This window comes from Halalkalibaculum sp. DA384 (genome assembly GCF_043951955.1).
GTDB lineage: Bacteria > Bacteroidota > Rhodothermia > Balneolales > Balneolaceae > JAMQKA01.
Map to the genome: position 1 here is coordinate 1 of NZ_JBINJE010000026.1, position 57,671 is coordinate 57,671.

The following is a 57,671-nucleotide window of genomic DNA, read 5'->3' on the forward strand; positions in this document are numbered from 1 at the left end:
AGTGAGCACCTCATGTTTCCTTCAACGAAGTGCACGGCCCAATTTCGCAGCTATTTGTGAGGATACCCAAATTTGAGCTACCGGGTACTTCCGCTGGATATCATAATATCATTGGCTTAAGCCGTAATTTGTTCTACTTCGTGAATAATCCGGGTTAAAGGTCACAAAGGTCGGTAGTACAACTACCTCCCAACAAAATAGCAGGTTCTGGTTCTGCATAGGCCCCTAGTATTAACTATGCGTGCAGTCTGCGCAAGGTGCTCTTCAGCGGCGTCTTCATTTTTTAACGTGAGCAAGCACGCTTGCACGGCTATTTCCATCCATCGCCTTGCTGAAAAGAAAATATATCGGCGAGGTTAATCCGCGTCAGCCAGATAAAAAAAGGCATTGAAAGGTGGCTGTCGATTCCATATTGTCAATTGCCCTCGGAAAACAGGAATCTCCCGGATATAAATCGGGTTTTATTTCATACCTTCATAATTAATATAAAGTTGCTTGCACGTTAGGAGTGAAGCATTAAATGGAAGATCCGAATATAACTCAATAACCTGACGATATTGTTGTCTTTATCTGACATATGGGTTCTGCTGGCCGGCCTGGGGCTGTTCCTGTTCGGGATATACCTGATGGAAGATGCGATTAAAGCACTGGCCGGCCGTTCATTCAAGCAGTTTGTCCGGCGCTACACCAGCACGACCGCCCGCGCGGTATTGACGGGGCTCTCCACCACCTCTCTGCTGCAGAGCAGCTCCGCCATCATGCTGATGGTGCTGGCATTTGTCGGAGCCGGAGTTATGACGCTGCAGAACGCAGTAGGAGTGGTGCTGGGGGCCAACATCGGAACCACGATCACGGCCTGGATTGTAGCTGTTTTCGGCTTTAAGATAAGTATCGAAAGCATCGCCCTGCCGATTATTGCGCTGGGAGGAATCGGATTGATTTTTTCCACGGAAAAGCCACGCTTGCGGAGCACAAGCAAGCTGCTGCTTGGGTTCGGCCTGCTTTTTCACGGGCTGGACTATATGAAGGGAGGCGTTGAACAGCTTACCACCCTGTTTGACATCGAGTTGATAGCGGGGGTGGGGATGTGGCTTTTTGTTTTTGCCGGAGTTCTGCTGACCGCCCTGATGCAGTCCAGCTCAGCCACTATCGCCATTGTGCTGGCCGCCATAAGTACGGAGCTGATCGAATTCAGGGCCGGGGCGGCCATGGTCATCGGCGCTAATGTGGGAACGACCGTAACCGTAATATTAGGGGCCCTGGGTGGGATCCAGATCAAAAAGAAAGTGGCCTGCGTACACCTTCTTTTTAATGTGTTAACCGCGGTGGCAGCCCTGCTGCTGTTGTCACCGCTGGTTTGGGTTATTGAAGTTGGACTCGGATGGCGCCAGCAGGTTGTGCTGGGTATCGCCCTGTTCCACACCCTTTTTAACTTGATCGGGCTGGTCCTGTTTATACCTCTGATCTCATCGGTCGCGAGCCTGGTGGACCGCCTGTTTCCGGAACCGGTGCATACGTTCACGCACTACATACAGAATACTCCTCCGGAAGTTTCTGATGCGGCGTTGACGGCGTTCAACAAGGAGATCCTCCATCAATACAAGGAGTCACGGAACTTTCTCGTCAAGCTGTACGAGCTGGAGAAATGTCCACCGCTTCAGCATACCACCCCGTCACCGGCGGATCACGCATTTACGGGGTCAATCGGTGAGTTCTATCTTCGTTTGAAACAGCTGCACGGAGAAATATTTGATTACTACGCCCGGATATCTGCTGCTGAGCTGGAGAACGAGGAGTCGAAGCTGCTGGATCATTACCTCCGTTCAAGCCGGAGTATAATGAATGCGGCTAAAAACTTGAAGGATATTAAAAGTGAACTCGACGAGTTTTCCCTGGCGGAGAGTTCTTTTCTCGGCAATGCACCAGCGCAGTTTCAGTCGCGGCTCGTGGAGTTTATCCTGGCTCTCGATGCTCTCTTTAAGGAACCTGAGAAAAATACAACAGAAATTTCAAAAACTTTAAACAGTACATTTATTAAAGTTGAGGAGCAGGATCGCCTGTTTATACGTGAGAGCTCCGAGGCGATACGAAGAGGAGCGCTTGATGATGTCAAAGCAACCAGCCTGCTGATGGCAAACCGGCTGTTTACCCAGTCTTGCCGGATGATCCTGCTGAGCCTGCGCAGCTTGCTGCTGGCCGATATTTCGGAAGAGGAGAGCAGCAAGCGGTATGTTGGCACGCCCCGGTCGGCAAACGCGCGCATCAGTGCCGGAACAGATTTCGACCAGCTGTAAAGATTATCATTTTCGCTCTTTGCCTTTGCGGGCTAAAACTACTAACTTTCGCCGCTTCAGATGGACAGATACATTCTTGCCCTTACCCCGGTAAGAAGAGTTAACACCGAAAGACAGAGAAGCTTTTTTAAAATTTTAACCATATCAACAATTGATAAGTAAATGAATAAAGGAACCGTTGCACAAGTTATTGGGCCGGTCGTCGACGTAGACTTTGATCAGGGAGAGATTCCCCCGGTTCTAAACGCCCTGTATATTGATCGTGAAGATGGATCGAAATTGTACCTGGAAGTAGCACAACATCTCGGTGAAAATCGCGTGCGTACCATCGCAATGGACAGTACGGATGGTCTGGTGCGAGAGATGGAAGTCGTTGACACGGGTGATCCTATCTCGATGCCGGTTGGCGAAGATATCAAAGGACGACTTTTCAACCTTGTGGGAGAGCCCATCGACGGGCTTGAGCCTCCCAAGGGAGATAAGCGGTACCCTATTCACCGATCAGCCCCGAGCTTTGAAGATCTTGCGACCTCGACGGAGATGCTCGAGACCGGGATCAAGGTTATTGATCTTCTATGCCCGTATGCCAAAGGGGGGAAGACCGGCCTGTTCGGAGGTGCCGGTGTGGGGAAGACGGTTCTCATCCAGGAATTGATTAACAACGTGGCCAAAGGGCACGGCGGACTCTCGGTATTTGCCGGGGTTGGGGAGCGTACGCGCGAGGGAAATGACCTGATGCGCGAGATGCTCGAGGCCGGAATTATCGATTACGGGAAAGAATTTAACGAGTCGATGGAAGAGGGCAATTGGGACCTGGATAAGGTGGACATGGAAAAGCTGAAGGATTCCAAGGCCAGTTTCGTGTTCGGGCAGATGAACGAACCGCCCGGGGCACGCGCCCGTGTTGCACTTTCGGGATTGACTATTGCCGAGTATTTCAGGGATGAAGTTTCCCGCGATATCCTTTTCTTTATTGACAACATCTTCCGGTTTACCCAGGCGGGCTCCGAAGTATCGGCTCTGCTGGGACGAATGCCGTCAGCGGTGGGATATCAGCCGACGCTGGCTACTGAGATGGGCGACCTGCAGGAGCGGATTACCTCTACCAAGAATGGGTCTATTACTTCCGTACAGGCGGTATATGTACCGGCCGATGACCTGACAGACCCCGCACCCGCAACAACGTTCGCTCACCTTGATGCTACAACCGTACTGAGCCGCGCACTCACACAGATCGGTATCTATCCTGCGGTGGATCCGCTGGATTCCTCTTCGCGAATTCTGGATCCCAAAATTGTTGGAGAAGAGCATTACGATACCGCCCAGCGTGTTATCGAAATTCTGCAAAAGTACAAGGATCTGCAGGATATTATCGCCATTCTGGGTATGGATGAGCTTTCGGACGAAGACAAGACGACCGTTGCCCGCGCACGTCGCGTACAGCGTTTCCTCAGTCAGCCGTTCTTCGTGGCCGAGCAGTTTACCGGCCAACCGGGGAAATACATGAATATTGAAGACACGGTAAAAGGCTTCAAGAAAATTCTGAATGGTGAACTCGATCACCTGCCGGAAAATGCGTTTCACCTCGTTGGCACCATCGAGGAAGCCGAAGAGAAAGGTGAGCGCCTGCTCGAAGAAGCCGAAGCAGAAGCCGCTGAATAGAACAAAATTCCAAACCTCCGGGTTGTCAAAAGCCCGGAGGTTTTATTTAAATTCCATCTTTTGATTTTGATATGAATAATTTTGAAGCACAAATTCTAACGCCTGAAGGCTCAGTGTTCGATGATCAGGTGACCGGCGTACAGGTGCCTGGTGCATTAGGTAGTTTTGAGATTAAGACGCTGCATGCCAGCATCATCTCCACACTCAAAACCGGCCGTATCCTGGTCCGTAAAGCTGACGGCGGGGAACAATATTTTGCGGTAAGCGGGGGATTCGTTGAGGTACACGACAACAAGCTAACTCTCCTGGCTGAAGCGGCTGAACCTGTTGACAAGATTGATATAGAGCGTGCCAGGGCTGCCAAGGAACGGGCAAAAGAACGCCTTGAGTCGGATAAGGATTCCATCGACAAAGAGCGGGCCCGAAAAGCGCTGGAACGAGCTGAAAACCGAATTAAACTGGCAGCCAATTTTTCGGTTACAACGCAGTAGCTTTCAGGTGCTAAAAAGCTTATCTAAAGGAGCTTCCGCAACGGGGGCTCCTTTTTTTGTTGATCCTGGCTGCGTGGCAAAAAATCCTAAACCTCCACTTCAGCCGCGTCCAATTCGGATAGCCCGTTAAAGATAATATTGCTCAAATTCCAGCACCTGCAACCTGCAACCGGTCACCTACCCCTACCAGCCAATACGTCCCTTTTTCTCCCCTTTGACGGGCTGGATATTCGTTTCATCCGAATTATAGAGTAGCGATTCACTAAACCCGGCGGGCGGCTCAAACGCCTCGTAGCTCCAGTTGACTTCGGGATCATTCTTGGCAGCGTTAATAAAGGTTCCTACAATGGGCAGGGCTGTACGCGCACCCTGACCGATACTGTAACTGATGTCGTTCCGGAACCGGATTTTTCGATCCTCTCCGCCCACCCATGCACCCATGACTATGTGGGGCATCATGGCGACAAACCAGTTGTCTGCAGCGTCCTGGCTGGTACCGGTTTTGCCGGCGACATCCTGGGTTACTCCATAGCTGTTTCGCAGGCGCACGCCCGTTCCATATCCCCAGTCGCCCCCACGGATAACGCCCCGCATCATATCAATCATGATATAGGCCGTTTCGGGACTGATCACTTCTTCAGGATAATTGGAATGATATTCTTCCAGTATATTTCCTTCCTTGTCCTCAATACGGGTGATGGCGATAGGTTTAAAATGAACGCCCTGGTGGGCAAAAGTCGTATAGGCGCTGACAAGGTCAAGCAGTGATACCCGGGCCGTACCCAGGGCAATGGAGGGGTATGCCTCGACACCGGACATATCTATTCCCATATTTTGAGCCATCGATTTTATTTTTTGGGCGCCGGACTCCAGGTCTTCCAGTTTGTTGGTGTTGGGATGGCCTGAGATCTCTGGCAGCAGCCGCACCGTAACATTGTTCAGGCTGCGGGCCAATCCCTGGCGCAGGGGCAACATTTCAGGACCTGCCGGCACAGAGGGATCTTTCGGAGCCCAAACGCGACCCGAGCGGTCATAAAATTTGGTCGGGTATTTCAAAAATTTGTGGTATGGCCGATACCCGTTGTCAATGGCAACGGCGTAAACAAACGGCTTGAACGTGGAACCCGCCTGCCGTTTTGACTGATATACGTGATCAAACTGCACATTCCCGTAATCATAGCCGCCCACCCAGGTCAAAATATTTCCGTTATTGGGATTTATGGAAACAAAACCGGCCTGCAGGCGCGTGCTTACCCGCTTGACGGAATCCACAAAAGCGCTGTCGGCCATCAGGGTTTCAAAGACCACCGATTCCTGGTTGGTATTCAGTTTTGAAAAGGCATTTTTATAACGGTCGGTCTCGCGGATAAAATCCTGCAGGAATTTGGGATATCTCTTCCAGTAGATATCCATATAATCGCCACCGGGGGAGGTCCACTCATCCACAAAAATTGTCTGCAGCGAATCAAGCTTCTGCTTCAGGGCCTGCTCGGCATGCATCTGCAGGCGCGAATCGATCGTGGTGTGGATGGTTAGGCCGTCTGTGTAAAGGTCATACCCGTTTTCCCGGGTCCAGTCCATTATCTGCTGGCGAATATATTCCCCGAAATAGCGGCTCTCACGTCCCGACTTTGAGGGGGGATGATAATTCAGGGAGATCGGTTCTTCAGAAAGTTTATTGAATACCTCCTGGCTGATAAAGTCACGTTTCATCATTTGAAAAAGCACCGTGTTCCTGCGCTGCTGAGACCGCTCAGGAAATAACCGCGGGTTGTAGGCGTACACGGCATTGACCGAACCCACCAGGGTAGCGGCCTCGGAGATAGTAAGATCTTTGGCGGTTTTGCCATAGTGGGTTTCGGCCGCCACTTCAATACCCATGGCGCTGTTGCTGTATTCCACCGTGTTGAGGTACATCTCGATGATTTCGCGCTTGGTATAGTTCTGTTCAAGCTGGATCGCCGTTATCATCTCGCGCAGCTTCCGGATAACGGAAAACTCACGGCCAATTTTTTTGTAGAGGTTTCTTGCCAACTGCTGGGTCAGGGTGGATCCGCCCTGGATGTCGCCAATCCCCAAACCGGCGCGAACAAGGTGGTAGGGGATGGCCAACGTCCGGACCATGTCGATTCCCCAGTGGTCATAAAAACGGTGATCTTCTACGGCAACGAGGGCGTTAACTACATGGGGGGAGATCTCTTCCAGCGGTACCCAGCGCCGGTTTTCGGTGAAATACTTGTCCAGAACAACCCCGTCACGGCTTTTGACCAGGGAAGCGATCGCTGTGTCTGGATTTTCCAGCTGGTCGATAGAGGGCAATCCCTGGAAAAGGTAGTAGGTGAACGCGGCACCCACGAGGAAAAGCACGGAGAACAGTATGGCCGCCGCACGCACAATTTTTTGGCGGGCTATGGATGTTTTGTTTCCGGGACCGTCCTGGTCTTCCGCCTGTTGTTGTTTTCGCTCCTCAATAATTTTTCGGCGATATTCCGGATCATTAAAATATCGATCCATTTCATCGCCGTTGTAACTCGAATCACTCATGTTGGTTTTCTGCCGTATAAAAATTATTCAGTTGTCTTGATGCGTCGTTCCAGACAACGATATTTAAGCCTTCGTTATTATATAACGCCATCGTTCTGTGTTTATAGAAAGTACCCAAATTTAAAAAGGTTCCGAAGTTAAATTCTTTTTTCCGGGGCAAATGATCGTGACCGCAGATGATTATGTCCGTGTTGGTCGTCTTCAAGTTCTGCCTGCCCCAACGATTCAAGGTGCTCTCATCTTCCCGGAGAGAGCCAAAGCGTCGGTTAAGCCGTGAAAACCATTTCATCACCCACAACCCCGCCCGGGGCGCCAGCAGGGTTTGATAAAAAGAGATGAACGTTTTGTTCCGCAACAGCCGGTGCAGGGGAGGGCGAAGCAGCTCACCACTCTCGTTCGGGATGCCGTCGCCATGGAGCAACAGCAGGTTCCGGCCCCGGATCTTCAGCGTCTTGTATTCCGGTTCCAGCGTAAAACCGATCTCCTCAAAATAGGACCGGGTCCAGTTGTCGTGATTTCCCGTTATATACAAGGTCGGCCCAAGCTCGTTGTTATATTCTCTAAACCGCTCGTTGACTTTTTTACCCAGTTCAGGGACGTGGCCCGGGAACTCCATCCAATAGTCAAAAAGATCGCCGAGGATAAATATTTTTATCCCGTTGGACTGGCAGTGGTCGATGAGGCGAATCAGCTGCCGCTCCAGCTCCCGGTTTTCATTTTCCGCAAAGCCTCCCAGGTGGACATCTGAAAGGAACAACAGGGGTCGTGCGGCGGTTTCAGGCGGTTGCATTATGCCGGGTCTACCGCTTTCGTTTGACAATGAACTGGATCAGGTCCCGGAAGGCATCGCGGTCGGGACTTTCCGGCAGGGTGGAGAGCTTGTCTACAGCACGCGAGGCGTAATTATCCATGATGGCACGGGCGTATTCAATACCGCCTTTTTCGTGTACAAAGGAGACAATATCTTCAATCTCCTGATCCTTCTTTTTGCGCTTGCGCATGAGGTAACGGATGCGGGTCCGTTCGGCCAGTGAGGCGTTTTCCAGCGCCTTGATCAGCGGGAGGGTAACCTTGCGCTCCTTGATATCGTTTCGGCGCGGCTTGCCCACGTCGTCGATACCGTAATCAAATAGGTCATCCCGTATCTGGAAGGCGGTGCCTACGCACATCCCGATATCGTGCATTTTCTGGTGCATTTCGGGATCCTCGCTCGTGGAGATCGCACCGCACTCGCAACAAGAGGCAATAAGGCTGGCGGTTTTCTCGGAGATCACCTTGAAATAATACTCCTCTGTCATGTTGAAAAGTCGGGCGGCCTTAAACTGGCGCAACTCGCCTTCACTCATGCTTTTTACCGCTTCTGAGAGTACTTTCAACAGTTTGAATTCATCGTTGTCCAGCGCAATCAGCAATCCCTTCGAGAGGAGGAAATCTCCCAGCAGTACTCCCGCTTTGTTCTTCCACACCTTGTTGATACTCAGAAAACCGCGCCGGGTATCGGCCTCATCGACTACATCGTCATGGATGAGGGTGGCGGTGTGGAGCAGCTCTATCATCGTAGCGGCCACGTAGCTGCGCTCATTTACCTCACCGAACAGGCGTGCCGACATGAATACAAGCGTGGGGCGGATCTCTTTTCCTTTCTGTCGGAGCAGATAATCCACTATCTTGTCGAGTAAGAACACATCGGTTCGGAGCGCCTTTTTGTAAAAAGAGCGAAATTCACTGAGCGGTTTAGACACAGGGCTGGTTATTTCAGCCAGTGTTTTTCTGCCTCGCCGCTTGAACGATGTTGCCTGATCTAATTGTGTTTCAATCATTTAGGAATTTAAGTAGCTTGAAAAATTCATCACTTAAATTAGCTTGAAATTTAAAGAATATTAAGGTTTTATACTCCTCGCTTTGAAGTTGTGAGTATAATAAATTTTGAGCGGTCTGTTGGCGAATATATTTTGCCTCTGAAACGACACTAATTTAACTATTTACGAAAGGTTCTCATGTTGAATATTGATATTGCGAAGGCTCGGTCATTCCTCTCAGACAACGAATTTGACGAAGCTGTGGGCCGGGCGAAGGAAAGTTTTGAACTGGTGCAGTCCGGCCGGGGAGAAGGAGCCGAAATGCTGGGTTGGCGCACCCTGCTGTCCGATCCCAATGATGCGGAGCTGGAGCAGATCGAAACGCTGGCCGGCCAGATCCGTGCGGATGCCGATGTGTTTGTTGCCTGTGGAATCGGGGGGTCATACTTGGGGGCTCGTGCGGTTATCGATGCCCTTACCGGTTTTTTTGGCAGCGACGGGCCGGAAGTGATCTTTGCCGGCCACCACATCAGCGGTAAATACCTGAACCAGTTGATTGAGTACCTGGAGCAACCCAACGAAGAGGGAGACCCCAAGAGCGTGTATGTAAATGTGATTTCGAAGTCGGGCAGTACGCTGGAGACCGCCCTTTCCTTCCGGGTACTCCGGAAGTGGATACACGAGCAGTATGACCAGCCGGAAGATCGCATAATCTGTACGACCAGCCGGCAGGGCGGGGTGCTGAATCCGCTGGTGGATGAGTACGGTTACCACAAGTTCGTGATTCCCGATGGGGTGGGCGGGCGCTTTTCGGTATTGACGCCGGTGGGCCTTCTGCCTGTTGCAGCGGCGGGCATCGACATCAAAGCCCTGGTTTACGGGGCGGTTTCTAAATACAGGGAAATCGAGGAAGATCCGGTCGATGCCATCCGTTATGCCGCCGCCCGTTACGCGCTGTACAAAAGCGGTAAGGATATTGAGGTGATCACATCGTTTGAACCGGAGCTGCAGTACATGGGCCGCTGGATGCAGCAGCTGCTGGCCGAGAGCGAAGCGAAGGATGGAGAGGGGCTGTTTCCCACCGTTTCCACATATTCCACCGATCTGCACTCCCTGGGCCAACTGATCCAGCAGGGAAAACGGAATTTGCTCGAAACGTTTCTCGTCGTTAAAAATGCGGGAGTAAGCAAAACGATTGAATCGTCAGATAAAAATATCGATGGACTCGAATACCTGGCGGGCAAGACGTTTCACGATATAAACAGCAAAGCCCTGGAGGGAACCATTGAAGCTCATACCCGGGGAGACGTTCCCTGCATAAAACTGATTATGGATAAGCTCAATGCCCGGAATATCGGTGCATTTATCTATCTGCTGGAAGTCGTCACGGCTATCTATTGTTACAGTCTCGGGGTAAATCCCTTTAATCAGCCCGGCGTGGAGGATTACAAAAGTGCCATGTATAAACTCCTGGGCAAATAGTGGGAGGTGTTGCAGGTTGCAGGTTGAATGTTAAATGTTGAAGGTTGAAGGTTGTCCACTAACCTGTAACCTGTAACCTGTAACCTGTAACCTTCAACCTGCAACATGTAACCTGCAACCACCCCAACGAGGCTGTTTAATAATTACTATGACTTCCTGCTAAATATAAATATGCTAAAGAGGTTTAATTCATGACTGAGGAAGCGAAATTCGGCAATGACAAGCTGAAATTTATTGCCATTGCGGGGAATATCGGTGCGGGCAAATCTTCGCTGACGCAGCTGCTCTCCAGGCATTTTGACTGGGAAGCATTTTTTGAGTCGGTCGACAACAACCCCTATTTGTCGGATTTTTATGATGACATGCGCCGGTGGAGTTTTAACCTGCAGATCTATTTTTTGTCCAGCCGGTTTCGCCATCATAAAAAAATGATCGACCAGGGCAAAAACTTTGTTCAGGACCGTACCATCTACGAAGATGTGGAAATATTTGCCAAAAACCTGCATGACATGGGACTGATGAGCGACCGTGATTTCAATAACTACCAGGTTCTGTTCCATGAGATGACAAGCTACCTTCGTCCACCCGACCTGCTGGTTTACCTGCGCGCGCAGGTTCCGACTCTGGTACAGCAGATCCAGGCACGGGGACGCGATTACGAGAGCTCTATTCGGATCGAATATCTGGAACGGCTGAATCGTTTATATGAAGACTGGATCGATGAGTACCCACACGAAAAGCTTATTATAGACACTGATGACATCGATTTTGTGAATGACCAGGAAGATCTGGGGAGGGTTATCGAGCTTGTTGAGCAGCGGATGTTTGGGTTGTTTAATGAATTGCAGTAAAAGGCAATAATTCATAACTTTGCCAGCTATTGTGGATAAGGAAAAACTAGAGTTCAAAATTGTTGAAATTCCGGAAGGCTCCAGCGAACGCACGCTCGGGCTCGACCGTGAAGATCTGGATCTGGGCGATTACCCCTTTTTGGGAGGGAGTATAGATCTGTCCTTCTACCGGACGCTCCATTTTATCCGCGTCGATTTTACGGTCGATTCCGATATCGAACTTGTTTGCGACCGTTCGCTGGAGCCCTTTGAATATCCTATAAAAGCGGACTATGAAGTGCTCTTTAAAGTAGATGTGAAGGAAGAGACCGAGACCGAAGAAGGAGCTGTTCGACGGTTCAACTTCAGTTCAAACACATTGAATATTGAAGAGGAAGTCCGCGACACGATTTTGCTCAATATTCCCATAAAAAAATTACATCCTAAATACCTGGATGAGCAGGGAAATCCCCGCGATTTCCAGGAAAAGTCGTTTGGAGACCTGAAAGAGGAGGAAGAGGATTCCGAACTGGCCGATCCCCGCTGGGAAAAACTGAAGAAACTTAAAGACAACTAACGAAAACATTATTAGATAAATGGCACATCCAAAGCGTAGAACATCCAAATCGCGTAGAAATAAACGGCGCTCTCACCACAAAGTGACCGAACCAACCCTGGCGGAATGTTCCAACTGTGGTGCCTACCACCGTTATCACCACGTTTGCCCGGAATGCGGTTATTACCGCGGGCGGCAGGTACTAAATGTAGAGCAATAATCACTCCAGATCTAATCGTAATTACATGATTATAGCTGTTGATGCTGCGGGGGGGGATCATTACCCGGAAAGCCCGGTAAGGGGAGCCATGGAAGCGGTAGAAGAGCGAGATTCACTTCATGTTGTTCTGCTCGGCCCGGAAGATATGGTACGGAAGGAGTTGGACAAACACGGGTATGACGGAGATAAGATCTCCGTACAAAATGCCCCCGAGATTATCGGGATGGATGAGTCTCCGGCACAGGCGGTAAAAAGCAAGAGGAATTCCTCAATCGTCGCCGGTCTGGGAATGCAGAAGGCGGGCCAGTGCAACGGGTTTGTCAGTGCCGGAAATACCGGTGCCCTGCTGGCTGCATCAACATTTATCCTGGGAAAACTTGAAGGGGTTACTCGTCCCACGATTGCAGCTACGTTTCCGACCATCAAAGGCTTTCGCCTGCTGCTGGATGCAGGAGCGAACCTGGAGGTAAGGCCCGAAATGTATTTCCAGTTTGCCCAAATGGGAGCGATTTACGCGAGTGAAGTGATGAAGATCAGCGATCCCAAAATTGGGCTTATTAATATCGGGGAGGAGAAGGAGAAGGGGACCGAGGTGGTTAAAGAGGCGTATAAACTGTTGGAGCCCTTGCCTGAATTTGTCGGCAACATTGAAGGCGGCGATATCTTTAATGCCGCTGCTGACGTGTATGTGTGCGACGGTTTTGTCGGTAACGTCCTGTTGAAATTCGGGGAATCCATACCCCGCGCGGTGAACAAGATTATAGAATCTCAGCTTAAGAAAGAAGCTGAGCGAGGCAAGCCGCAGAGTCCACCCACCGAACTGCTTCAATCTTCCCTTTCCATGTTTAATCCCGAAAACGTTGGCGGAGTCCCGTTTCTGGGAGTCAATGGTGTCAGCATGGTGGGACACGGGGGCAGTTCGGCCCTGGCCGTCAAAAACATGATTTTCAACGCGGTAAAGTGCGTTGAAAATAATATCAATGAAAAGATTATCGCATCTCTCAACAGTTAATTCTAAAAGTATTTCATGGCTGAACTAAAGCGTTCGAAGATAACCTCGGTAGGACATTACTTGCCTGAAACCCGTCTCACCAATCATGATCTTGAAGAGATGGTTGAGACCAATGATGAATGGATAAGAACGCGAACCGGAATCAGGGAGCGGCGTATTCTCGACGATGACGACAAAGCCACAGCCTACATGGCTGCAGAGGCCGCAAAAGAAGCGCTGGAGGTCCGGGGAATTTCAGCCGACGAGGTGGATGCGATTATCGTGGCAACCGTCACCCCCGACTACCTTTTCCCGGCTACGGCCTGCCTGGTACAGGATTATATCGGTGCCGAAAACGCTTTCGGGTATGATCTTTCGGCGGCGTGTTCCGGCTTTCTGTTCGCATTGACAAGCGGAGCCAGCCTGATCGAATCCGGTAGGGCCGAAAAGGTGTTGGTTATCGGTGCTGACAAAATGAGTTCTATCGTCGATTACACCGACCGGTCTACCTGTATCCTGTTCGGTGATGGTGCCGGAGCTGTCCTGCTGGAACCCTCTGACGATGAGACGGGCATTATCGATTCTATCCAATACACTGAGGGGGATACCGATTGTGCCCTTTACCAGCCTGCAGGAGGGAGTTTAAATCCCGCCAGCGAGCAGACGGTGGCGCAGGGTCAGCATTTCATAAAACAGGATGGTCGAACCGTATTCAAGAAAGCCACTGAGGGAATGGCGGATGTCTCCCTGGAAATCATGGAAAAGAATGACCTTGATGCCGAGGATGTGGCCTGGCTCGTTCCGCACCAGGCCAACAAGCGGATTATCGATGCCACCGCACGGCGAATGGGTTTGAGCGAAGACAAGGTGATGATCAATATCGACAAGTATGGAAATACGACGGCGGCCACCATTCCGCTTTGCCTGTACGACTGGAAAGACGAACTTGAACACGGCGACAACCTGGTACTGGCAGCCTTCGGCGGCGGGTACACATGGGGTGCCGTATATGTAAAGTGGGGAGTATAGAATATGAGTACAGCATACCTGTTTCCCGGTCAGGGATCACAATCGGTAGGAATGGGAAAGGATCACTATGATTCGAACACCCGTTTTGCGGAGCTTGTTGACCTGGCGAATGAAATCCTGGATATCGACCTGAAATCGATCATGTTTGAAGGCCCGGAAGAAACGCTTAAGCAGACTGAATTTACGCAACCGGCTATTTTCCTTCACTCGGTGGGACTTTATAAAACGATCGATGCAGCCCCCGATATGGTTGCCGGGCACAGCCTGGGCGAATTTTCGGCGCTGGTGGCGTCCGGAGCAGTCGCTTTTGAAGATGCCTTGAATATCGTGCGCAAGCGGGGCCGGCTGATGCAGCAGGCGGGAGAGCAAAACCCCGGCACGATGGCTGCTGTCATCGGCATGGAAGATGAGGTTGTCGAAGAGATTTGCGCAGAAGCTGCCGACCAGGTCGGTAAAGAAGTGATCGCTGCCAATTACAACTGTCCGGGCCAGCTTGTAATTTCCGGCGATCTTGAAGCGGTGGAACAAGCCGTTTCGCTGGCAAAAGACCGGGGCTGTCGTCTGGCAAAGGTGTTGCCGGTAAGCGGGGCATTCCACTCATCCCTGATGCAGCCGGCTTATGACGGGCTGAAACAGGAGCTTGAGGAACTGGAGGTGCAGAAACCGGAATGCCCGATATACAGCAACTACACCGCGCAGCCGACTACCGAGCCGGAGCAGATCCGCTCCAACCTCCTGAACCAGCTGCTGAATCCGGTGCGATGGACGCAGACATTGCAGAATATGCACGATGATGGCGCCAAAACCTTTATCGAAGTGGGACCGGGAAAAGTACTGCAGGGCCTGGTTAAACGCACGCTCAGCGATGTGGAGATTGACGGTTATCAATAAGGCAGATCTGCGGTGGAATACAGCGATAAAATCAAATTTGGATTTGTTTGAAATTTGATGCTTGTTAATTGTGATTTTAAATAGCGGATTGAATTAAAAGCAATATGACTCTTACCCTAAAAGATAAAACGGTTTTGATAACAGGCGGAAGCAGGGGCATTGGTCGCTCCATCGCCTTAACACTTGCAGACTATGGCGCCGATGTCGCTATTACGTATACCAGCTCCGGAGATGCCGCTGAAGAGGTAAAAAAGGAGATCGAGGCAAAAGGGCAGCGGGCAAAAGCGATCCAGGCCGACGCTGTTGACTGTGCCAGGGCCGCAGACGTCATTGACGGCATCATTGAGGAGTGGGACAAGCTCGATATTCTTGTAAATAATGCCGGTATCACCATGGATAACCTGATCCTGCGAATGAGTGAAGAACAGTGGGACCAGGTTATCGATGTGAACCTGAAAAGTGTATTTAACTACAGCAAGGCCGCTGCAAAGCCGATGATCCGCAACAGGGGAGGGTCCATTATCAATATCAGTTCGGTGGTGGGACTCGCGGGCAATGCCGGCCAGAGCAATTATGCGGCGTCAAAAGCGGGCATCGTCGGGTTTACCAAATCATATGCCAAGGAGTTGGCGTCCCGGAACATCCGGGCCAATGTGGTAGCCCCCGGATACATCCGGACTGAAATGACCGAGGAGCTCAGTGAAAAGGTGCTGCAGAATATTGAATCAGACACCCCGCTAGGCAGGGCCGGCGAAGCCGAAGAGGTCGCCGACGCGGTGGCATTTCTGGCATCAGACCTGAGCTCGTACATCACGGGTGAAGTACTTCGCGTCGATGGCGGAATGGCGATGTAGCAGGCTGAATTCCAAATTTTGGCTCATCAGTGATTCAAACAGGTCTTTTTTTAGCGTTGATGAGCTGGAGTTTGAGATTTATCAAATAGTGTATTTTTATATTCAGAACTTGTATTATTCGATCGTTATTGATCCTAATTAGTTAAACCTTTAACCGAAGCAAAAAATAAATTGTTATGTCTCAAGACGTAGAATCAAAAGTAAAATCGATTATCATTGATAAACTCGGTGTGGATGAATCTGAAGTAGCTGCCGAGGCCAACTTCACGAACGACCTCGGAGCCGACTCTCTTGACACGGTGGAGCTTATCATGGAATTCGAAAAAGAGTTCGACATCAGCATTCCTGACGAAGATGCAGAAAATATTGCAACCGTAGGCGATGCCGTTGAGTACCTGCAAGGCAAAGTTTCCTAATTTTACACTCCACTCCTTATTCTTATGTCTGATCGCAGGGTAGTCATTACCGGGTTAGGTGCCATTACACCAGTTGGGAATACCGCTCCTGATTTTTGGAACGGTCTGATCTCTGGCAAAAGTGGTGCCCGAACCATTGAACATTTCGACACCGAGGATTTTCCCACAAAATTTGCCGCACAAATCGATGGATATAACGAGGAGGACTATTTTGATCGCAAGGAGGTTCGGCGGCTCGACCGCGTATGCCAGTACGCGCTCATCGCCACCGACGAGGCGATAGAAGATAGCAAACTCGATCTCGATGAAGTCGATAAAAACAATTTTGCGGTTATCGTGGGTACCGGCATCGGCGGGATGGTTACCTTTTACGAGCAGTCGATAGAATACCACAAGCATGGGCCGAGGGGAGTATCTCCATTTTTTATTCCCAAGCTCATACCGGATATGGTAGCCGGGCAGATATCCATAAAATATGGCCTCAAAGGGGCCAATTACTGTGCCGTTTCGGCATGCGCCACCGGCTCACACAATATTGGTCTCGCCTATGATACCATAAAAAACGGACAGGCCGACTATGCTGTTTCCGGTGGAGCGGAAGCTCCCGTCTCACAAATTGGCGTTGCGGGCTTCAATTCCATGCGCGCCATGTCCACCCGCAACGACTCTCCTGAAACGGCTTCCCGTCCCTTTGACAAAGATCGTGACGGTTTTGTGCTGGGTGAAGGGGCAGCCATACTTATCCTCGAGGAATACGAGCACGCCAAAGCCCGCGATGCGCGGATTTACGGGGAGATTGTGGGATATGGTTTCTCGGCCGATGCTTATCACATGACCGCCCCGGATCCCAATGGAGAAGGAGTGATCCTCGCACTTACCAAGGCGTTGGATTCGGCGGGTATCACACCCGGGGATGTAGATCATATCAATATGCATGGTACATCAACTCCGCTGGGGGATGTGGCGGAAACCAATTCCATTAAAAAGGTCTTCGGAGATCACGCGTATAATATAAACCACAACTCCACGAAGTCGATGACGGGTCACTCTCTTGGTGCGGCAGGAGCTATGGAATCGGTGGCCACACTCCTTGCCACCTACCACGACCTGGTGCCCCCAACCATCAACTATGAGACTCCTGATCCAGACTGTGATTTAAACTACACGGTCAACGAAGCAGAGCCCCGTAAGATCAGGTATGCGTTAAATAACGCCTTTGGCTTTGGCGGCCATAATACCACGCTCGTATTCAAGAAATTTGAAGATTAATATTGATGTTTAAAAAGCTCAGGTCATATTTCACAAAGAGCCCATCTCGTGAGATCCCTTCTGAGCATGAAGAGCGACTGGAAAATTTAAAATCGATCATCAATACCGATATTGATGATGCCCACCTTTTTGTCAGGGCCTTGAGGCACCGATCGGTGCTGGCGGATGAAAAATATGTTCCCTCCGACTCCTATGAGCGCCTTGAATTTTTAGGAGATGCCGTCCTGGACCTCATTATCACTGAAATTATTTACCAGAAGTTTCCTCAAAAAAATGAAGGTTTTTTAACCAAGCTCAGGGCCAAGCTGGTAAAGGGCGACGCGCTGGCCTCGTATGCAAAAAAGCTTAACCTCAGCGAACTGCTGGTACTTGGAGAACGGGCGCAGGGACAGGGTATAGAGTTTTCCAAAAGCATACTTGCGGATGTTTTTGAGGCGCTGGTAGGCGCCATGTATATGGATCAAGGCTATAACCCCACGTTTGATTTTGTGGGACGGGTGATTCATGAGTATGTCGACTTCCAAAAAGTGATCAACACACTGGACAATCATAAGAGCATCCTGCTGGAATATGCCCAGGCCCACAAAATGGCTATCCCGGAATATGAGGTCGTAGCCGAGGAGGGACCCGGTCACAACAAAACGTTTGAAATACGGGTCATCGTTGACAACCAGGAGTACGGGAAAGGCAAAGGGAAAAGCAAGAAAGAGGCAGAACAACTGGCGGCCAAAGAGGCACTGGAAAGGCTGGAAGCGGTTTAGGATTTAGTTATTGATTGCCGGGTTATTCAGGTGTCACATCAAGAGGCCATCACAAAAACTCCAGACTTCTGGGTCAGAGGAGTTGCATTCCCGTTTTTCGGGGTGATACACCCACCTCCAACAAATCAGAAGATTTTATAAAAGTCCTCTTAGTTGCTTGTTACTGGCAAAAAAGGCAAACCGTTACGTTTTTTGTAATCCCGAATTGAGTACTTTAAAGTAAGTCTAATAGAACTCACGTTAGTTAATTAATTGCTGAAATTTGGTATCCGAAATTCTCTATTGCTTATAATACTTATTAACCGTTGTTAGCAATATGTTACAAGAATTTATAACATGCTATACTTCATAATACTCTAAGTAATTTAAATACCCTATATAAGAAAAAGTGTATACTTTATAAATTCCTATAAAATAATTCTGATGAAAACTTTACATCTTCATATTGGTTCATTTAAGACTGGCACTACCTCAATACAAAACACATTTCATAACAATAGAAAAAACCTTAACAAATTGGGCTTTCATTATCCTGGTGGGAAATTCAATCATCATTTGTCATATTTTGCAACCAAGGCACCTACTGAGGAATGGCCGAGGAGTTTAAAAGCAAAGGATAAGGATAAGTTGAGCCATATTGTTGATCAGTATTTTTCCAAACTTGAAGATGATTTACATGCTGATTTTGAACATCAAATTATTTCTACCGAATATCTTTTTATTGATAAAGAGGAGTATATAAAAAACTACCTGGATTATCTTAAAAAGTTTTCCCTAGAAATTAAAATCTATGTATTTGTGCGGAATCCGGAAGAGTTGTATAAATCTATTCAACAGCAGATAATTAAAGGGCGTTCGTATATTACTGCTCCTCAAGAATTTTTTTATAATTTCAAAAATGTGATCGAAGTGTGGCAAAAATACTGCCCTGTTACAGTGCTTGAATTTCGTCCAGGAGTAGATTCATGTGAAACGTTATGCAATGCAATTGGTATAGATGTTAACAAGCTATCTAAGCCAAACAAATTTAGAAACATTTCCCTCTCAATACAACAAATGTTGTTATTAGAAAAGCTACAGGTGAATTTATATCAGGATAAAGAGAATCAGCTTAAAAGTTTTATTAATATAGTTAAGGAGATTAATGCTCCTGTTCCTTATCCGCCTAAACTTAAACCGGAAGTTCACAAATTTATTCAAAATAAACATCGGGCTGATCTTGAATGGCTAAAAAACAACTTTGGCATTAATTTTTTAAAAGATTATTCAAATGAGATTTCCACTTGTGCTATTTCTAACTTTAAAGACGGTAAGGCGGCCATTCGTGATGTATATCAAGTTGATAATGAGCAATCAATTGATCATTATGAAGCTCTTGTGATTGATACACTTATCAAGAAAACGGTTCAGGATCGCTCTAAGTCATCCATATTAGAAAGGATTTTAAAATTCATACTGGCTCTAAAACAACGTTTTAAATGACCAACTGAAAGCACCCTGCACTAAAAGTGCAGGGTGCTTTCAGTTGGAGGATGAGTTGTACAGTAAAAATGCAAGGAGCTTTTACCATATTTGGGAAATATTTTTCCACTTGAAAGACAATTTTTAGATTGATGTATTTTTCCTTTTAAAAGCATAGGACTTATGTCAGGGTTGTAAAAGTTATGTAATTTGTTGACAGTTTTGGTTAAACTGAGCGGGAGTCTGTCTCCCGACATCTTGGTAGGGCTGCTCGCGGTTACAGTAGTACAAATACTCTGTGAGATCGATCTTCAGTTGCTCATAGTCCTCAAAATAGATTTTACTCAGCAAATCATTTTCTAGGAACTTCTACAACTGCTCGATCTTGTAGTTTGTTTTCAGGTGATAGGTATAAATATAACGGTGGGTGATACCTATGTGGTAACAATCGTATAAAGAATGGTCTTGCTTGTGCACAGACCTCTTGTATCCAAACTCCTTTAAGGCTTTCAGCAGACGACCATCGTAGATGCTGGTGTGTTCCATACAAATAATTGTCGTAATTTGGCCGGTCCCATGAGCTCGTAGTCACTTTGCCAATCCGGCAAAAACTTCCAAGGAACTCTCGCAGCGATGCTACTGTCCGGCAGGACACAGCCTGCAGCCTACCTCCTTATCGGTGTTGTCCGCGTTCTCCCAGGAACAGACCCAGATCCAGGATTTGGCAAGACACTGGTTTTATGGGTTATGGATGGTATGCGAGTTCCTGTGATCGGGATTAAAGGTATTTAATTTGATCGAGACATTGATACAACATAAATTATTGGTTCAGCATTGAGTGTCTAGAAAAATAATATCACAGACGGAATGGAACGGATTAAACGAGAAAGACCTTGGTGGCGGGGTACGTACAACAGCGCGTGCAGATTGCAGAAGCGTGAGAAATTTATAAATTACCTCGAACAGCCTTAATGGAATCCTGGTAAAATGCTTCCTGCCTGTAAATGATTAAGGGATGTTAACCCAACATTAAAATTCTCACATTAATTTTTTCTTTTCGTTACAAATGTTATAATTAAATACTTGGTTTATAAGTGTTTATAGATAATTAGGAGTGTTAATTGGCTTTTGGATAAAAAAATGAGTGTATCCAAAAAGCCTGTTTTGACAGAATCAATTGGGGTGATGCTATGATGGAAACTAAAGATCGTCTAAAACCCAAGGAATCGGAGTTTGACAAGCAGAAACAAGAGAGCTCCGATCACCCGCTTTTTATTACCAATTCTCCCGAAATGAAGGAGATGCTGGATAAAGTCAAGAAGTTTGCCTCCTCAGAGGCTCCTGTTCTCATAACAGGTGAAAGCGGAGTGGGGAAAGAGGTAATTGCACGGCTTATACACCGGTACAGTCCCCGAGACGACGGACCGTTCGTGCCGATTAACAGTGGGGCCATTCCGGGCGAACTGTTTGAAAGCGAGCTGTTTGGTCACGAAAAGGGGGCCTTCACGGGCGCGACCTCTGTAAAAGAGGGCTGTTTTGAGCAGGCGAACAACGGCACCTTGTTTCTGGATGAGATTGGCGATATGCCGAGCTCCCTGCAGGTAAAAGTACTGAGGGCGGTTGAATTAAATTCATTCAGGCGTGTGGGAGGAAAACAAGAGATATCGGTGGATGTACGAATCGTTTCTGCCACCAATAAAATTTTGCTTGAAAAAGTGGAAGACAAAAGCTTCCGTGAGGATCTGTATCACAGGATCAATGTACTGGAGCTTTATATTCCCCCTTTGCGTCGCAGGGTTGATGATGTGCCCGTGTTGCTGGATCATTTTTTAGATCATTTTACGGTAAAATACAGTTGCCCAGATATGTATTTTACCGATGAATGTATCGGGATATTAAAAGAATACCTGTGGCCGGGTAATGTACGCGAGCTGAAAAATATTGTTGAGCGCTGCGTGATACTGAGTCCACAAGAAAAAATTGAACCCTCTATTTTGCCCGATCGATTCTTTGAGAATACCAGCAGCTCGAGGAAGGATGACAAAGATTCCTTCCTGCAGGTTCCGATGGGAACGACGATGCAAGAGGTGGAACGGGCGGTGATTCTTCAGACGCTGGCCACGGTCGACAATAACAAGACCGAGGCGGCCCGCATACTTGGACTTACCCGAAAAACCCTCAGCAGTAAAATTGATAAGTAATACCCCATAACAAACCCACCGCGGATTTCCTGACCGACGATACGAGATCACAACATGAGTATTACCGCCCCATTTGGTTAAGATTTCGCCATTTTTGTTATACTTGCCTGAATATACTTTTGGAGAGGTCTTTGCAGAACCTGATGCCTGGTTGAGAGAGGGTTGTACCACCGACCTTATAAGCACATAAAGCGAGAGGAGAACGGCCTCCGAACGGTGATTCGAATGTTTTGCAAAGTCACCTGGAGTAATTTAAGAGTAATGGGATAGGCAGAACTTTGACGAAACTGTTGCTAATCAACCCTGATCTCCCCGCACATTTTGGCCGCGCAGAGGTACTGCTGTATCTTGAGCAGGTGATGTTCCCTTTAACGCAGCTGAAGGGCAAATCTCCCAGCGCTTTATACCCTGCCCAATAAAAAATCGGTAAAATAGGATGTAAGATACTGCCTGCCATCAGGGTACTGATCTTTACATAAATTATCGTGAGGTAATACGGGTTAGACAGCAATTCTTCCGGTTACTTTTTATTCGCACAAAAGGAAATCTACGAAAAGCAAAGGGCAAAACTGAATTTGTGTGGATGCCGAACGTATTCAGCAGTGAATTCCTGACAAAAGATTATTCGCCCACATGCTCCCGCGAATCAAAATAGTACATGATTTTCCTGCCGCGGGCTACTGGAACCGGCGGCAGGATACAATTATGGATAAGGTGGGGAGATCGGGATTAACGCTTTGAAACGGACGCAGGTACACGAACAAAATACTGCTGAATCAGCTCGTCGTAGGTATGTACCGCTTCATCCAGCCGGTTCAACTTCTCCAGGAGCTGTGCTTTCTGGTAAATGGAAGCAGTGATCTCCTCTTTCCCAACGCTGATATCCGTTTTGGCATATTTCAAGATCTCGTCAAATGCGTTGACGGCTTCCTCAAAGCGTCCAAGCTCGGTAAGCAGGTTGGCCCGCTTGATCAAGGCGTTTTTTAGCAAGTCCGATTCCTCCTCAATGTTGCCTGTCCCGTTCTTTTGGGACGACAATAATTGAATATCTTCCATAGTTTCATTTTCCAAATGGTCGGCACTGGCTGGTTGATCTGTCGAATTTTTTGAGCTTTGGTCTATGGTTGTATTCCCGTCATCGACTCTTTCTTCTGCATTTTGAGCTGGTACTTCATCTCCGTTTGTGTTGAAGGGCTCCTCAAGGCTCAGGTCTCCCCAGTCGAATTCAATTCCATTCTCAGAGACGCCTGCGTTTCCCCCGGGCTCTTCTTTTGTATAATATGTATTGGGTTTGGTGCCCTTGGAATTGGGTTTTGTGCCGGCAGCCCCGTTATGCGTACGGTCTTTTCCATTCACGGAATAAGAGGAGTGCCCGTTCCTTGTGGAGGCTTCGGTATCCGTACGGTAATGGTGATCTGAATTTCCATTTAGCAGTTCCAGCAGAAATTCCTCATGTGCATTTGCAGGTTTTTTGAACCACTCTGAAACCCCGTTGTCTTCCGTCTCTCCCGGAATTATCCCGTTTGCCTCGACTACGGCCAGTTCCTCCTCCAGGACCGTTTCTTCCTCTTGTTGATCCTCGTCAATATCTGAAATATGGTGTTCAACAGCTGTATCCACACTGTTGCTGGTATCCTCTTCCTCCGGACTATCGTCCATGTCCCCCGAGTGTTCGACCGACTCGTGTCGGTCCAGATCTACGGTTATCGAACTGTTCCAGTCGGCATATTTTGTCAAGGCGATAAACGTATCGGCTACCAGCTGCACGAAGGTGTTTGACTTTTCATCGCCCATCACCTGCCTGAACAGGTTGTGTATTTTTGTTTTCGGCAGCTTGTGGATCTCCTTGTCCTGCTCATACAAACGGGCATAGGCCTTTTTTACCAGTTCAGCTATCAAGGCCCGCGAACGATCTTCTGACTCAACAAACTGGGAGTAAAATTCCAGGAACGGTTCGTCGTTTTCATCAACCAGTCCCAGCTTTTTGAACAGCATGACGTAGTGGATGGAGTTGGGCCGTTTCAGATCGATCTGTTCCAGGAAATCCTGGTTAAAATATTCAGGAATGTCTTGCTTGCGTATTTTTTCAAGCGCCTCGTCAAGTTGAGTTGATTTGGTTACGAATGTTTCGAAGATGTTCATAATGTGCCTCGTTTGTCTCTGTTGTTAAGCCGAATTTTGATGTATGTTTTTGTATTACGCTCGATAGCGGTTGTAACCCCCGCAAAGCCTTGTTCCTCATTGATGGTTTCTGTGATATTTAAGAATGTGTTCCCACTCGCATCACGCATTGCTCTCTCGTCGGTAAAGATGCGAGGGCAAGCTGCCTGCTGAATCCCAATTAAAACATCAGGAAGGGGAGGGAACGACCTCCCGAAGAAGCGACAGATAGCCAACGCCAACGCGTACCTGCAGCTGAAGCATATCACCAGATACGTTCGTTTGAATTACGACAAAAATATTTTCCGATTCCTAAATGGAATGCGGAACTCATATTCATTCTTTTGTAGTTCCTGTTCCGACAGATCGGAAATTTCTACAATCTCTTTTAGCAGCATTTTTTCCGCCCGTAAAAAGCTCTGGTTGTATTCCATCGCATTATTTATGTGGGTGTATGGCGATTTCCAGTTGATGGAAAAGGGCAGTTGATCGCTGGTAATAACCTCTCCGGCCGGAACTACGGTGGCCGCGTGTTCAATGGTGTTTTTAAGCTGCCTGACGTTGCCAGGCCAATGGTATGAAATACATTTATAGGCCGCACGGGGTGATATAGCGTGAACCGGCGTACCGTTTTTGGAGGCGAAGTCGAGCAAGAACTGATCAATCAACAGCGTTATATCTTCGCATCGCTCCCGCAGGGGAGGAAGTTCAATTATAACGGGATTGAGTTGTTCCAGCAGATCGTCCCAAAATGGCTGCTCTGAAAACTCAGCATATGCGGATTGCTCCACAGAAATAATAATTCTGAACTCGCTCACTTTCTCGGTTTGCATGGCCATTTGCTGGGCATTATGCACGAGCCTGACCAGTATTTTTTGATTTAGGTGGCTCAGCTCGGAGAAAGAATTAAAGAATAGCGTCCCTCCTGATAGGAAGTCCATACCAAAGTCCTCGCTGCTTTGGTAGGTATCTCCCTCAAGCGTGCTCTCCAGCTCTTTCATTTTCTCTTGGATAGTCTCTTCAAGGGTATTACAGAATAAATTGCCAAACGGCCCTTCTGAGAAAGAACTCAGCGAATGAATCATTTTGGCCGTACGGTTTTTCCCTGTTCCCTGTTCTCCCACGATGATAATATTGTTATCCCTCTGGGCCAGATCCACAATATGTTTATATAGATCCCGCATAATCTCACTGTAGAAATTTACAGTCTCTATTTCTGCTCCATTTGTTGGAGGCGTAAGGTTAAGTGGTTTGTCTGATAGTGTTTTCATTAAAAAATTCTCTCAGTTTTATTATTACCGACAGACCCGTGTAAGGGAACCCGTGATTGTCATTTTTTTGTGTGATGGATAATTAGTTGATGAATATTTAAATCTGAATTGTTTTTCCCGACAATCCATGATTAGTAAATCAATAAGCGTGCCAACTGGACGGAAAAAATTTAAAACCCTGTCAGGACTCTTTGAAACGGGGTATTACGCCGATATCATATACCCGGCACGTGGTGGCGAAATAGGGGAGATATAAAAAACGGGTAATTTTTACGCATACGGTTGTGTAAAAATTACCCAGCCGTACAAATTATTCTGCAACCTTTTTTCTTTACCAAAATTACGGCTCGAGAAAAATGACCCTGTAACAGGCATTTACAAGGCGTGAGTTCACTTTTGACTCACCTCGTCCCTGGAGATTTCTCTCAGTGAATGGATTGGCACAACTCTTGTAACACTAGAAGGGGAAGCGTAGTGTGGCTATTCTTTTCGGATAACCCGTTTCGCTGTTCTCCTTACAATATATTATGGTACCATGGAGAAAAGAAGTTAATCAGACAGGCTACATCAAATGCGAGATATTCATGAGCAATAGCAAGATCTATATAGCCGGCCATACCGGGATGGTGGGATCGGCCGTCCTGCGCCAGCTTAAAGCGCAGGGATATCGGAATATTATAACAAGGAGCAGTTCGGAACTCGACCTGAGGAACCAGGCGGAGGTGCGTAGCTTCATGGACCAGGAGCAGCCGGATGTTATTGTACTTGCCGCGGCCAGGGTCGGGGGGATACTGGCCAATGACCGGTACCCGTTTCAGTTTATATATGATAACCTGGCTATCCAAAATAATGTTATTCATGCGGCTCATTCCCTCCAGGTGCCCAAGCTGGTGTTTTTGGGAAGCTCTTGCATCTATCCCAAACATGCCGATCAGCCCCTTCGGGAAGAGAGCCTGCTGACGGGTCCGCTGGAACCGACCAACCAGTGGTATGCCGTGGCCAAGATTGCAGGTATCAAGCTGTGTGAAGCGCTCCGAAAACAATATGGCAGGGATTATGTGGCGTTGATGCCCACTAATCTATATGGACCGCGCGATAATTTTGACCTGGAGACCTCTCACGTTGTACCGGCGATGATCCGAAAATTTCACGAGGCTAAGGAAAATGGCCATCAGCCGGTGGAATTATGGGGAACCGGTTCGCCCCGCCGCGAATTTTTGTACGTGGAAGATCTTGCGCGGGCGATCCTGTTTGCAGTGGAAGAAGATCTCGACGCCCCGATGTACAATGTAGGAACCGGCAAGGATCTGCCGATCAGAGATTTGGCCGAAATGGTACAGGATATTGTCGGCCACCGGGGGGCAATCAACTGGGATACTTCAAAGCCCGACGGCACCCCCCGAAAGCTGTTGGATGTCTCGCGCATCCATGCGGCCGGCTGGCATCACAGGAAAGAACTGGCGGCGGGACTTGCCGACACCTACCGCTGGTTCGTTGACCATGAGGACCAGCTTAAAGAGCTAAAACTTGAAACCTGACGCGGGATCTGGAATTAATTAGTAGTAGATATAAAAAAATACAAAGTGAGATCATTATGGGAGCACAATCAAAAAAAGTGGCATTAATTACCGGTATAACCGGGCAGGACGGGGCCTATCTGGCAGAATTTTTGTTGAACAAAGGGTATGAAGTGCACGGAATAAAACGGCGCTCCAGCTCTTTTAACACGGGACGAATAGATCATCTCTACCACGATCCCCATACCAAGGGTTTGCCGTTTTACCTGCATTACGGGGATCTGACCGATTCGACAAATTTAATCCGCATCATCCAGGATGTGCAACCAGACGAGATTTACAACCTCGGAGCCCAGAGCCACGTGCAGGTATCGTTTGATGCCCCCGAGTATACCGCCAACACCGATGCGCTGGGCGTGCTGCGCCTGCTGGAAGCGATACGGATCCTCGGAATGACAGGCAAGACAAAATTTTATCAGGCTTCCACAAGCGAATTGTACGGCAAGGTACAAGAGGTTCCGCAAAACGAGTCGACCCCGTTTTATCCCCGCTCTCCCTATGCCGTAGCCAAACTGTATGCCTGCTGGATCACCATAAACTACCGGGAGGCGTACGACATGTTTGCCGTGAACGGCATCCTGTTTAATCACGAATCGCCGGAACGGGGAGAAACCTTTGTCACCCGCAAAATAACGCGGGCCGCAGTCCGCATTGCAGCCGGACACCAGGAAAAGATGTACCTGGGCAACCTGGAAGCCAAGAGAGACTGGGGACATGCAAAAGATTATGTGGAGGGGATGTACCTGATGCTGCAGCAGGACGACCCGCAGGATTATGTGCTGGCCACCGGGGAGACCCACACCGTAAGGGAGTTTTGTGAGCGGGCATTCCGCCATGCCGGAATTCCGATCCGGTGGGTTGGTGAAGGGGTCGAGGAAAAGGGGATCAATGCCGATACCGGCGATACGATTATTGAGATTGATCCACGCTATTTTCGTCCCACGGAAGTGGACCTGCTGATCGGCGATGCCAGTAAAGCACGCAATGAACTGGGATGGGTTCCCAAATACAGCTTCGACGAACTTATTGAGGAGATGGTCAAAGAAGACCAGGAAAAAATTAACTTAATCAACAATAACAATGAAGACTATTCAAAAATTGCAAAATACATACAATGACGTTGAGGTTACCCAACGCGATGATATTATTACGCTTAAAGATGATGTGCTGAGACGCATTGAGCTCAAAACCGCAAAGGTAGGGATCATCGGGCTGGGATATGTGGGGCTGCCACTGCTGTGGACTTTTCACGAAGTGGGCTTCCCCGTGACCGGTTTTGACGTGGATTCAGGCAAAATCGATCATATAAGGGAAGGCACCCCGTATATCAAGCATCTCGGGTACGAAATGATGGGAAAACTGGCAAACTCCGATACCTGTTCTGCCACGCTCGATTTTGCGAAGCTCGCAGACATGGATGCGATATTGATGTGCGTTCCCACCCCGTTGAACGCCTACCGGGAGCCGGACATGCAATATGTGGAAGCTACCACCCGAAGTATTGCAAAACATCTGCGTAGGGGACAGCTTGTTATCCTGGAGTCTACCTCGTATCCCGGAACGACCGACGAGCTTATTATACCGATCCTGGAGAAAAGTTCCGGGCTGAAATCGGGAGAGGATTTCTTCGTCGCCTACAGCCCGGAGCGGGAAGACCCGGGCAATCCCGACTTTAATACGGCTAAAATTCCGAAAGTGGTTGGCGCAGATGGAGCAGAGGCCCTGGAGATCGCCACCACGTTATATGATGCGATTGTTGTGGAAACAGTACCGGTATCCGACAATAAAACGGCCGAGGCGGTCAAACTTACGGAAAATATTTTCCGATCTGTCAACATTGCGCTGGTCAACGAGCTGAAGGTCGTCTTCCAGGAGATGGACATCGATGTTCACGAGGTGCTGGATGCGGCGGCCACCAAGCCGTTTGGCTTCATGAAATTCACCCCGGGACCCGGCCTGGGAGGACACTGCATCCCGATCGATCCCTTTTACCTGACATGGAAGGCGCGCGAATATGAACAGCACACGCGCTTTATTGAGCTTGCCGGGGAGATCAACACCAGTATGCCCCGGTACGTGATTGAGCGGACGATTAAAGCGCTCAATGCCCATCAGCTGCCGGTGAACGGAAGTGATATCCTGGTTATCGGGCTGGCCTACAAGCCCGATGTGGATGACCTGAGGGAATCCCCGACCTTCAAGCTGATGGACCTGCTTAAGGAATATGGGGCAAATGTTTCCTATTATGATCACTATATCCCGGAAATATGGCCGACCAGGGAGCACGACGAATGGACCGGAATGAAGTCGGTCGGCTGGAATAAGGAGACCATTTCCGGTTTTGACGCGGTCATTATTTCAACAAACCACTCAGACATCAATTACCGGGAGCTGGTGGAGTGGAACGATATCATTGTGGATACCCGAAATGCCCTGAAAGAGATTCAGCCGAAAGCCGAAGATCAAATATGGAAGGCATAATGCGGGGTTTTAACCCATTACCGTACATTGCGACCTGGACAATGTACTGGGCAGGATAGACCGGAGCAAAAAGCGCCGGCAGGATGGATCTGCTATAGTAACATCGAGAGAGAAGACCGAACAGTACCAGAGTTTGCGTGATCTGCAGCAAATTATAAATGCGATGTTATCAACAAGTATGGGAATCAGGAGTAGCGTTAACATCAGTAAATAACTGCTGTTCGCAACAATTTTAAGAGAGCTATGCAAAATCTTTAACTATTAACTACAGCATAAAAACAATATTAGAATGAGACAAATCCTGAAAAAACTATTTTACATGCTGCCCCCGGGCGACAAGCTCAAGATCACGATACTCTTTATCATGATGCTCGTGGCGGCCCTTCTGGAAATTGCCGGCATCGGCATGATACCGGCTTTTGTGGCTATTGTAGCCGTGCCGGATCGCGTGCTGGAGTATGAGCTGCTGGGTCCACTTTTAATGTACCTGGGCATAGAGAATGCGCAGGACCTGCTTTTATTCGGTTCTGTAGCACTTGTGCTTATGTTCATTATTAAAAGCGCGTATATCGTTTTTTATGGGTATGTGGAATCCCGGTTTTTATTTAATCGCAAATACCTGGTCAGCCGCCGGATGATGGATACCTATATGCAGGCGCCCTACACCTTTCACTTAAACAGGAACTCATCCGAGCTGGTCCGGAATGTGAATGGGGAGGTCAATATTGTCGTAAACAATATTATTCAGGGCTTTTTGAAAATCGGGAGAGACGGGGTCATGGCCCTCACGATCCTTGGTTTCCTGTTCTACTACGAGCCTCTCATAACGATTGTGGTGCTGCTGTTGTCGGGACTCGGCGCCGGGTCTTTTATCTTTTTTACACAGAACAAGATGAAACAGTACGGCGAGGAGGAACTCGAACACCGGGGTAAAATGATCAAGGCAATTTATGAAGGGATCAGCGGCCTTAAAGATGCCCGTATCCTGAACAGGGAGGCCGAATTTATGAACCAGTTCAGTAAAGAGGCGCGTGCAAGTGCCACGCTGAACACCTATACCCGGTTTATCAAACAGATACCGAGACCCGTAGTGGAAACCACGGCCGTAATCGGGATGATGTTGATCTCCGTTCTTATGGTGGTGCAGGGGCGGCCCATGAGCGCAATTATTCCGACGTTGACGCTTTTTGCGATGGCCACTGTACGACTCATGCCGGCTATTCAATCCATCAGCTCCATGTACACGGGGCTTCAGTACAACCTTGCTTCCCTGGATCCCGTCTACGATGACCTGAAAATGCTGGAGAAAGAGACGCAGAAGTTCCTGGAAGACCGCGAAAAAGCAACGAAAATAGATTTCAGGGATCATATTGAAGTCAAAAATGTGCACTACAGCTATCCGGGGAGTGACGAGCAGGCCCTGAACGGCATTTCGGTGACTATTCCGAAAGGAAAGGCGATCGCCTTTGTCGGGGAGTCGGGTGCCGGCAAAACAACAATCGTGGATCTGCTGCTGGGACTAATGGAACCAACAAAAGGGACGATTACCGTTGACGGCACCGATATCCACAAGAATCTTTCGGGATGGCAGCAGAATATTGGATATATCCCCCAATCCATATACCTGGCAGACGATACGCTGCGCCGTAATATCGCTTTTGGATTGCCGGAACATGAAATTGACGATGAAAAGATCGCCCGGGCGATAAAGTCGGCTCAGCTCGGCCGGTTGCTCAAAAATTTACCCGACGGGCTGGACACCATTATCGGGGAGCACGGGGCCCGTCTCTCCGGGGGGCAGCGGCAGCGTGTGGGCATCGCACGGGCGCTTTATCACAATCCGGAAGTACTGGTGATGGACGAGGCGACCTCGGCGCTGGATAACATCACCGAGCAGCAGGTCACCAAGGCGATTGAATCCCTGATCGGGGAACGAACGATCATCATGATTGCCCACCGGTTGACAACCGTAATGAACTGCGACCGGCTATACCTCATGGAGGAGGGGGAAATCGTGCAGGAGGGAACCTATAATGAATTGGTGGAAAAGAGTACGCTCTTTCGAGAAATGGCCCTGGAGGCGTAACAGTTCAATCACGGCCCCGGGGGTATTGTCATTTAGGGAGGAGGATATTCTCCTGTCGAAGGAGACCTGTATAGACGTAATTCACCTGAACAATTGGTTAGCAGGTGTTGAAATTGACGGCAACAACACGAGATAAAAGAAAAAAACTGGAGATACAGACATGAGAGTGAATTTTATGATTATTGGTGCCCAAAAATGCGGCACCACCACACTTGCCAGAATACTGAAAAGTCACCCGGATGTTCAAGGTAAAACCTGAGTTTAAAGATGAGCACAAAGAGCTGATTACCCATTTGTTAAGGCTGGATATTATAGAACTTGAGAAGCTCATGGATACTGATCTGAGCGACTGGCTTGCAGAAGATGCGGATCCTCTGCCTGCAACGCACGAGCCACAACTGCAATAACTGCAGCAGTTTACCGGAGGGCTTTTCTGCTACAAGTTTTTTAAAAAGGTTCAACCCAGTGTAATTAAAGAGCTGTTTAAGGTGTCCGGGAAAGCAGAAGAGATCCCTGGATTTTAAATGATACCCAACGTTATTCCAATGGTCGAAGAAAAACGCATTACGGGAATTATTCCCGCTGCCGGGGGCGCCTCACGTATTTCACCGATTCCATGCAGCAAAGAGATCCTTCCGGTCGGTGTGGAGGATCATAGATCGGGAAAAAGTCCGGAGATAAAAGTGGCGACTGCCGGTCTGCTTGAAAGCTGTGCAGCAGCGGGTGCCGACCAGGTGTATATGATTATCCGCAAGGGGAAGTGGGATATTCCCCAGTACCTGGGGATGGGCACAGAACCAGGTTGTCCGCTGGCCTATCTGGTTACAGAACCGACCCCGGGCACCTATCACACAATCGACCTTGCATACCCGTTCGCCAAAGACAGCATGGTCCTCCTCGGATTTCCTGATATTCTGTTCAAGCCGAAAAGTGCATTTGTCAGCCTGCTGGAAAGGCAGCAACAGACAGGCGCGGAGGTCGTATTGGGATTGTTCCGCGCCACCAACCCACACGGGGCCGATTTGGTAGCAGCCGACGAGCAGGGGCGGGTGCAGGATATTGTCATTAAACCTGACCACCCGGAATTGACCGATGCCTGGGCTATCGCTGTATGGACTCCCGCCTTTACAAGATATCTACACGAGATCGCAGCGGATACCGGTGTAATCAAACGGTTAAAATCCGAAAAGAGGAGAGAGATATTTATTGGAGATATCTTTAAGCATGCCCTGGATAGCGGTTTGACAATAGATTCGATAACGTTTACAGACGGGGAATATATCGATATCGGGACCCTCTCCGGGTTGAGAAGGGCGTTGCGCGGCGAAATTGGGATGTAATAGCCAGGACTGCCCATAACTAATAACCGATAACTACTCTCTTCTCTGTGGGCGCTTTTGGGTTCCTTTTGCTCACACAAAAAGGAATATCTCTACCACGGGAAAGGGCCACCAAAATTTTTTGAGCGACTCCTGGTTATGCGAATAAATCCACTGGGTGGACGGAGAATCACACTTGCCTTACATCAATATTAGCTTACGGTCCCAAACAAAATTTGATCCCCGGCCACTGTGCTTGCGGCAAAAAGGGTTAAAGTCCTGTACCATTAGTACTGGCCGCTTCTAAAAAGTCAATAACTCCCTCCATGACAGTGTCATCATTAATGCCGGGCCTGGGCATGGTTGTACCGGGGGCAAAGGTCTCGGGATCAGACAGGAACGCCTTCAGTGTTGTACGGTTCCAGGTACCTTTTTTCGCCTCCAGGGCCGAAGAGTAGTCTGAATAGCTGGCAGAACCAATTTCAGCATCAAACAGCATCGCCAGGCTGGGCGCATGTTCATGGTTGTCCGGATCAATGGAATGGCATTGCCGGCAGCCGTCGATGGTTATTTTAAGCCTTTTTTTCAGGCCGGGTTCATATTTTTTGCTATCCAAAAAGTCGGTCACAAAATGATCTCTGTACGGGTGGGGGGTAAGAAATATCAGCTTGCTGCTGTCGGTCCACAATACCAGTCGCCCGTCAGTGTGTTGATGTACGTATCGTATGCGTTCATCGATCTCAATTCTTTCGGTAAACATCACACGGTTTTCTTCTATGCGAATTCTGAACAAGCTCATGCTTTTGAGCGAGGCCATCAGCAGGTCGCCGTCCCAGCTCTCGTGAAATCCCTCTGTCAGGGTCAGGTTGGATATCGCCACCGACGGGATCCAGGAAAAGATCGGCTTTACGAACCGGGAATGGCGCCCGGGCGATTGCTCCCCGGGTATGGGAAGCTTGGAATACTGTGTGCCCAGGGTTTCGACAGGCCAGCCGTAGTTGTTGCCCTCCTCAATACGGTTCAGCTCGTCACCTCCGCGCAGTCCGTGTTCCACCTCCCACAGCGTGCCTTCGTTATCGAGGGCCAATCCCTGTGGATTGCGGATGCCGGAAGCGATGATCCGGCTTTCTCGCGACTGCAGGTCTATACTCATGATTTTCCCGTAGTCAACGCCGGGGTCCTGAGCAATGGCCTTTGGGGCATACATTCCATCCCAGTGGTAATCGCCGTTGCCCAGGTAGAGGGTGGAGGGCGCCCGGAATGCAATCCGTCCCCCGGCCAACCCCCCTTCCAGGGCGTTGTTTATATTTTTAAAAGGCAGGCAGGGTTGCGCCCGGTATATGATATCCCAGTCTCCCGGACGGGCGGACAGCTGTTCAACAGATTGAGTGCCAGGTTCAACAGGCAGGGTGGCCACCGTGTTGCGGTAGCAGTTTTCTGTACTGTCAAATTCGGTATAAGAGATGGCTAGTCCCCGGTTGCCCGGCGCTTCGTAAAAGAGGATATCATTGTACCGGAAGAGTCCAAAATTGTGGTTCAGGTGGTTGAACTGGTCGGATTCGGCTGCCTGTTTATATGCCAAAAATCCATTATCTGGCACAGCGATACCCGTTTTTTGGATATTGTCTGCCGAGCGTGCGGCAAAAATTTGCCCGTCATAGGTCAACAGCAACACCGCATCTCCAAAGGAGGTGAGTCCACCACCCCTGCCGTTTCGGGTAAGATGCTCCCGGAGGCTCGCCTCCTTACTGTTGAGACGTAGAAAAATTGATTCGTAATATTCCGGTTTCGATGTTGGATTTTGGATGCGATCCAGATAGTGGCCCATCAGTTTTATTTCAACTTTCCGGAGTAACTGGGAGGGAGGAAAATTGTGATATCCGATGATATATCCACTGAATAGGAAAAGTAATATTAATCCAAATACAGAAAATGCGAGAATATAGTATTTCTTTGTTTTCATGATGCTTCTTGAATGCTTTATAGCCGGAAGTCCAATATTATAGCCGCCTGATTAAAACTGGGAATTGTATACCCGTTAAAAATAATTCTAAGAACAGTTTTTCTCTCTACTACTATTTAAAATTAGCAATAGTTATACCAATCTTGTTATCAAGAGCATATGAGATGAACAAAATGCTGAAAACAGCAATGCTGGAGCGGGAAGAGCCGGGTATGCAGGGGTAATTCGAAAGACTTCGCGGCAACGTTGATGGGAGGTCCCCGCGGGTCGAGTAATTTTTACTCAACAGCCGTGTAAAAATTACCCGATCGACGATATGGTCAATGCAGAAGATTGACGTTTAAACAGGATCTTAAATTGTAAATACGGATTTAAAAACAATGAACAGGGATTAGATAAAAAATTGACGAACTGGCACGCTTATTGAATAACTATTTACAGAGAGAGATCAATAGCATAAACATCATAAAGCATAGAGAGTCAAAAAGAGAGAGTTAATGCTTAAAGAAAACAATCGGCAAATAGTTCAAGAGAGTAGAGCTGAATTTGATCGATTGCCTGTTCATCCAAGAGAGAGCACTCGCTTAGTGTATATAGAGAGGCAAACATGAGTTGGAGCAGCGGTGGGAAGCGAAGAGTGCCCCACCGTTTCCAACTTTTATATCATCAGGAATGAAATTTCAAATTCAAAAGAGATTATAAATGAAAGTATTAGTAACAGGAACAGACGGGTACATAGGCTCAATATTGGGACCATATCTTATTGACAGGGGTCATCAGGTTACCGGCCTCGATACCGGCTTTTATCGTTCCGGCTGGTTATATAACGGGAACGGGAGTGCGGAGACCTATCCAACCTACATAAACAAAGATTTACGAGACATACAGCTGGAAGACCTTGAAGGTTACGATGCTGTTGTACATATGGCCGAACTGTCGAACGACCCACTGGGGCAGGTAAACCCCGAAATCACCTTTAAGATCAACCACAAGGGGAGTGTAAGGATTGCGGAACTGTGCAAGCAGGCCGGGATTGAACGGTTTGTATACACCTCCTCATGCAGCGTGTACGGGGTGGGAGACGACAGCTACAAGACGGAAGAGTCTGAGCTCAACCCGCAGACGGCGTACGCCGAATGCAAAACACTGGTCGAACGCGATGTGACGAAGCTGGCAGATGACACCTTTTCGCCCACTTTTTTACGCAATGCCACCGCCTACGGGGCCTCGCCGCGCATGCGGTTTGACATTGTGCTGAACAACCTGTCGGGCCTGGCATGGACGACCGGGGTCATAAAGATGATCAGTGACGGGCAGCCCTGGAGACCGCTGGTCCACGTCCGGGATATCTGCAGGGCGATTGGCTGCGCACTGGATGCACCGCGCGAGGCTGTTCACAACCAGATATTCAACGTGGGAGACACCAGCGAAAACTACCGGGTTAAAGAGATTGCCGAGATCGTTGGTGAGGTGTTTACCGGCTGTGAAGTCACGTTTGGCGATAGCGGGGGGGACAACCGGAGCTACCGGGTTTCGTTTGACAAGATAAACGAAAACCTGCCGGGGTTTTCCTGTGAGTATGATGCAAAGAGAGGGGCAGAGGAGCTCTACGAGGTGTTTTCCAAAATTGAACTGGACCCGGACCTGTTCAACGACCGGCCGTATACGCGGTTGAAGCAGCTGACATTTTTGCTGGAGACCGAACAGGTTGACAAAGAGCTGTTTTGGGTGTGAGCCGCCGGGGAGAGACGATCTGAGCCACGCAAAAAAATAGTAAAATACAACGCAATACTAACAAAAAAGCAAGGGTGCCACAGGATGAAAGCAGTAATTTTAGCAGGAGGATACGGAACCAGGTTGAGCGAAGAGACCTACATCAGGCCAAAGCCGATGGTGGAGATCGGAGAGCAGCCGATACTCTGGCATATCATGAAAATTTATTCCCACTACGGGATCAACGAGTTTATCATTTGTTGCGGCTATAAAGGGTCGATGATCAAAGACTACTTTGCCAATTATTTTTTACATCGCTCGGATGTGACCTTCGACATGAAAAAGAATGACATGAAGATCCATCAAAATGATGTGGAGCCCTGGAAGGTCACCCTTATTGACACGGGAGAATCAACCATGACCGGGGGACGGTTAAAGCGCGTGCAGGAGTATGTGGGGGACGACACCTTTTGCATGACCTACGGAGACGGCGTCAGCAATGTGAACATCGAAGAACTGGTTGCATTCCACAAGCGCGAGGGATGCCTGGCCACGCTGACGGCCGTGCAGGAGCCGGGTCGCTTTGGCGTGTTCAAGCTGGATGAGGGAGACGTGCAGATCACCTCATTCCAGGAGAAACCGATAGGGGCGGGCGCCTGGATCAACGGCGGTTTTTTTGTACTGGAACCGGGCGTTTTTGACTATATCAAGGGCGATGAGACCGTATGGGAGCATGATCCGCTGAGAAACCTGGCCCGGGATCGACAGCTGGTGGCCTTCAAGCACGACAGTTTTTGGCACCCGATGGATACCCTGCGCGATAAAAAGGTGCTCGACGGAATATGGAATACAGAAAATCCGCCGTGGAAAGTATGGGATGAACCGAAGGCACTGGAGAATGATACGGTGATCGACGAATTGGTTGAAAACTATCAGTAAAAGTATGCCGGAAGCTCGGGGTTTGTGTTGTATCATGATGATCTCGGGGAATTTAAATCGCAGGAGATGTTTTGTCCACAAGGCACAATAGACGAAAATGAGACATTTACGTCATACAAATAACTACTGCAAGAATTAACTAATAACTACCAAGCAAAGAGGAATTTTTTATACCGTTGTTTTTTATCGAAGCTGTCAAGTACAAACAAGTACAAAAGTATGAATTTCTAAAACGGAAGCAGGTGTAAAACAACGGTTTGTTGAATCTTGTCAAGAAAATATTGTCAAAATGAAAAATGACCTACTTAAATCAACGGGAGTAAAATCATGCAAGCATCAATGGTTGAAAGTAATAATAAAAATAGAGTAGAACGGAAAGCACATACCACGCACTGCCGATTTTGTAATGAACCTCTTACAGATGTTTTTGTAGATTTGGGGATGTCTCCGCTTTCGAATTCCTACCTGAAAGCGAGTGAGCTGGACCAGGCGGAACGGTTTTTCCCACTCATGGCTATGGTCTGTTCTTCCTGTTACCTGGTACAGTTAAAGGTGTATGAGTCGCCCGAGGAGATCTTTTCTGACTATGCCTATTTTTCTTCCTACTCCGATTCCTGGTTGGAGCACGCCCGCCGCTATGTTGAAATGGTAACCCATCGATTCAACATTTCCGAGAATTCCTTTGTGGTGGAGCTGGCCAGCAACGACGGCTACCTGCTGAAAAACTTTCTCAGCAAAAATGTCCCGATCCTTGGCATTGAGCCCGCAGAAAATGTGGCCCAGGCCGCAATAGAGAAGGGGATCCCCACCTTAGTGGAGTTTTTCAGCAAGGAATTGGCGGAAGAGCTGGCAACTCAAAACAGGCGCGCCGATTTGATTGTCGCCAATAACGTACTGGCACACGTACCGGATATAAACAGTTTCGTGGGCGGGATAAAAACGCTGCTGAAACCGGAAGGGGTGGCCACGCTGGAATTCCCTCACTTGTTAAATCTTATTCGGGAAAATGAGTTTGATACGATCTACCACGAGCACTTTTCCTACCTTTCGTTCCTGGCGGTCAGGACCATATTTGATTACCACGGGATGAACATTTTCGATGTGGATGAGATACCGACCCATGGCGGCTCGCTGCGTATCTACGCCTGTCACAAGAACAGTTCTCATGAGCAGCAGCCATCGGTTACAGCCCTGCATGACAAGGAGATTTCAGCCGGGCTCGATCAACTCTCTACCTACTATCATTTTTCTCAGGATGTCCAACAGCTTAAACGCGATCTGTTGGAGACCCTGATCCGAATCAAAAATGAGGGAAAGAGAATTGCCGGATATGGAGCGGCGGCCAAAGGAAATACACTGCTGAACTATTGCGGGGTGCGAACCGACATAATTGACTATGTCGTGGATCGCAACCCCAATAAAGCGGGAAAATTCCTCCCGGGCACGCACATCCCGGTTAAAGAAGTGGGAACGGTAAGGGAGGATAAACCCGACTACCTGATGATTCTGCCGTGGAACCTGAAAGAGGAGATAATCGATCAAAACAGTTTTATACGTGATTGGGGAGGAAAGTTTATTATCCCGATCCCGCACGTTCATATTGTTGACTGAAACAGTACACAAACAAGATAGCGATAAATTAAATCGAGAGAATGAAGATTCGAATTTTGGGTACAGGTATGGCCGGCTTCGGGGCTGCGTATCGTTTGCGGCAGGAGGGGGTCGGGGCAGAAGTATGCATGTACGATAAAAATCCGTATATCGGCGGACACACCGCTTCCTTCGAAACGGATGATGGGTTTATTTTTGATGACGGTCCCCATATCTCCTTCACCGATGACGAACGGCTGCAACAACTATTTGCCGAAAATATCGATCACGAGTATGAGACACTCAAGGCCACGGTCAACAACTACTGGAAGGGCCACTGGATTAAGCACCCGGCCCAGTGTAATCTTCACGGGCTGCCTTCCGACCTCGTGGTTGATGTGATTGACGATTTTGTCGAAGCCAAGTACAAGAGCAATGGCCAGATCAGTAATTACAAGGAGTGGCTTTACGCCAAATTCGGTGAAACCTTTGCAGAGACGTTCCCGATGGTGTACGGAAAAAAATACCACACGGTTGAGGCCGAAAAGATGGATATCGACTGGTTGGGGCCCCGCCTCTACCAACCCGACCTGAAAGAGGTGTTGCAGGGCGCCCTGGTGGAGTCCACGCCCGATGTTCACTACGTCGACAAGTTCCGGTACCCTACGCAGGGTGGATTTGTGCATTACCTGCAGAAGTTTACCGAGCTGGCTGACATCAAACTGAATCACAAAGTAACGGGTATTGATGCCAAAAATAAACTAATCCGCTTCGCCAACGGGAAAACCGTCGAATATGATGAGGTTCTTTCATCCATACCCCTGCCGGAACTTGTTACAAATATTATACAAGACGTTCCGGGGGATGTGGCAAGGGCGGGAGAGCAGCTGGCTTGTACCAGCTGCATCATTGTAAATATCGGGGTGGATCGCGACGATTTTACCGAGGCGGTCTGGACCTATTTCTATGACCCGGATATCATCTTTACGCGGTTGAGCTTTCCCCACCTGATGTCGCCGAATAATGTTCCGCCTGGCTGCGGAAGCATCCAGGCCGAGATCTACTTTTCCGACAAATACCGGCCGGTAGACCGCAAGCCGGAAGACTGCATAGAACCGGTTATCGCCGACCTCAAGCGGTGTGGATTGATCAGCGAAGAGGATACTATCCTCCATAAAAGCACGCTGTTCATCAAATATGCCAACGTCATTTTTGACCTCGACCGGCAGCAGGCCCTGGAGACGGTCCACGGCTACCTGGATGATATCGGGATCCGCTATTGCGGCCGCTACGGAGACTGGGGCTACATATGGACCGACCAGGCGTTCAAAAGCGGGGAAGAGGCGGCAGCCGGCATACCCTCGTGAACAAAACTTGACGCCACATTAATTCTGGTTTTAACCTTTCCGACGGCAATTTTTTTGTTCGGTTTTAAATCTTTGAAAAAAATAACCGGGAAAGATGATTGGAAACCTCAATAGAAAAAAAGCGATCCTCCCAATAGAGCTGTTCCTTTTGGCTTGATCCAAAAGGACGAAAAGATCTGGGGGAAATGGGCCAAACGCTTCAGCAGCATAGATTTAAAACTCCGGGTAATTTTTACACAACGTTTTGCGTAAAAATTACTCGATACATTTTCTGCTGATAGAAAGAATCAACAGTGGAATTAATGGTGAGAGTCCGGCACGAGATTAAATTATGGGTTTAATCGCTGTCAATGGCGATTAAAGAAAATGATGCAAAACTGGCACGCTTCTTGATTTAATATTGGTGGATTGAGACGAGAAGGTCGCTTCAACAGTACAAGAGGCTTTGAAAGCCAAGGGGTTTGGCAACGGCTTCAAAATATTGACAAGTGCAAATATTGAGACACCGAATTTATGAGACTGGCTATACATCAAGAGAGATGTGCTTTTGCCGTCGAAGAAATTCGGCACACATGCACTTGTAGCGTTGGTCCGAGACCGGCCACGGGGTAACTATTGCCTTTGTGGACGTCTCGGTAACCTTCGCAAAAACCATTTAGGGTGACAAAAAGGGTTGACTAACCCTGTCAAAGATAAAACATCTATTTTAAAACTGGCATCGGCATATTAGCTGAATGCAGAACAGCCAAACTATAATTATCTCAGACAGAACCATGCTATTTAAAAAGACGGATCTAAAGGACGCATACATAATCGAGCTGGAAAGATATGCTGATACCCGGGGATTCTTTGCGAGGGCATTTTGTGAAAAAGAGTTTGCCAATAATGGAATCAAATTTCCGGTGGTCCAGGCAAATACCTCATACAGTCAAAAAAAACATACACTCAGGGGGATGCACTACCAGCAGGAACCTCACCAGGAGGCCAAGCTGATTAAATGTACAAAGGGGGCGATATTTGATGCGATCATTGACATGCGTCCGGATTCTCCAACCTTTAAGAAATGGATCGGGGTTGAACTCAATCAGGATAACCGCAGAATGCTCTACGTGCCGGAGGGTTTTGCCCACGGCTTTCTCACCCTCAAAGATGATACCGAGGTATACTACCCGGTGTCCGAATTTTACGCTCCCGGCGCGGAAAAGGGGATCCGGTGGAATGATCCTGAATTTAATATCAAGTGGCCGGCGGAACCGGAGGTGATTTCCAGAAAAGACAGAAGCTGGCCGCTTTTCGATGATTCCAGGAACAATAAAACGGTGGAAGTATAACAGTATAACACAGACGCCTGCCAATTTTTTTTGAAAGCCAATATTGCAATATTATGGAAAAGATTATTCTTACCGGGGCTACCGGTTTTATCGGTACCCACACCATCCCCTTTCTTCAGGATCTGGGATACGATGTCCACGCTGTCACTTCAAAAGACAACACGAGGGACCTCCGGGACGATGTTACCTGGCATTCGGTGGACCTGCTGAATGCTGACCAGGTTGCCGCTCTTTGCGAGCGTGTGAAGGCTTCCGGGCTGCTACACCTGGCCTGGTATGACGATCCCAAACAACGAATGACATCCGGGCATAATATAGAATGGGTCGAAGCCACGCTGCACCTGGCGCGCAGGTTTGCTGAAAACGGGGGAGAGAGAATCGTTTTCGGGGGGAGCTGTACCGAGTACGACTGGAAGTACGGGTATTGCAGCGAAGGGATTACCCCAACACAGCCCGAATCGATCTATGGTGAGTGTAAAACGTCTGTACATAACATCCTCGAAAAATTTTCCGCCAAAACGGGACTCAGCTACGTCACCGGCAGAATATTTTTCGTCTATGGTCCCCACGAGGCCGAAAATCGGCTTGTGGCGTATGCCATCCGGTCGCTGTTGATGAACAAGCAGGCAAACTTCTCCCATGGCAACCAGATGAGAGATTATCTCCATGTTGCAGATGTGGCGGATGCCCTGGTGGCACTGCTGGCAAGCGAGGTAACCGGCGCTGTTAACATCGGTTCCGGGCGGGCCGTCAAGTTACGCGAAATTGTCGACCTGGCGGGAGAAAAGCTGGATGGAACAGACCTGCTGCACTACGGACCGGTCGAGAGCAAATTTGACTCCCCGGTGGTACTTGCAGATATAACCAGGCTTCGGGATGAGGTGGGATGGACTCCCCATTTTGACCTCGAGGACGGCATAGATGACACGATCGAATGGTGGAAAAAGGAATTAAATGTTGCAACATCACAATAAAAAACAATTAAAAATAGCGATAATATGATTTGCATATTGGGAACAGGAATGGCCGGTTTCGGGGCCGCTTACAGGCTGCGCCAGGAAGGGGTGGATCAGGAGATCCGCATGTACGACAAAAATTCATATATCGGGGGGCACACCGCATCGTTCGAGATGGAAGACGGTTTTATTTTTGACGACGGCCCTCATATTTCATTTACCGAGGATGAACGCATCCGCGACTTGTTGGCTGAAAACGTGGACCAGGAGTTTGAAACAGTGAAGGCCTCAGTGAATAACTACTGGCAGGGCCACTGGATCAAGCACCCGGCACAGTGCAACCTGTACGGTTTGCCTGAGGACCTGATTGTTGAGGTACTGGATGACTTTATCGAGGCGAAGCACAAATCCAACGGGAATATCACCAATTACAAAGAGTGGCTGTATGCCAAGTTCGGGGAAACCTTCGCAGAAACCTTTCCCATGGTGTACGGCAAAAAGTATCACACGGTGGAGGCCGAAAATATGGATATCGACTGGCTGGGCCCCCGCCTGTATCAGCCCGATATGAAAGAGGTACTCGAAGGAGCGTTAAAACCGGCAACGCCCGATGTCCACTACATTGACAAATTCAGGTACCCGACAGAGGGTGGATTCGCCCATTACCTGGATAAATTTACCGAACTGGCCGACATCAAGCTGAATCACAAAGTCACGGGTATTGATGCCAAAAATAAGCTGATTCGATTCGGTAATGGAAAAACCGTCGAATATGATGAGGTTCTTTCGTCGATACCGCTGCCGGAGCTGACGGGCAATATCATTGAGGATGTACCCGCCGATGTGGCCGAAGCCGGCGCAAAGCTGGCCTGTACGAGCTGTATTTTGGTGAACATCGGGATCGACCGCGACGACTTTACCGAGGCGATATGGACCTATTTCTACGACCCGGATATCATCTTTACGCGGCTGAGTTTTCCCCACCTGATGTCACCAAATACGGTCCCGGACGGTTGTGGAAGCATCCAGGCCGAGATCTACTTTTCCGACAAATACCGGCCGGTAGACCGCAAGCCGGAAGATTGCATCGAGCCGGTTATCGCCGACCTCAAGCGGTGCGGGTTGATCAGCGAAGAGGATACTATTCTTCATAAAAGCACGGGCTTTATATCCTATGCCAACGTCATTTTTGATCTTGACCGGCAGCAGGCCCTCGAGACGGTCCACGGCTACCTGGATGATATCGGGATACGCTATTGCGGCCGCTACGGAGACTGGGGCTATATCTGGACCGACCAGGCGTTCAGGAGCGGAGAGAACGCGGCCAGTCAAATGTTGAACTGAATTTCGTGTTTAATCCTATATAGAAAAAACCTTGTTATAAGACATTTCTGTATGATGTAGTATCAAAACTTTGTCTGTTGTGTAGAAAAGTTGACTTAGATTTTTAAAGAGCGAAGTGAGGGTTTGACCATACTAATCATGCACGATACAGTTGTTTGTAATTAGTAAATGTGAAAAATACTTACTGCGAAAACGAAAATAACTAAAAGAACAACTTTGCAAAACACTTATACTAAAAAAAATATCTTTTATAATATGAGTTTTACCAAGTTAGGTATTCCTCTTAAAGTTGGTATCGTTGCAAATGAATTTTTTGATACAAGTATCGGCCGGGTCGGAGGGTTTGGCTGGGCAGCTAAAAGAGCTGCCCAGGTGCTGAGCAATCATCCCGAAAGTTATTGCGACGTATGTTTTCTAACTGCTGATAAAATAGGTAATGGAAGTGAAAAAAAAGTGTCGCAAGATATCCCTTACGTGCCCTTAAATGGCAATCGATTACAAAATTTTAGTAAAATGTTTTTCAGTCGAATTGATATTCTTTTGACTATTGATTACAGAATTAGCTATAGAGGTGTATTCAATGCATTACCATTTACTCCTATTGTAGTTTGGGTGAGGGATCCATGGTCCCCACAGGATGTTGATAAGATAATGTCGCTTAAGATTCCCGGTAAAGAAGATGTAAAGCCTGCTGGAATCTATGAAAAAAATACACAGCAACTCTCTGAATATGCGAACCGTAAATTTCCTAAACCACCGAAGGTTAAACTTGCTAACAAAATGCCATATATGAGAGAAAGTAATGAGGCGGTGTATGGTCTTCCGGAATCAGAATATGTTCTTCCAAATCCATCTGTATTGGACTATACATATGTTGAAATTGAAAAAGCTCGCAAGCCAACGGTAATTTTTTTGGGTCGCCTAGATCCGATAAAACGCCCATGGGTATTTATAGAATTAGCAAGAAAGTTCCCTAATGTTAATTTTCTCATGCTTGGACAAAATCATTTTAACGGGAACAATGGCTGGAGTCTTGGAGAAGTCCCCGAAAATGTAAAAATGCTGGGTCATGTAACCGGTGAGGAGAAACTGAAACTGTTATCTTCGGCCTGGGTACTTGTGAACACCTCTATACATGAAGAAGCACCTGTATCGGTTTTAGAGGCATTTGCTCTAGAGACGCCGGTACTCAGCTACGAAGATTGGGGGGGATTAGTAGAGAGATATGGAATTACTATCGGTCAACATAAAGGAACGGGACTTGAAGGCCTGTTGGATCTTGAAGAGGCATTAAATCGTCTTCTTTCCAATGATGAGTTGCGCAGGAAGTATGGAAAAGAAGCGCGATATTATGTTGAAACTGAGCATAATAACGAGATATTTCTTTCATCCTTTAGAAGGATATGTCTGGATTCGGGAGTTGAAAAAGCATCAAAATGTATATCAGTTTGAGGAAGACCGACCGAATTATGGCTATGAGAATTCATGCTGAAATTTTTAAAGCTGGTTGAATACAAGAATTCTATGAGGTAAAAAATGTTCAGTATATCATTGTCTTACTCCGCTGTACCGGGATAAAAAATGCAAATGCAGCTTAATCTCCCGGTTACTATTGATAGGGTATTGCTGTAGAAAAATTGTCCATCCGTAAATTATTATGTGATCTTCTATTAGATTATTTAATTTTATTAAAAGCAGTAAGTTAAATGTAATTAACATTAGGGGATACGGGTAAATATTAAGCAGGTCAGTTGATATTTTATCCGGAGATGAGAGGTGCCGGTTTTATGAAAAAGTATTAATACTTTTTGCGCTGAACCTTTTGTAGTTTGGTTAACAAATAAAAGAAAAGAGAGAACATGAATAAATACAGCAAGCCATTTATCACGATCGCTATTCCGACCTATAACCGGGCAGATAAATACTTGCGCCAAACGCTGGAGTGCGCCACCAGGCAGAACTATGAGAATATCGAAATACTGGTTTCTGACAACTGTTCAACCGATGAGACTCCGGAAGTTGTCCGCTCTTTTTCCGATCCCCGGATAAAATTTTACCAGCAGCAGGAGAACCTGGGAGCCTACGGGAACTGGAATTTTTTGCTGGATAAAGCCCGGGGCGACTATTTCCACATGTACCACGATGACGATCGCATAGATGTTGATTTTATTGAAACCTGTATGGAGGGCGCGGAATATCGAAAAGGGCTTGCACTGATTATGAGTGGGAGCCGGGTGATAGACCAGCACGATAATATATTGAGGGAAAATGAGAACAGGGCTGACGGGGCCGACCTGGATGATTTTATTTTGTCCTGGTACCGCGGAGAAATCAATATCTTTTTCTGCAGCTCGCTGTTTAATACGGAGATACTGCGATCGGTGGGCGGATTCGAACCCAAATATGACCACTATATTGATGTGGCCGCCCAATTTAAATGCATGGCCGCAGGCGAACGGGCGGACGTGCCGGATGTAAAAGCGAGCTTCAGAAAACATAAAGGCTCCATCACTAGCCAGACTAGTGATCACATTAATAACTGGATAAATGACGCAAAACGATTATTGGATCTAGCATTGACGCTGGCACCAAATAAAAAGCAGTTAATTAAGAAAATCGGACTAAAAAAGTCGGCGATGAATGTTTACATGTATGCTAACGAAATTGAATCCAAAAAAGAAAGATCAAAGGCTTTTCTGAAAATATATAGAGCTTTTGGATACAGGTACTTCCCACAAATGAAATATGCAAATCAACTGGTTCCATCGATGGGATATTTGTTGCATCCATATAGGGCGTTGAGTCTTTTAAAATCCAAAATTCTTAATAGTCTTAGATTGGCATAGTAGTATTAAAGCATCTTTTTACTGGTAAATACAGACGGATTATAATGGAAACCAAAGAGAAGATAATAGTATATAATCGCGCATTTTGTTTGATCAGCGAGACGTTTGTATACCAGCAGGCCCGCGATCTGGCACAGAACTTTGAGGTTCACCTGCTGGCACGGGAGTTTACGAATCCACACGGGTTTGATTATTCCATATTTAATCAACACCTGGTAAAAAGACCGAAGTCATGGATAGGCCGCGTTGCAGGAAAAGCGATACGGACGTGGCTGAATACCGATTTTGAGATGGGATTCCAATCATACCTGAGGCTCCGTAAATTGTTAAAAAAGGGGGATATCGGTGCTATTCACGCGCATTTTGGCCCAAATGCTGTTGAGATCATGGGGTTGGCCATGGCGTTCGACATCCCGCTGGTGGTCACCTTTCACGGACACGATGCCTCCCGGCTGTTGAAGAATGAATCCTACAAAAAAAAGCTGCCCGAACTTTTTGAATACGCTTCGGGAATCATCATCGTGAGCCGGCATATGATTGAAAACCTGGAGCTGGAACCCTGGCTGGAGAAGGTACACGTGATTCCGTGTTCGGTCGATCCCCAAAAATTTGTCATTCAAAAGAATGGGCGGTCGTCGGATGCAATCAGAATCGTCCATTCCGGAAGAATCGCCAGTACGAAGGGGGTTCCGGACCTGGTTAAAGTTTTCTCGGAACTGGCGGACAACTATCCAAATATTGAGCTGCATATTGCGGGAGATGGGGAAGAGCTTCAGCGAACCAAAGCGCTGGCCAGGGAACGAGGCCATAATGACAAGATCACCTTTTATGGAAGAGTATCCCAGGAACAGGTCCGAGATTTGCTGAATGGAGCAGATATTTTTGTGCTCAATAGTCGAACTGACGCGAATGGAGATATGGAGGGAACACCTGTCTCAATTCTGGAAGCGATGTGCCTCAAAAAGCCGGTAGTCTCTACTATTCATGCCGGCATACCTGATGTGATTCAGCATAGGAAAAACGGACTGTTGGTACCTGAGTATGCCAACGATGAGCTAAAAGCGTGTATTGAGCGGTTAATTTGTGATAGTGAACTGCGGGAACAGCTGGGAGAAGAAGCACAAGCAACGGTTAAAAAGTCGTATACCAATAAGGTGATGCGGCAAAGGATAAATCGGATTTTCGAGGAAATTTAATAATAGGTTTTATAAACAGACTGAATAAACTTACTCTAGAAAATAATAAAATAGGATATACATGGCACAAGTTTCTATTATAATTCCTGTTTAAAATGTGCTCATGGAGTTCAAGAGAGTTATGGTCCAGAGATCGCACATTCTACAAGAATAGGGTAATGTATTTTGGTAGAAAACGGATCTGTATAGAATGTTTATGAACTGGTGGTCCATACTGATATTCAAGGTAACTGTTGAAGACAGAGTATCTCAACAGTTACTGTTCCAACATAAAGAGTGAAATGAGAACCTAAATTGAAGCGAACCATTAACATACTGATTTCTACAATTGATTCTGGGATCTATAATCTGGACAAAGTGATCCTGGGACAGCAGGAAGGGATTTATTACATCGTTTCACACCAGTATACCGATGAGCAGTACCGACGTACGCCTTCCTTTCTTGAGCGAGAGGATATTCGGGTTTCCCATATCCCCGGCAGGGGTGTTACCAAGTCTAGAAATAACGCGATCCGACTTGCTGATGGCGATATCGGTCTTTTTGCGGATGACGATGTTACCTATGCGAAGAATAATTTTGAGACTCTGGAGAGGGTATTTGAGGAGCATCCGGAGGTGGATGTTGCCCTGTTTAAGATACAAACCGGTCCGGGAGAGCCTCCTTATAAACGGTACCCGGAGAAGAGCATTACCTACCAGGATGCGCCTTCGGTGGGAACGGTAGAAATGGGATTTCGGATTCCGAAAATTAAAGAAAAAAAGATCCGTTTTGATGAACGGTTTGGTGCCGGACAGCCGCTATTGATCGGTTCGGATGAACGCCTGTTTGTGCAAGACTGTATCGATGCGGGATTAACGGTGCGGTATTTTCCTGAATATATCGTGCACCATCCGTATGAAAATACCGTCAAAAAAATTCCCAAATATGACAAACGCCTGATATGGGTAACAGGTGGTGTGGATTGTCGGCTAAACGGTCCGTTAGCACTGGTTAAGGCGCTACTGGGGACTCTGAAGATCGTACCTGATTTAATTAGAAATAAGGTAAATCCGCTCTTTTATTTCTATCATCGTATTTCTGCCGTAATCTATATTTTAAAAACGAATAAAGGTCCCCATGAAAGCTAAATCAGCACCTGAATTTTCTGTAATAATTCCTGTTTACAATAATTGGGAAACCCTGAAATTGTGTTTGAGTGCATTACAAAAACAAAGTCTCGATCAGGAATTATATGAGATTGTGGTAGTTAATAATGCTTCCACGGTTCCATTACCAGACGGGTTAAATCTACCGAGGAATGCAAGAATTATTGAAGAGCCTAATCCTGGATCATATGCTGCCCGAAATACAGGTGCAAGCGTGGCAAATGGAAGTATACTGGCATTTACAGATTCAGATTGTATTCCTGATACACAATGGCTGAGTAATGCAAAAAAAATGTTTGAGGATACCAATTGTGATCTGATTGGGGGTGAAATCGAAGTTTTTTTAGCAGAGGATGGTGCAAAACATGCTTATATCTATGATAAACATTTTGCTTTTCGTCAAAAAGAGTGGGTACCCAACGGGAAAAGCTGTACGGCAAACTTAATTATTAAGAAATCGATCTTCTATAAAGCTGGAAAATTTGATTCAACATTGAAATCAGGTGGTGATTGGGAATTTTCTAAACGATGCGTGGGCAAGGGATATGATATGCAATACGGTGAATCTGTGATCATAAGGCATCCGGCCAGAAAAACTCTGCGGGCATTATTAAAAAAACATTATAGGCATATCTGTTGGGGATCAATTATTACAAGAGAAAAATATCAGTGTGGACAACTCAAAGTGTTGCTTAGTAGTTTGAAAGGAGCCTTCCAAAGACTCTTTCGAAAGAACCCACAGATTTCAAAAAAATATGAACGATTTGTTGTACTATACATCGACTTTATCAAACTGGTGGTTCAGCTATATGGGAATTTGTTATTGCTATTTAAGTTAAAAGATCCGCATAAAGTCAGGGAATAAAAAAGCAAGTATACATAATGTTCGAAATGGTGCCATCTACTTAAAAATCTGACTGGTTGAAACAAAGAAGCCTAATAATGAGCTATAGTTTTCAGAATATCTAATTATCAAGATTTAACATGCTTTCAGATGAAAAAAAAATTCTTATTATCAGCAGTTCGTTTTACCCGGTGAACTCGCCGCGCTCATTCCGGGCCACGGAGCTTGTGAAGGAGTTCGCCCGGCAGGGGCATGACGTTACGTTGTTGACGTTGAAAAATGACAGATATCACATTCCATTTGAAGAGGAGTTCGGGGTAACCATTAAAGACCTGGGAGATAAACGGCTGCCCGACATAGATATGAACGGGACGAACGGTATAACCACACTTTTTAAACGGGCGTTGCGCAGGGGGGCTCTTCAGTTGTTTGAATATCCCAATATTGAGCTGGCGTTTAAAGTAAAACGCGCACTAAAGAACGAGGCGGGATACGACCTGCTGATATCCATCGCGGTTCCACACCCGATTCACTGGGGGGTGGCCTGGGCATGGGATGAAAAAGATCCGGTGGCCGGCACCTGGGTGGCCGACTGTGGAGATCCCTATATGGGAGCTGTGCTCGACTCGTTCAACAAGATGTTCTATTTCAAATACGTGGAAAAATACTTCTGCAACAAGGCGGATTTCATCACCGTGCCGATCGAAGACGCCAAAGAGGGATACTACCCGGAATTCCGGGACAAAATCAGGGTGATTCCCCAGGGATTTCAGTTTGAAGCCCCTGGAACAGAGGCGGTCCGGTATCGCGAGCACGCGGTTCCAACCTTTGCCTATGCCGGTGGATTTATCCCGGGCGGGCGGGATCCCAGGGCTTTCCTGGACTACCTGACCAGTATTGGCCATCCCTACAAGTTCATTGTCTATACGAGGAGCAGATCCCTCGTGGAGCCGTATGTTGAACGGAGTGCGGGGACCATTGAAATTCGTGATTACATACCCCGCAGTGAACTGTTGAAAGTGCTCTCAACGATGGATTTCCTGGTAAACTTTGAAAACAGCACCTCTCTGCAGCGTCCAAGCAAATTAATTGATTACTACCTGGCTGGCCGGCCGGTGCTCTCTGTAACGAGTTCCGATATTGATAAAAATGCAATTAACGAATTCCTCAGTGGAAACTATACCAGGAAGTATGAATTTGGAGATATGGACCAATTCAGGATAGAGAACGTGTGTCGCAACTTTTTAGATTTATGTCAACAGAAGGTAGGCGTATGAATAATTCAGAAGGGAAAACGGGCTTTTATTCCGCCATCCTGTTTTTAGTTTGGCCACTGCTTGCGCTTGTTTCTGCATTTAGAAATTATCGCAGCAGCTGGGGAAAGAATATACTATGGGCATTTGTGGCATTTTACGGTCTCTGTTTTGCGATAGGTACAGAAAGCCAGGGCAGTGATATCGTCCGCTATGTTGAAGAGGTCCAAATTTTGCACGAGAGGAGCCTGTCGCTGAGCGGCGCCCTGGATTACTACCTGGAGAGCGGGGAGCTCGATATCTTCAGAACGCTGATAGCCCTTGTCGTTTCAAGAGTATCTGGCAGCCAGGTGGTGCTTACCCTGGTGTTCGGAACCATTTTTGGCTTCTTTTATTCCCGGAATATCTGGTACGTACTGGAGCAACTGCAGGGGAAGATACGCATGATTACGTATCTCCTGTTGATCTGTTTTGCACTTATAGTACCGGTCTGGTACATGAACGGATTTCGGATGTGGACTGCCACACACATATTTCTGTACGGCTTGTTGCCCTACCTGTTTGAAGAGAAAAGGTCGGGACTTGCTGTCGCTTCCCTCTCGATATTGATGCACTTCTCATTTATCGTTCCGGTTGGACTCCTGTATGGGTATATCTTTTTGGGGAACCGGGTGACGCTGTATTTCCTGTTTTTTATCTCCACATTTTTTATTTCAGAGATTAACCTGACCGTCATAAATAATTTTATGCAAACCTATGCCCCGGAGATACTCTATGAACGAACAGACAGCTATCTGGTTGAATCAGAAGGTCAGGGCGGGGAAGGCGGCGGAGGTCCCGTGTGGTATGCCAGATTTTATACTGTAGCCTTGAAATGGTCGGTAATGGGATTCCTGGTCGTATTATACCTGAAGGGCAAAAACTTTTTCCTGAAAAACAGGAGGTGGATGAACATGTTCTCGTTTATCCTGCTGTTCTATGGTACGGCGAATATTTTGAGCCTGATTCCCTCCGGGTCGCGATATGTCACTATTGCAAATCTCTGCGCCATGGCTTTGATAACACTGTATGTTCAAAACAGAAAAGATGAGGTCGTGATGAAACGGTTCATCGCGCTTGCGACTCCGGCCCTGTTACTGTTTGTGGTGGTGGCGTTCAGGATCGGACTTTACTCCATGAGTGCCACGGCTATTCTTGGAAACCCGGTCATCGCCCTGTTTCTGACCGGGGACCACATTTCACTGAATGATGCACTGAAAACCTTGATTTTGTAGGCGGAACGGGATGGAAATGCTGAAGAAAATTCGAAAAACCGCGGGCAGATACCTGGTCAATATTCCGGGATGGCGCACCGACAGGAAAATTGTGGTGATAGAATCAGATGACTGGGGAAGTATCAGGATGCCCTCCAGGGAGGTGTATGAGCAATGCCTGCAGGCCGGGTACAGGGTAGACACAATCGCCTATGAACGCTATGACAGCCTGGCAAGTGAAAAGGACCTGGAATTACTGTTTGAGCTCTTGAACCAATTCCGGGATTGCCACGGAAACCCGGCGGTTCTGACTGCAAATGTGCTTGTAGCCAATCCCGATTTTGAACGGATTAAAAACGGCGGATTCAGTGATTACTTTTACGAGCCTGTGACTGAGACGTTCCAAAAATATCCCGGTCATTCAAACTGCTTTGATTACTGGAAACAGGGAATGGAAGCCGGCCTGTTTTATCCCCAGTCTCACGGCAGGGAACACCTGAATGTATCGATGTTTATGAGCGCTCTCCAGGAACGGGACAGGGACGCCATGTTTGGCTTTGAACATGGAATGCCCGGCTGTATTCCAAAAGGGGAGCCCGGAAGAGGTAACAGGTATGTCGAATCTTTGAGGTACTCATCTGCGGCCGACAAGGGGAAGAAATTATCAATAGTCGCAGAGGGCCTGGATCTGTTTGAGGACCTGTTTGGATTCAGGTCTGCCTCCTTTATTCCGCCCAACCATATTTGGAGTCCGGATTATGACGAGCTCATATCCCAAAAGGGAGTGCACTACTACCAGGGACGCAGAAAAATGAAGGAGCCGCTTTATGACGGCACAATTCAGCTTAATACGCACTATCTGGGACAGCAAAACAGCCAAGGCCAAATATATTTAACCCGAAATGCAATGTTTGAACCAAGCCTGTTCAAGGATAAAGCAGCCCAGGTAAACCGATGCCTGAAGGATATTGCTGTTGCCTTCAAACTGGGGAAACCGGCTATAATTTGTTCTCACCGGTTAAACTATATCGGCTTTATCGATGAAAAAAACAGGGACGAGAACCTGGTGCTGATGAAAAAGCTGCTCCGGGAAATCACCGAAAGGTGGCCAGATGTAGAGTTTATGAATTCAGTTCAGCTGGGAAAATTGATTGAACAGCGGGTTTAAACCACAAAAGAGATGCAAGATGATAAAAACGATTTTATCAAATACGGACCTGCCCATCAAAAAGCGGCTAAAGAATCTTCTATTTTATTATTCCAGGAAGCGGGGGGCGGAGAAGTCTTGGTCTCAACGGCATGAACGGGTGTTCAGTGCCAACGAAACCTATCGAACTGCCTGCGATGAACAGGTGGAAGCCGAACATCAAAACAGGTGGGCGGTGTTCAGAAAAAATGTTGATTTGGATACACTGAGAATATGTGCCAACATGTCTGGAGAATCGGATGCACGAATGGTTCCCGAAGATATTTTTGTATCCGATATCGAGCCTACATTAATGGATAATGAGTCAGCTCATTTTTTTAGCCATAAAAGTTTTTACAACCGCTGGTTTCCCGATGGAACATTTCCTGAAAGTTTTCTCCACGGGATAGAGGGTCGATACCTGGATTCTGATTTAAAGGAGATTCATTTTGACGAGCTGTCCCAAAAGGCAGGTACACTCTCATTCCCGGTGGTAATGAAGCCCAACGTAGATTCATTTGGAGGCCAGGATGTTTTTATTGTTAAAAGTGCGGAGGAACTAATTCACAGGTGCAGGGAAAGTCAGGATTTTGTTGTGCAGGAGCGAGTTTTGCAACATCATTTTTTTGAAAAATTTAATCCGGTGGGGCTAAATACTATCCGGGTCTATATCTATAAATCAGTAAAAGATAATACCCCTCATGTGCTCAGCATGGCACTGCGCATGGGAAAAGGCGGTTCACTCGATAATGAGACCTCGGGGGGGATCCATACAAGAATCCGCGAAAATGGTTTTTTAAACAGGTATGCGGTTGATAAATATGGAACTAAATATACCGAACACCCGGATACGGGCTATACATTTGACATCCAGGTACCCGCCCATGAGGAGCTGAAGCAGTTCTGCCTGGATGTGGCCGGAAATGTTTTTTTCGCAAGAATTATTGGGCTGGATGTTGCCCGCGACAGAGAGGGCAATTGGAAGGTCATTGAAATTAACACGCAAGGCCATACCATCCGGTTCTCCCAGTATGGAGGAAAACCCTTTTTCGGAGAATTTACGGATGAAGTAATTGAATATTGCAAAACCAACCACTGGGCATTACAATGATTGGACTAGGCAGAAGTGGCTATTGAGTAGCATTGGTACCCTCCCTGTCGCACCGCTGAAGGAGCTGATGCCCGGGAGTGCTTGACCCAATCAGGAGAGTCATTACACGGATATACAAGTGATAGAATAAAAATGGAAAAGAAAAGACAATACAGTTTAACATCCAGAGCCTTGTACAGGGGAAAAATGTTTCTTGAGCGGATCAACAAATCCTGGTCCGGATATCTGAGATACAGGATGTCAAGAGATGAAGCAAAGAAGATTAGGGAGAGGGTGATTACTCGAAACGGGCAGCAGATAGTTGATCAAAAGATGATAAAGACCATTAAAACCTACTGTCGAGACGTTTTTGATAGCCCGGCGTATTGGCCCTGGCTGGCCCTGTATACCGAGTTGAGGGGCGAGTTCAAAGAAGGATGGATTCCCGACGAGTATTATCGTTTTAAACTGTTGCCTAAGATGAATCCTGAAAAGTATATGCGCTTTAGCGAAGCGAAGGCCTTAGATCACAAAATATTTAATAGCTCAATTGTAAAATCGATAGTTGTTCGTGCTAACGGTCTCTACTTTGATGAAGAGGGTCGATTTAAAACTAAGAATGAGGCGCTGCAGATATTACGCGACCAGCCTGGAGAAATCATTATAAAGCCCGTTAGCGGTCGGAGTGGAAATGAAATAATGTTTAAAGATCCCCAAGAGATAGATTTACAGGAATTATCTCCTGGAGCCGACCTGGTATTCCAGAACGTGGTTAAGCAGCACCCGGAAATGAGCAGCCTATATCCTCACTCCGTCAATACATTTCGAGTTATGAGTTACCTAACGCAAGATGGAGAGATAAAAATCAAGTTTATCATTATTCGGTTTGGCATAGGTGGGAACCGGGTTGACAATGCCTCCCAGGGAGGAAACTGGATTTTTGTCTATCCTGACGGCACCGTATCACCAAAAGCGTATGAGGGGAACGGAATACCTGCGAACAACAGGCATCCAGATACCGGGACAAGATATGCTGATCTGAATCTTCCCTTTATACCAAAAATCACCGCATTTTGCCGGGATGCTCACTGCCATTTTCCCTATACCAGGATAATTGGATGGGATGTGTTTGTAGACGCGGAAGGAGAACCAAAACTGATCGAGTGGAATGCAAACAACCCGTTTTTCTGGGCTATTGAAGCGCGGTTCGGCCCCATTTTCGACGAACCGGAATGTATGAACCTGTAAGAGACCGCCGAACTGCGAGTATAAACACCGGACAGAGTCATTGAATACATTTAACCTGGATTGTTCACAAGCAATATTCATTGATACTGTAAATTATTGTGTAATAATCCAGGTTAAAAGAACCGCAGATTTAACAACAGATTTCTCCAAATTATCATGCGGATATCGATGAACTCCACGAGTACGTATGATCAGAATAATAAATCTACAGTAGTTGGAGCAATAGAATGAAAATAGCTATCCATCAAAAGCAAGACGATTTCAGTTCCAAATGGATCGAATACTGCGAAGAACACGATATCAATTACAAGATTGTAAACTGTTACTCCACTGATATTATTGAGCAGGTGGAAGACTGCGATGCCCTTATGTGGCACTTCAACCAGGCAAGGGCCGAAGATGTACTTTTTGCCAAACAGCTGATTTTTGCGCTGCAAACCGCCGGCAAAAAAGTGTTTCCTGACTTTTACACCGGATGGCATTTTGACGACAAGGTCGGACAAAAATATCTGCTGGAAGCAATAGGGGCGCCGGCGGTTCCCTCCTATGTATTTTACAACAAGCAAGAGGCGCTGAACTGGGTCGAAAATACGACTTTTCCCAAGGTGTTTAAGCTCCGCAGAGGGGCCGGGTCAGCCCACGTAAAATTGGTGAATAACCGGTCTGAAGCTGCCAGGCTGGTCCATCGGGCTTTTTCCCGTGGATTTAGCCAGTATGATAAAGTGGCAAATCTCAAGGACCGCTGGTATAAATTCAGAAAGGGAAAAACCAGCTGGTGGGATGTGACCAAGGGGATACTGCGATTAGCGAGAACCACGGAATTTGCTCGAATAATCGGTCCTGAAAAGGGATACGTGTACTTCCAGGATTTTATTCCCGGCAATGATTATGATATCCGGGTGATCGTTATTGACGGCAAGGCCTTTGCCATTAAACGGTTGGTCCGTGAGGGAGATTTCAGGGCTTCCGGAAGCGGCCATGTGCTGTTTGAAAAAAAACATTTTGATGAGGAGACCATCCGCCTGTCGCAGGAGGTTGCCGAAAAGGTACAAAGTCAATGTCTGGCGATCGATTACGTGTATGACAAGGAAAACCGTCCCTTTATAGTCGAGTTGAGTTACGGATTTGTTAAAGAAGTGTACTACAACTGTGAAGGATACTGGGACCGGCAATTAAACTGGCATCAAGGTCGATTTGATGCCCAGGGATGGATGGTTGAAAGCCTGGTTAAAAATGCAGGTTGATTACGTTGATTGAATAGGGAATTGCAAAACTTTTAGCCAGCTACATTTTAAAACAGAGGTGGATTTTTTGAGGGCTTTGCGAAACCCCTTTTGCAAAGTCCCTCTTTTTATGTGAAGAAAAAATGAACGCTCCTTTTGGGGATAAAATGTTTGTGGTTTCTTGGGTACCCAACTAAACCACAAAAGACCCAACTTCTGCCCAATCTCAATAATTAACGTGAGTTCGATACAGCTTCCAGCTTTAATATTGTTTCTTCACTTCATGGGGCAGGCCTTTAATCTCCCCTTGAGGGGAGTCCCGCCGGAGGCGGGAGGGGTGTCTCTTCTCTATGTCAGACCTGCACCTCCCGACCCAGAGTGACTGTTTTCTTGCCATTTCAAGGGAAACAGGCATTCTGGGTGAGATCACTATGTAGAACTCAGGTTAATTGCTTGGGTTACCCTGATTATTGTTGGCCCTTCCTTTAGGTTTTCTCCCTTTCTTAGAAAATTCGGAACTTTATCAAGCGTACTCTAT

Annotated in this window: 46 protein-coding genes; 40 read left to right on the plus strand and 6 right to left on the minus strand. The window is 47.4% G+C overall.

Annotated features, from left to right (window positions below; genetic code table 11):
• Positions 1–560: 560 nt before the first annotated feature.
• The 3 genes from ACG2E4_RS13740 to ACG2E4_RS13750 all read left to right on the plus strand — a co-directional run bounded on the left by ACG2E4_RS13740 (position 561) and on the right by ACG2E4_RS13750 (position 4,447).
• Complete coding sequence (locus ACG2E4_RS13740) at positions 561–2,294, plus strand: Na/Pi cotransporter family protein (protein ID WP_395276908.1); 1,734 nt, start codon at positions 561–563, stop codon at positions 2,292–2,294.
• 162 nt (positions 2,295–2,456) lie between these two features.
• The gene (gene atpD / locus ACG2E4_RS13745) at positions 2,457–3,956 is read left to right on the plus strand and encodes a F0F1 ATP synthase subunit beta (protein ID WP_395261764.1); all 1,500 of its coding nucleotides are present in this window, start codon (positions 2,457–2,459) and stop codon (positions 3,954–3,956) included.
• Positions 3,957–4,027: 71 nt separating this feature from the next.
• A complete protein-coding gene (locus tag ACG2E4_RS13750; protein WP_395261765.1) occupies positions 4,028–4,447 on the plus strand; it encodes a F0F1 ATP synthase subunit epsilon in 420 nt (139 codons plus the stop codon).
• Between the two features lie 183 nt (positions 4,448–4,630).
• Here ACG2E4_RS13750 and ACG2E4_RS13755 read toward each other — a convergent pair whose 3' ends face one another.
• The 3 genes from ACG2E4_RS13755 to ACG2E4_RS13765 are packed head-to-tail and all read right to left on the minus strand — an operon-like array spanning position 4,631 to position 8,733.
• Entirely contained in the window at positions 4,631–6,991 is a 2,361-nt protein-coding gene (locus ACG2E4_RS13755) for a penicillin-binding protein 1A (RefSeq protein ID WP_395261766.1), read from the minus strand.
• Complete coding sequence (locus ACG2E4_RS13760; protein WP_395261767.1) at positions 6,984–7,781, minus strand: UDP-2,3-diacylglucosamine diphosphatase; 798 nt, start codon at positions 7,779–7,781, stop codon at positions 6,984–6,986. Before ACG2E4_RS13760 ends, ACG2E4_RS13755 begins: the two co-directional genes overlap by 8 nt.
• Before the next feature lie 10 nt (positions 7,782–7,791).
• Positions 7,792–8,733: a polyprenyl synthetase family protein gene (locus ACG2E4_RS13765; protein ID WP_395261768.1), complete on the minus strand. Its 942-nt coding sequence runs from the start codon at positions 8,731–8,733 to the stop codon at positions 7,792–7,794.
• Between the two features lie 255 nt (positions 8,734–8,988).
• Here ACG2E4_RS13765 and ACG2E4_RS13770 point away from each other — a divergent pair, with 255 nt between their 5' ends.
• The 13 genes from ACG2E4_RS13770 to ACG2E4_RS13830 all read left to right on the plus strand — a co-directional run bounded on the left by ACG2E4_RS13770 (position 8,989) and on the right by ACG2E4_RS13830 (position 21,751).
• Positions 8,989–10,272: a glucose-6-phosphate isomerase gene (locus ACG2E4_RS13770; protein ID WP_395261769.1), complete on the plus strand. Its 1,284-nt coding sequence runs from the start codon at positions 8,989–8,991 to the stop codon at positions 10,270–10,272.
• A 191-nt stretch (positions 10,273–10,463) separates the two neighbouring features.
• A complete protein-coding gene (locus tag ACG2E4_RS13775) occupies positions 10,464–11,123 on the plus strand; it encodes a deoxynucleoside kinase (RefSeq protein WP_395261770.1) in 660 nt (219 codons plus the stop codon).
• Between the two features lie 31 nt (positions 11,124–11,154).
• On the plus strand, positions 11,155–11,679 hold the full coding sequence (locus tag ACG2E4_RS13780) for a YceD family protein (protein WP_395261771.1): 525 nt from the start codon (positions 11,155–11,157) through the stop codon (positions 11,677–11,679).
• Between the two features lie 19 nt (positions 11,680–11,698).
• Entirely contained in the window at positions 11,699–11,878 is a 180-nt protein-coding gene (gene rpmF, locus ACG2E4_RS13785; RefSeq protein WP_395261772.1) for a 50S ribosomal protein L32, read from the plus strand.
• A gap of 25 nt (positions 11,879–11,903) precedes the next feature.
• A complete protein-coding gene (gene plsX / locus ACG2E4_RS13790) occupies positions 11,904–12,890 on the plus strand; it encodes a phosphate acyltransferase PlsX (protein WP_395261773.1) in 987 nt (328 codons plus the stop codon).
• A gap of 15 nt (positions 12,891–12,905) precedes the next feature.
• Positions 12,906–13,898, plus strand: a complete 993-nt coding sequence (locus ACG2E4_RS13795; RefSeq protein ID WP_395261774.1) for a beta-ketoacyl-ACP synthase III — start codon at positions 12,906–12,908, stop codon at positions 13,896–13,898.
• A gap of 3 nt (positions 13,899–13,901) precedes the next feature.
• Positions 13,902–14,789 carry an ACP S-malonyltransferase gene (gene fabD, locus ACG2E4_RS13800; protein ID WP_395276909.1) on the plus strand — a complete coding sequence of 296 codons (888 nt, stop codon included), beginning with the start codon at positions 13,902–13,904 and terminating at the stop codon, positions 14,787–14,789.
• 104 nt (positions 14,790–14,893) lie between these two features.
• The gene (fabG, locus tag ACG2E4_RS13805; protein WP_395261776.1) at positions 14,894–15,643 is read left to right on the plus strand and encodes a 3-oxoacyl-[acyl-carrier-protein] reductase; all 750 of its coding nucleotides are present in this window, start codon (positions 14,894–14,896) and stop codon (positions 15,641–15,643) included.
• Positions 15,644–15,819: 176 nt separating this feature from the next.
• Positions 15,820–16,059 carry an acyl carrier protein gene (locus ACG2E4_RS13810; protein ID WP_395261777.1) on the plus strand — a complete coding sequence of 80 codons (240 nt, stop codon included), beginning with the start codon at positions 15,820–15,822 and terminating at the stop codon, positions 16,057–16,059.
• A 24-nt stretch (positions 16,060–16,083) separates the two neighbouring features.
• Positions 16,084–17,328 (plus strand): beta-ketoacyl-ACP synthase II, encoded by a 1,245-nt coding sequence (gene fabF / locus ACG2E4_RS13815; protein ID WP_395261778.1) that lies wholly within the window; start codon positions 16,084–16,086, stop codon positions 17,326–17,328.
• A 5-nt stretch (positions 17,329–17,333) separates the two neighbouring features.
• The gene (rnc, locus tag ACG2E4_RS13820) at positions 17,334–18,089 is read left to right on the plus strand and encodes a ribonuclease III (RefSeq protein WP_395261779.1); all 756 of its coding nucleotides are present in this window, start codon (positions 17,334–17,336) and stop codon (positions 18,087–18,089) included.
• Positions 18,090–18,512: 423 nt separating this feature from the next.
• Positions 18,513–19,571, plus strand: coding sequence for a hypothetical protein (locus ACG2E4_RS13825; RefSeq protein WP_395276910.1), 1,059 nt, complete (start codon positions 18,513–18,515; stop codon positions 19,569–19,571).
• Positions 19,572–20,740: 1,169 nt separating this feature from the next.
• On the plus strand, positions 20,741–21,751 hold the full coding sequence (locus tag ACG2E4_RS13830) for a sigma-54 interaction domain-containing protein (RefSeq protein ID WP_395261781.1): 1,011 nt from the start codon (positions 20,741–20,743) through the stop codon (positions 21,749–21,751).
• Positions 21,752–22,480: 729 nt separating this feature from the next.
• Here the strand turns inward: ACG2E4_RS13830 and ACG2E4_RS13835 are convergent.
• Complete coding sequence (locus ACG2E4_RS13835) at positions 22,481–23,893, minus strand: DUF5343 domain-containing protein (RefSeq protein WP_395261782.1); 1,413 nt, start codon at positions 23,891–23,893, stop codon at positions 22,481–22,483.
• Positions 23,894–24,198: 305 nt separating this feature from the next.
• Positions 24,199–25,182 (minus strand): sigma-54-dependent transcriptional regulator, encoded by a 984-nt coding sequence (locus tag ACG2E4_RS13840; RefSeq protein ID WP_395261783.1) that lies wholly within the window; start codon positions 25,180–25,182, stop codon positions 24,199–24,201.
• Between the two features lie 584 nt (positions 25,183–25,766).
• Here ACG2E4_RS13840 and ACG2E4_RS13845 point away from each other — a divergent pair.
• The 6 genes from ACG2E4_RS13845 to ACG2E4_RS13870 all read left to right on the plus strand — a co-directional run bounded on the left by ACG2E4_RS13845 (position 25,767) and on the right by ACG2E4_RS13870 (position 32,666).
• Positions 25,767–26,720 carry a GDP-L-fucose synthase family protein gene (locus ACG2E4_RS13845; RefSeq protein ID WP_395276911.1) on the plus strand — a complete coding sequence of 318 codons (954 nt, stop codon included), beginning with the start codon at positions 25,767–25,769 and terminating at the stop codon, positions 26,718–26,720.
• Between the two features lie 56 nt (positions 26,721–26,776).
• Positions 26,777–27,877: a GDP-mannose 4,6-dehydratase gene (gene gmd / locus ACG2E4_RS13850; protein WP_395276912.1), complete on the plus strand. Its 1,101-nt coding sequence runs from the start codon at positions 26,777–26,779 to the stop codon at positions 27,875–27,877.
• Positions 27,840–29,240, plus strand: coding sequence for a nucleotide sugar dehydrogenase (locus ACG2E4_RS13855; RefSeq protein WP_395276913.1), 1,401 nt, complete (start codon positions 27,840–27,842; stop codon positions 29,238–29,240). The genes gmd and ACG2E4_RS13855 overlap by 38 nt, the downstream gene beginning before the upstream one ends.
• A 289-nt stretch (positions 29,241–29,529) precedes the next feature.
• On the plus strand, positions 29,530–31,326 hold the full coding sequence (locus tag ACG2E4_RS13860) for an ABC transporter ATP-binding protein (protein WP_395261787.1): 1,797 nt from the start codon (positions 29,530–29,532) through the stop codon (positions 31,324–31,326).
• A gap of 239 nt (positions 31,327–31,565) precedes the next feature.
• Positions 31,566–31,733 (plus strand): hypothetical protein, encoded by a 168-nt coding sequence (locus ACG2E4_RS13865; RefSeq protein WP_395261788.1) that lies wholly within the window; start codon positions 31,566–31,568, stop codon positions 31,731–31,733.
• 138 nt (positions 31,734–31,871) lie between these two features.
• A complete protein-coding gene (locus ACG2E4_RS13870) occupies positions 31,872–32,666 on the plus strand; it encodes a sugar phosphate nucleotidyltransferase (RefSeq protein ID WP_395261789.1) in 795 nt (264 codons plus the stop codon).
• 250 nt (positions 32,667–32,916) lie between these two features.
• On the opposite strand, the gene ACG2E4_RS13875 is transcribed toward ACG2E4_RS13870, so the two are convergent.
• Positions 32,917–34,608 carry a PQQ-dependent sugar dehydrogenase gene (locus tag ACG2E4_RS13875; protein WP_395276914.1) on the minus strand — a complete coding sequence of 564 codons (1,692 nt, stop codon included), beginning with the start codon at positions 34,606–34,608 and terminating at the stop codon, positions 32,917–32,919.
• A gap of 702 nt (positions 34,609–35,310) precedes the next feature.
• Here ACG2E4_RS13875 and ACG2E4_RS13880 point away from each other — a divergent pair.
• The 18 genes from ACG2E4_RS13880 (at position 35,311) to ACG2E4_RS13965 (ending at position 57,154) form a co-directional block, all read left to right on the plus strand.
• Positions 35,311–36,342, plus strand: a complete 1,032-nt coding sequence (locus ACG2E4_RS13880) for an NAD-dependent epimerase/dehydratase family protein (protein ID WP_395276915.1) — start codon at positions 35,311–35,313, stop codon at positions 36,340–36,342.
• An 84-nt stretch (positions 36,343–36,426) separates the two neighbouring features.
• A complete protein-coding gene (rfbF, locus tag ACG2E4_RS13885; RefSeq protein ID WP_395261792.1) occupies positions 36,427–37,260 on the plus strand; it encodes a glucose-1-phosphate cytidylyltransferase in 834 nt (277 codons plus the stop codon).
• A gap of 339 nt (positions 37,261–37,599) precedes the next feature.
• Entirely contained in the window at positions 37,600–38,871 is a 1,272-nt protein-coding gene (locus ACG2E4_RS13890) for a methyltransferase domain-containing protein (RefSeq protein ID WP_395276925.1), read from the plus strand.
• Positions 38,872–38,912: 41 nt separating this feature from the next.
• On the plus strand, positions 38,913–40,217 hold the full coding sequence (locus ACG2E4_RS13895) for a protoporphyrinogen/coproporphyrinogen oxidase (protein WP_395276916.1): 1,305 nt from the start codon (positions 38,913–38,915) through the stop codon (positions 40,215–40,217).
• A gap of 773 nt (positions 40,218–40,990) precedes the next feature.
• A complete protein-coding gene (gene rfbC, locus ACG2E4_RS13900) occupies positions 40,991–41,548 on the plus strand; it encodes a dTDP-4-dehydrorhamnose 3,5-epimerase (protein WP_395276917.1) in 558 nt (185 codons plus the stop codon).
• A 53-nt stretch (positions 41,549–41,601) separates the two neighbouring features.
• Positions 41,602–42,522, plus strand: coding sequence for an NAD-dependent epimerase/dehydratase family protein (locus ACG2E4_RS13905; RefSeq protein ID WP_395276918.1), 921 nt, complete (start codon positions 41,602–41,604; stop codon positions 42,520–42,522).
• A gap of 24 nt (positions 42,523–42,546) precedes the next feature.
• Complete coding sequence (locus ACG2E4_RS13910) at positions 42,547–43,848, plus strand: protoporphyrinogen/coproporphyrinogen oxidase (RefSeq protein WP_395261796.1); 1,302 nt, start codon at positions 42,547–42,549, stop codon at positions 43,846–43,848.
• Positions 43,849–44,103: 255 nt separating this feature from the next.
• Positions 44,104–45,300, plus strand: coding sequence for a glycosyltransferase family 4 protein (locus tag ACG2E4_RS13915; protein ID WP_395261797.1), 1,197 nt, complete (start codon positions 44,104–44,106; stop codon positions 45,298–45,300).
• A gap of 407 nt (positions 45,301–45,707) precedes the next feature.
• A complete protein-coding gene (locus ACG2E4_RS13920; protein WP_395276919.1) occupies positions 45,708–46,694 on the plus strand; it encodes a glycosyltransferase in 987 nt (328 codons plus the stop codon).
• Positions 46,695–46,738: 44 nt separating this feature from the next.
• Complete coding sequence (locus ACG2E4_RS13925; protein WP_395276920.1) at positions 46,739–47,890, plus strand: glycosyltransferase family 4 protein; 1,152 nt, start codon at positions 46,739–46,741, stop codon at positions 47,888–47,890.
• Between the two features lie 294 nt (positions 47,891–48,184).
• Positions 48,185–49,018 (plus strand): glycosyltransferase family A protein, encoded by an 834-nt coding sequence (locus ACG2E4_RS13930; protein ID WP_395261800.1) that lies wholly within the window; start codon positions 48,185–48,187, stop codon positions 49,016–49,018.
• Positions 49,008–49,901, plus strand: a complete 894-nt coding sequence (locus ACG2E4_RS13935) for a glycosyltransferase (RefSeq protein WP_395261801.1) — start codon at positions 49,008–49,010, stop codon at positions 49,899–49,901. The genes ACG2E4_RS13930 and ACG2E4_RS13935 overlap by 11 nt, the downstream gene beginning before the upstream one ends.
• A gap of 119 nt (positions 49,902–50,020) precedes the next feature.
• On the plus strand, positions 50,021–51,157 hold the full coding sequence (locus tag ACG2E4_RS13940; RefSeq protein ID WP_395261802.1) for a glycosyltransferase: 1,137 nt from the start codon (positions 50,021–50,023) through the stop codon (positions 51,155–51,157).
• Positions 51,154–52,407, plus strand: coding sequence for an EpsG family protein (locus tag ACG2E4_RS13945; RefSeq protein WP_395261803.1), 1,254 nt, complete (start codon positions 51,154–51,156; stop codon positions 52,405–52,407). The genes ACG2E4_RS13940 and ACG2E4_RS13945 overlap by 4 nt, the downstream gene beginning before the upstream one ends.
• Positions 52,408–52,423: 16 nt before the next feature.
• On the plus strand, positions 52,424–53,554 hold the full coding sequence (locus tag ACG2E4_RS13950; RefSeq protein WP_395276921.1) for a hypothetical protein: 1,131 nt from the start codon (positions 52,424–52,426) through the stop codon (positions 53,552–53,554).
• Positions 53,555–53,573: 19 nt separating this feature from the next.
• Complete coding sequence (locus ACG2E4_RS13955) at positions 53,574–54,683, plus strand: sugar-transfer associated ATP-grasp domain-containing protein (RefSeq protein ID WP_395276922.1); 1,110 nt, start codon at positions 53,574–53,576, stop codon at positions 54,681–54,683.
• Between the two features lie 132 nt (positions 54,684–54,815).
• Complete coding sequence (locus tag ACG2E4_RS13960; RefSeq protein WP_395276923.1) at positions 54,816–55,910, plus strand: sugar-transfer associated ATP-grasp domain-containing protein; 1,095 nt, start codon at positions 54,816–54,818, stop codon at positions 55,908–55,910.
• A 227-nt stretch (positions 55,911–56,137) separates the two neighbouring features.
• Entirely contained in the window at positions 56,138–57,154 is a 1,017-nt protein-coding gene (locus ACG2E4_RS13965; RefSeq protein ID WP_395261807.1) for a RimK family alpha-L-glutamate ligase, read from the plus strand.
• The last annotated feature ends 517 nt before the right edge of the window (positions 57,155–57,671 follow it).

Coding starts and splice junctions, on each gene's coding strand:
- ACG2E4_RS13755 (WP_395261766.1), bottom strand. CDS start 6,991: ATGAGTGATTCGAGTTACAACGGCGATGAAATGGATCGATATTTTAAT.
- ACG2E4_RS13775 (WP_395261770.1), top strand. CDS start 10,464: ATGACTGAGGAAGCGAAATTCGGCAATGACAAGCTGAAATTTATTGCC.
- ACG2E4_RS13945 (WP_395261803.1), top strand. CDS start 51,154: ATGAATAATTCAGAAGGGAAAACGGGCTTTTATTCCGCCATCCTGTTT.
- ACG2E4_RS13860 (WP_395261787.1), top strand. CDS start 29,530: ATGAGACAAATCCTGAAAAAACTATTTTACATGCTGCCCCCGGGCGAC.
- ACG2E4_RS13835 (WP_395261782.1), bottom strand. CDS start 23,893: ATGAACATCTTCGAAACATTCGTAACCAAATCAACTCAACTTGACGAG.
- ACG2E4_RS13810 (WP_395261777.1), top strand. CDS start 15,820: ATGTCTCAAGACGTAGAATCAAAAGTAAAATCGATTATCATTGATAAA.
- ACG2E4_RS13905 (WP_395276918.1), top strand. CDS start 41,602: ATGGAAAAGATTATTCTTACCGGGGCTACCGGTTTTATCGGTACCCAC.
- ACG2E4_RS13950 (WP_395276921.1), top strand. CDS start 52,424: ATGCTGAAGAAAATTCGAAAAACCGCGGGCAGATACCTGGTCAATATT.
- ACG2E4_RS13750 (WP_395261765.1), top strand. CDS start 4,028: ATGAATAATTTTGAAGCACAAATTCTAACGCCTGAAGGCTCAGTGTTC.
- ACG2E4_RS13960 (WP_395276923.1), top strand. CDS start 54,816: ATGGAAAAGAAAAGACAATACAGTTTAACATCCAGAGCCTTGTACAGG.
- ACG2E4_RS13845 (WP_395276911.1), top strand. CDS start 25,767: ATGAGCAATAGCAAGATCTATATAGCCGGCCATACCGGGATGGTGGGA.
- ACG2E4_RS13795 (WP_395261774.1), top strand. CDS start 12,906: ATGGCTGAACTAAAGCGTTCGAAGATAACCTCGGTAGGACATTACTTG.
- fabD (WP_395276909.1), top strand. CDS start 13,902: ATGAGTACAGCATACCTGTTTCCCGGTCAGGGATCACAATCGGTAGGA.
- ACG2E4_RS13865 (WP_395261788.1), top strand. CDS start 31,566: ATGTTCAAGGTAAAACCTGAGTTTAAAGATGAGCACAAAGAGCTGATT.
- ACG2E4_RS13895 (WP_395276916.1), top strand. CDS start 38,913: ATGAAGATTCGAATTTTGGGTACAGGTATGGCCGGCTTCGGGGCTGCG.
- fabG (WP_395261776.1), top strand. CDS start 14,894: ATGACTCTTACCCTAAAAGATAAAACGGTTTTGATAACAGGCGGAAGC.
- ACG2E4_RS13830 (WP_395261781.1), top strand. CDS start 20,741: ATGATGGAAACTAAAGATCGTCTAAAACCCAAGGAATCGGAGTTTGAC.
- ACG2E4_RS13840 (WP_395261783.1), bottom strand. CDS start 25,182: ATGAAAACACTATCAGACAAACCACTTAACCTTACGCCTCCAACAAAT.
- ACG2E4_RS13880 (WP_395276915.1), top strand. CDS start 35,311: ATGAAAGTATTAGTAACAGGAACAGACGGGTACATAGGCTCAATATTG.
- plsX (WP_395261773.1), top strand. CDS start 11,904: ATGATTATAGCTGTTGATGCTGCGGGGGGGGATCATTACCCGGAAAGC.
- ACG2E4_RS13870 (WP_395261789.1), top strand. CDS start 31,872: ATGGTCGAAGAAAAACGCATTACGGGAATTATTCCCGCTGCCGGGGGC.
- ACG2E4_RS13955 (WP_395276922.1), top strand. CDS start 53,574: ATGATAAAAACGATTTTATCAAATACGGACCTGCCCATCAAAAAGCGG.
- ACG2E4_RS13965 (WP_395261807.1), top strand. CDS start 56,138: ATGAAAATAGCTATCCATCAAAAGCAAGACGATTTCAGTTCCAAATGG.
- rnc (WP_395261779.1), top strand. CDS start 17,334: ATGTTTAAAAAGCTCAGGTCATATTTCACAAAGAGCCCATCTCGTGAG.
- ACG2E4_RS13760 (WP_395261767.1), bottom strand. CDS start 7,781: ATGCAACCGCCTGAAACCGCCGCACGACCCCTGTTGTTCCTTTCAGAT.
- rfbF (WP_395261792.1), top strand. CDS start 36,427: ATGAAAGCAGTAATTTTAGCAGGAGGATACGGAACCAGGTTGAGCGAA.
- ACG2E4_RS13915 (WP_395261797.1), top strand. CDS start 44,104: ATGAGTTTTACCAAGTTAGGTATTCCTCTTAAAGTTGGTATCGTTGCA.
- ACG2E4_RS13920 (WP_395276919.1), top strand. CDS start 45,708: ATGAATAAATACAGCAAGCCATTTATCACGATCGCTATTCCGACCTAT.
- ACG2E4_RS13890 (WP_395276925.1), top strand. CDS start 37,600: ATGGTTGAAAGTAATAATAAAAATAGAGTAGAACGGAAAGCACATACC.
- fabF (WP_395261778.1), top strand. CDS start 16,084: ATGTCTGATCGCAGGGTAGTCATTACCGGGTTAGGTGCCATTACACCA.
- rpmF (WP_395261772.1), top strand. CDS start 11,699: ATGGCACATCCAAAGCGTAGAACATCCAAATCGCGTAGAAATAAACGG.
- ACG2E4_RS13935 (WP_395261801.1), top strand. CDS start 49,008: ATGAAAGCTAAATCAGCACCTGAATTTTCTGTAATAATTCCTGTTTAC.
- ACG2E4_RS13875 (WP_395276914.1), bottom strand. CDS start 34,608: ATGAAAACAAAGAAATACTATATTCTCGCATTTTCTGTATTTGGATTA.
- ACG2E4_RS13940 (WP_395261802.1), top strand. CDS start 50,021: ATGCTTTCAGATGAAAAAAAAATTCTTATTATCAGCAGTTCGTTTTAC.
- atpD (WP_395261764.1), top strand. CDS start 2,457: ATGAATAAAGGAACCGTTGCACAAGTTATTGGGCCGGTCGTCGACGTA.
- ACG2E4_RS13825 (WP_395276910.1), top strand. CDS start 18,513: ATGAAAACTTTACATCTTCATATTGGTTCATTTAAGACTGGCACTACC.
- rfbC (WP_395276917.1), top strand. CDS start 40,991: ATGCTATTTAAAAAGACGGATCTAAAGGACGCATACATAATCGAGCTG.
- gmd (WP_395276912.1), top strand. CDS start 26,777: ATGGGAGCACAATCAAAAAAAGTGGCATTAATTACCGGTATAACCGGG.
- ACG2E4_RS13925 (WP_395276920.1), top strand. CDS start 46,739: ATGGAAACCAAAGAGAAGATAATAGTATATAATCGCGCATTTTGTTTG.
- ACG2E4_RS13910 (WP_395261796.1), top strand. CDS start 42,547: ATGATTTGCATATTGGGAACAGGAATGGCCGGTTTCGGGGCCGCTTAC.
- ACG2E4_RS13855 (WP_395276913.1), top strand. CDS start 27,840: ATGAAGACTATTCAAAAATTGCAAAATACATACAATGACGTTGAGGTT.
- ACG2E4_RS13770 (WP_395261769.1), top strand. CDS start 8,989: ATGTTGAATATTGATATTGCGAAGGCTCGGTCATTCCTCTCAGACAAC.